Here is a 57,671-nt window from a genome sequence, read left to right as displayed (position 1 = left end):
CTCGTTCAAGTCATATGTTTCATCTCGATAGGTTTCATTACCGCGATCTGTACCAACCAAACTTAATTTGCCGGTTGCATCATACTCGACATGGCATCCTCCGCCGTCATCCCGAACAAAGAACTTGAAAGGAAACTCCTTACGGTGACCGAAAAAAAGCTCGCTAAGTTGTGCGTAGCGTTCTTTGATCTTCGTTTCTATTTCAATCATCCACTGATTTTCCTGATATAACCCTGTTCGATTAGCTCTTCGATCTTCATGGGCAGTTTGTGTTGAGTGCAGCCGCCGGGCTGATCAAACCAAGGAGCTGCAGTCCCTGGCTTTACGCCTTCAATCGGTTTTAAGACCTCATACTTTATTAGTGATCTCTCTATTTTGTCTTTCGAAGGTAGCGAGCGCTGCTCAAACGGCACGCCTACATCAGCGACAACAGGAAAAAAGGGGACAGATCTATTTTTCTGCTCCCATGTCAGTTTTTTGGCGGTCGTCCAGGCCCTCTTTGCTCAACTCTTGTGCCGATGATTTGAGCGATTTCATCGACAAATCTGGAATTTCCGGTCAATTGATTGCGTTTAACTGCATTGTGAATTTGCTGGTAGCACTCTTCGGAAATCCCTTCTTTGACGAACTCAGCATAGCGTTCTCGCCACCTCTTTCCGGTTCCCCATAGCTTGGTGCCCGGAAGCGGACTCAGCCAGTTATCAGGCTTAGTGTCGGTGCGAAGCGAATAGCTCGACCAATCGTACTTACCAGCTTCCGTTACCATCCCGGCACGCACCGGGTTCAATTCGATATAGCGGCAGCATTCGAGAAGATATGTGCCCGTTTGAACCGGGCTTGATTTGAACCGTCCTTCCCAGAGGGTACCTGAGCGGCCTTCGAGCTTATTGCGGTATCTGGTCATTCGACCGGCAAGCGTTTTCACAAGGCATGATGCCCGCTCGAGATCCGTGCCCGGATCAAGCAACAGGTGAACGTGGTTCGTCATCAGGCAAAAGGCATATACCTTTACGTCCAATGCCTTGCTGAATTCTTGGAGAATATCAAGGTAATAATGACAGTCCGCAGGCGATGCAAACACAGTCTGGCGGTTATGCCCGCGTTGCACAATGTGGTGCGGAAAATCTGGCAGGATAAGGCGTCCGGTACGGGGCATGTTTAATCGGCTTCCTGTGATATGCGACAAACATACCATATCTGTTCAAAAATAAATCTGTCCCCTTTTTCCCGTAAATCACAGTTTACCCATTTAACTGTATGGCGTTCTGATTGCTTGTTTCACAAATGACATTCAATTTTGAGTTTAAGCAAATATCTTTCAGAAAATAAATCCACTCCCTTTCCTGCCCCTTCTCGCATTCCTGAATTATTATGTTTTCGGAACTATTGCAAAACCCACCTTTCCTTTAGGGTAATTCAAAATATATTCTTTGGCTTCTAATATACTTCTTTTTGTAAAATTCTGTTCATTCTCGTCATCTTTTTGATCGCAATACCAACTGTCATAAGTCTGATATATTTTTCCGTCTTCAATTTCGAATACATCACCGCCAAGCACCGCAATTTTTAAGTTCTCAAGCTGAGTGATTGCCCGAGCAGCTTTTTCCCGATCTAAAACCCAGTTTTTTATTCCTAAGTGATTGGCTGAAAATCCAACACTCAAGATAGAATCTATTTTCGTAGACCAAATAGGGCACATAACTCATTGTTCCGGGTTTTGCTTGAATAGTCGGTGATTAATAGTTCCATCAGCTTCTTTAATGAACTCAAAGACGCCTTTCTTTCCGTTGTATTCTCCGGGAATCTTTAACATGTCCCGCACGACACCATCTCCTCCAGTAATTTTCGTCACATATCCTGCCTCTTGGAATGCGAGAACACTATCGGGGAATGCATGATAATCACCTGTTTTGATCTGATTTATCACTTTTTGTGAGTACTTAGCTCCTGTAAAGAAATCATTGATAGTATCAATATTTTCCTTACGTTGTGAAATTCTCTGCATCGCCTGCTTTGCAGCATCAGCAACGTTTTGTGCGATTGCTTTACCGCTTGCACCAATCGCGGCGGGATTGTCCAGCATGTTCTGGACGATGACTTTGCCAAGAACTGCAAGTTCCTTGCTGCCGACTTTTACCGCTGCACCACCAAGCCCAGATACGCCACCTGTTAAGATATCAAAGACAAGGCCTGGCGCTTCAATTGGAACATCATTGTCAAAGACCTGATCCATCCGGGTGTAGCTGTAAACTGGTTGACCATTCTCAAAAGTCATGACACCGGATGCTGCGGCAAGAACTGCCATCTGCTTGGGATAAAGGTCCCAAAGATCGTCGATCATCTCCTCATATTGCGGGCTTTCCGGATCAATGGCCCCAGTTGTAGCACCGCATTGAACAATTTGGCAGCTCACACGGTCAAGTAGCTCGCGTTCCTGGAAAGGAGTCCGTCCACTCTCCTTGCTCATCTCCTCTGCGAGCAAGGTGTTAAGCTGTTTTTCTTCCCGATGCAGTTCCCTGTTATAGGTCCAGGCCGCATTGGCGATTTCAGATGCCGTATTGACCGCATCCGCGTCCCCGCCCGTCACGGCAACGGCAATTGCACCGGCCAAACCGGCAATCTGTGCGCGGGTCCCTTCATCGTCGGACATCGCATCAATCTGATCGCCCAGCACCTCCTGCAACCCGGCACCAATCGCGCCCGCGGCACAGCTCTGACTTGAAAGCTGCCCAACGCCACACCCGGCAACCGCATGCATTACGACTTTACGGATGTCACCGTCTTCAAGGTTCCACTGATCGACACCTGCCAGATCGCCGATCTTGGTTGCCAATTGGGCGGAAGCGATGCTGGCAACCGCACTGATCAGATTGGATTTTAAAGTATCGCCAATATCCGTACCGTTGATCGCAGCATTGGCGACGGTATTTGTCAGTGCCCGGATCGATTGATAGGCAATCTGGTCGCTAATTTCAGCCGTTTTTCCAATATCAATTACGGTGCCGTCAGCGTTGATCGTGCCAAGAATTCCGGCTGTAACGCCCGCGGTCACCATGCTGGTGGCAAGGGAGCGCAGGGTGGCAGAGGAACCAAGCTCTTTCAGAACAGCACCAAGATCGCCTTTGTTGTTAATCATTGAAATGGCCGCCGTGCTAGCCAGTGCTGTAAAGCCCGCGGAGACGGCGGCGGTAACAACGCCGGAGGCAACAGCTCCGGCACCCATGCCCTGGGCTGCCATTGCGCCCAAGGCGGCTCCTGCACCTGTACCCATGCTGATGGCAGTCACTGCAATCGCAATAACAGCGGCACCAGCACCACTCAGGCCTTCAGCCTTGTAATCCCAGCTTCGATGAACTTCTTGAACCGCGTGCCACGTGGCGTCATCACGCGCCATCATCTCGCCCATCCATTCAAGGCCAGGCGTTGCAGCAAGGGCTGTGACGGATTCCTCAAGATTTCCGGTATCGCGATATTCAATCACAACGCCGTTTCCAGCATTGACGATCAAGCCGCCATCGGCGGTGATTTCCGTCATGACAACGGTTTCATCGATATGACCGGTGTCGCGATTACTAAACCATGCGAAGTTTGATGATTCGCGGATTTTATGTTCGTAAAGGGAGTCCGTGTTCGAGAGCAGCGCAACCTGGCCTTCCTCTGCCGAAAGCTTGGTTTGCTCGCCACTGGACAGCTTTGATGCCTTGATCAGAACATCGCCATTTTCTGAAACGACGTTCAGAGCTCCACCAGCCTGCAGTGACGAGATGACAGATGTCAGGGCCTCGCGCGTGCCGGAGTTAAAGGAACTACTTTTGCGTCGTTCGCTGTGCTGGTATTCGTAATCCTGAAGAGCAACGACCTGTATGTTGCCATCTGCTTCAAGATCAAGGTTCCCGCCTGCTGAAATCTGGCTTCCGGCAACCGTAATGTTATCGCCAGATTTGATTGCAAGGTTTCCACTAATATCAACATTGGAGCCCTGATTATGCGTGCTACGTTGCTCAAGGCTGAAACCCGGAACCTCATAGTCAACATTGCGCGAAATCTCGGTCGCCGTGAAGGCAACATCCCCACCCGCGTCAAAGGTAGCATCCCCACCAGCGGAAATATCCGCTCCTTCGTTCAGAATATCCCGGCCGGCCTCAATGGACAGTGAATTGCCCGCTGAGATCTTGCCTCTGGACAGCAACATGTCCTGATATCCAAGGCTGCCGGTTAGGCGATCAGTGGCCGACATATTGACGACATCACCTGTCGCCGCGACAAGACGCAGATCGTTCCCTGCGTTGATCGTCCCGCCTGCATTGATGATCGATCCTAATGCAGTAAGCGACGTGTCATCGGTCGCCGTTATTTTCCCGGAATTGGCAATTGAATCAGCTAGAATACTGACGTCGGCGGCCGCAATAATTGCGCCTTCCGCTGTTATATCTGCCTTGTCGCCTCCCGCCAGATAAAGCTTGGGCACAAGGACTGTCTGTCCGTTCACCTCTTCTTCAACATACCAGACGATGCTCTCGGTCAGGGCCGCAATCTGATCGGCAGACAGCGCCGTGCCAACGCTCAGGCCAAGCCCCTGTTTCTGGGCTGCCGCGGCCTCGATAAGTTGACGCATTTGGGCGGCATCATTTTCTGTACTATTGAGGAAACGCTGACCGGTTTGCGCAATAACTTGCTCGCGGACCAGGCGTGTGTCGAAGAACGCGTCACCAAGTCGTTTTGGCAGATCCTCAACGACTGATTGGTCAAAGCCAATCTGATCAAAGAAATAATCAGACCCATAGAATGTACCGAAATCGGTGTGTTCAAATCGCGTTTCATACACATAGTTTCGGTCTTCGGGCGCTTCTGTAAAAAGACCCGGTGTCGGGGGCACATAAACACCACCGTTCGGTACAGTCGTAACAGGAATATTTGCCGGGTCGGGTATTGAATTGACCAATTCATCGACATAGGAAATGCCGTCCGATGGCAGACTGACCGCCCCCTGAACGATTGTGGTGTTATTTACCTGTCCGGTAAACGAGCCACTGAACGTTCCGCCCGCAACGATTTGAGCTTCATGACTGTCGATGATGTCTGATTCAACAAGTTTACGCGCATTGGTAAACTCGAACCACTTGCACGGACCGCCATAGCATCTCGTGAAGCCATTAGATGCCGAAGCTGTATGGTAAAGCCTTCTTGTAATTTGCGCGCCAACATTAGCAAGAGACGTGCCGGTAAGCTCAATATCCCGACCTGCTTGGATCTGGCTCTTGTCGTTGCTTATCGTTCCGCCCGTGACGAATAGATCGCGGCCAGATGAAATAACAGACTCAGAAGAATCCTGACTAACAACGTCCTGATAAACCTCTACCAAAATACCGTTTGAACTACTTTCAGTAGAGTAGTAGCTGGTATAATTGCTTTTCCATGGATGAGGGACATGAGCAACACCGCTTCCAGGGAAATAGGCGCATCCTTCGGGGCTTATTCCAGCACCAGGAACTGTATTACACCCCGGATGCGTCGTTTGATTGGCCGCATAACGCTGTTGAAACGTTCGCTGGCTCGATGTTGAAAAAGCAACTTTACGATTAAGCAACTCATCGGTCTTGATCCGAATATCGCCTTCGAGGCTTTCAATCGTGGCAGAGGCATTGTCAAGCAACGCCATGTTTCCATCATCAATGCCAACCAGCTCGATATCGCCACCGGCAATCAGGGTTCCTTGGTTATTAAACAGCGTGTCACCGACCAAAAATGACAAATCACCTGCTGCAAAAACAATATCTCGGTTTTCGAAGTCTGAGGTGACGCTCAGGGCCAGATTTTCAGAAACCTGAATCTCGCCATTATTGATCAGGGTTTTAATTGTTCCACCAAGATCACCGGCAATAGAAAGCTTGCCATTATTTATTAACTGACCACCAACAGTCAGCTCCGCAGGTCCGGCTGAGTAAACCTCTTCACTATCGACCGTCAGATCATTTGCCGCACTTAACCGCAGCCCGCCACCGCCAACAAGTCTCCCCCCAACGACAAGATTGTTCGTGCTGGCAACATCGAGTTTTCCTTCGGCTTCAAGCCCCCCCTCATTCGTCAAATCAGTTTGAATAATGATGTCGGCATCAGACTTGATAAGACCGGAACCAAGATTATTGAGTGTGTCCGAAACAACAGAGACACCACCATTTCCGATGATTGTCCCGGTATTTTCGATATGGCTGGTCTCAATATTAGTTTGCTGACCGCCCTTGATCTTGCCCTGATTTTCAAGCCGCGCCGCTTCGATCTGCAAGTGATCTCCACTTACAGAAGCTTCGCTCTGCACTTCAATTGCGTTATCGGCCTTGATCTGGGTAGTTTGCGATGCCTGAACGGTTCCTGTTACCGTAACGCTGTCCGCAGCGGACGCGACTGAGATATTTTGTGCCGAAGTCAAGTTATTGACGCTGATCTTGCCATCAGCGGATATCGTCAATTCGCCGCTTGACGCAGCAAGATCACCCGCAACCTTAACCCCCACGCCCTGTTCCGTACCGACCAGCCGAATACGATTGGCATACATGCCGCCAAGTAAACTTGAATCGATCGAAATACTTGGCTTTTCAGGGATATCTGATTTCGCAACGGCCTCACGAGAAGCATAATTTACCGTATTCCGTCCTGTGATTACGGACAGATCTCTCGCATGCAGATCTGCATTGATTTTGGCGGTACGGCTGATGATGTCGAAATAAGGAACGTTTGCGGCGTTGAGACCCGCCCCGTCGATCAGAATATCGCCAGTATCAACATCCACCCCCAGAAAGTCACCACTGCTATCGAACTGCGGAAGACCTGTGCTGAATGTTGCCCGCGGAGTATTGATGAACCCGCACCCGTTACAGGTTATGCCATTGGGGTTGGCCAGAACATATTCAGCACTTTGTCCAAAAATCTCCTGATAGCCAAGCAGATTGGACCGGCTTGCACCCGTGACCTCGTTCAGGATCAGTCGCGCAGAACCTGACGTCAGATTTGCATTCCCCGCGATCACGCCACCCAGTTGGGATTGTCCGACACTCCTGCTGTTATTCAGGATAAGACCTTCAACGCCAACGTTGAAATCCTTAAACTTGTTATGCGAAATGCCAGCGCCATTCGGATTGGCAATGTTTACAATCGGCACACCATTACGTGCCGCATCAAGGGAGGCCTGATTGTTTGCTGCAGCCTGATTATCCACAACAACCTGCGCCATTACCGGCTGGACAACAATGACAGCACTAAGTGTTACGCTGAGAATTTGTGTAGCAAACGACTTGAGCATGTTCCCAGCCCCCCCCTTAAAACGCCACAGTGGCGGAAAAATAAACTTCGGAATTGCGATGATTGACGAATGAAGGTGCATCAATCGCTTGGGCATATGTCAGGGAGAGATTGAGGTTGGGTCCACGAATTTTAAAACCTGTCGACCAGCCCGACAGCCGGCCACCTTCGAGGGGTTCCGAAACATCTTGGGAAATCACACCATAATCAAACCCGACAAAAGGCTGGATTTCGCTAGCCACTCGGGAGACTTCGGGCTGGGTAACCGGAATACGAACCGCGATCTCATTGCGAATAAAACCGCCGATATCTCCGCTGATTGAACTTTCCTTGAAACCTCGAACCGTACTGAGACTTCCGACAGAGATGCGTTCCGTGCCATAAAGGGTATCCGGGCTCCACTGACCGCGGGCACCGGTTGTCACGCTCAAGGGCGTATCCAGAACGTCAAAATTCTGAATGACAGTGAGGTCAGCGGTGTATTTCTCGAACTGGGCTTCAGGTTCGTCAATACCCCTGTGATCATCTTCCTTTGCGCCAAGAACCTTGAGCCCCGCCTCATAACCAACCGACGCAGAAACCAAACCTTTCCCAAAACGGCGACTATGATTGACGTTGAGTCCAAGAATGGTCAGACGACGACTACTAACTTCGAGCAGCACATCCTCAATATAGTTTTTCGTTTTTTTGTAAGTGAAAGAGGAAAAAAGCGTGGTTTTACTTGTTTGGTCTCGATGCAGCACGCGATCAACATCCGCGCGCCATGTGGTTGACCTGCCTGAGCTCTTAAAATCCTGAACCGATCCTTCTATCTGGTTTCGGTAGTCAAATTGATTGGCAGACAACGACAACAACCAATATCCATACGGAACGGACAAAGATACGCTCTTGCTTCTGCTGGCTTTAAGGGTGGATGCGGGTTCGGTATCCTGACCGTAAGACAGGCTGATCAGATCATTTATTCCAAACCAGTTATAGGTTTCCCCACCGTAGGATTGCTGTAATTCACCAGTAGCTTCGCTGCCGGAGTTATTAAGCCCTGCGCTGGCTCGCCAGCTTTTACCGACCTGATTACTGATAACAGCGACGGATTTCCCCTGCTCTGAACCAGGCTCAAATTCTACCGTTGCATTAGAATTCGGCAGTCGGTTGATCTGGTCCAGTCCCTGTTCAAAGTCCCGAAGATTAAGACGCTTTCCCTGCAAACCTGGGAAAGCAGAAAGCATTTGTCCGCGTGTTAAGGCCTCGCTTGCGGATGGAGATATATCCTCAACCGTTCCCTCAATCACGATCAGCTTAAGAATACCAGAACCAAGATCCTGCGCCGGAACATAAGCTCTTGTCGTCACAAAACCATGTTCAACAAAATAATCCGTCAGAATTTCAATTATTTTGTCGATGTCGGATTTACGAATACATGTCTTTTCAAATCTAGATACCAATGGTCGAAGGTCTGTGTCCCAACCTTCAATTTCGATATGTTGTAAATCGAAACACGGTGCATTCTCTTCGCTATCAGGGATATCGGGAAGAACCGGCTTTTCATATCCGGGAGGTAACTGACGGGGAATCAACGGATCCTCAGACCGGAACTGTTCCTGTTGCTGCCGCAAAATCTGGTCTTGCTGGCGAATGATTTCATCACGCTGAGATGGTGTTTGGGCCTGCGCCGTAGTAAAAGACATGCAAGCAAAGAGCAGCCCCCCTCCCCATATGCAGCAACGAACAAAATATCGACGCGCGGAAGAGTTAATCCGATTAAACTTGCGGATTGGCTGTTCGGTCTGCCGACCACATTTAACGGCGTTTGACTTCATCGTACTTAGCGATTGCACTCAGATCAAAAAATGAACGGCAACATCAGATTTTTCTGATTTAAATGACTGTGCGTCATTTTTTCTTCGCTAAGACAAAATGCAGAAATCGAAAGTGACGAGCGTCACAGAAAGTTGAAATCGATTAATAAAGAAGACGCCAACAATAACCATAGGTTTCTGTTAGCTATACTCTACGGGTAAAACCTACTCCAACGAGGTAATCCCATTGAATGTTTTGTGACCACCGTTCGTCAACTGATCCCCCACTTAAGCGTGAAGACTTGAGTGGGCAAAAGAAACAACCGGAGAGAGGAGACAGCGGGAAAAACAACAAAACGGCCCCTCTTTCCACCCGCCCAAACTACCGCGCCTCTTGCAAGATAATCGGGGCTGGGTTTCAGATCTGAAGGCAATTGTATGAGGATTGAAAATGCGCCATCGCGGTGCATTTTGACCGGCGGTTCTGAGCACCTTGCCCGGCGCTTTGATTATTCACTTATTTTGAATAATCTTTCGGAATTTTCGATTTGTCTATTCAATCGCGATCAGGTCAAATGGGTTTGCATGCCAGATCGGGGCGCCGGCCCGCACCGGAAAAAAACCGATAAAAGCATATGATATTATCATACGAGTATTGAGAGAGCCTGATGTCCGTCCCTGCCCCGGCTGCCACCCCGGTTACCAATCCGGCCACCAATCCGGCTACCAACGCTTCGAACAAAAGCGTGATCAAAAAGCTGCCAGCACTCACCCCGGATCGGTCGCTGGACAGTTTGACGCTGGGGTTCCTCAAAACGCTGGAGGCCGAGGGCAAGTTTGCTGGTGAAATCCATGCCGATTTCCCGACCCGCCTGATCAATGCCACCGACAACAGCGTGTATCAAGTGATGCCGACCGCCGTGCTGCAGCCCAAGACGCGGGGTGACATCAATGTGGTGATGGAGCTTGCGGGGCGTGAGAAATTTTCCGAGGTCAAAATCACCCCGCGCGGGGGTGGCACGGGTACCAATGGCCAGTCGCTGAACAACACCATCATTCTTGATACCTCCAAACACCTGAATAATATCCTTGGCTTTGATGCGGAGCGCGGGCTTGTCCATGTCGAGCCCGGTGTGGTGCTGGATCAGTTGAATGCCTGGCTGAAACCTTATGGCTATTTCTTCCCGCCGGCGGTGTCGACCGCAAGCCGCGCCACGGTGGGCGGCATGATCGGATCAGATAGCTCCGGCAAGGGATCGCGGATTTATGGCAAGACCAGCCATTACATCCATGACATGACCACGGTCCTGATCGATGGCACGGATTTCAATACCCGCGCCATGACAGCAGCCGAGGCCAAAGACACCATGGAACGCGCCGACCGGGTTGGGCAGCTTTATAAAAAGGTCCATGACGAAATCGCCCCAAGGCGCGATCAGATCAAATCGACCTTCCCGGAAATGAACCGGGGGCTGACGGGCTATAACCTTAAGGAAGCGGTATCTGACACCGGGGACATGAACCTGTCGTTCCTGATTGCCGGGGCCGAGGGCAGCCTTGGCATGGTCAAGGAAATTACCTTCCGCGTCATTCCGCTGCCCAAACACAAGGCCGTCACGGTGGTGCGCTATGACAGCTTTGATAGTGCGCTGCGGCATGTGAAGGCACTGGTGCAGTTTGACCCGGTGGCGATTGAAAGCATCGATGACAAGGTCATGAAACTGGCCGAGCAGGATGAAAGCTGGCACATGCTGGGCAAGCTTCTCGGCACGGAAAACAGCAACACGCCGACACGGGGCTTTAACGTCGTCGAGTTCGTTGGCGAGAGCGAGGCCGAGGTTGCCGCCAAACAGGCGGAGCTTAAATCCTACCTTGATGCCAACCCGGCTGAAGACTTTGCCCCCATCGGCTTTGTGCAGGCGACCGATCCGGGGCAGATCGCTGCCATCTGGTCGATCCGGGCGAAATCGGTGGGCTTGCTCGGCAATCTTGAGGGCAAACGCCGCGCCACGCCGTTTGTCGAAGATACGGCCGTGCCGCCGGAAAACCTTGCCGATTTCATTGCCGAATTCAGAGCACTGCTGGATGCCGAGGGGCTTGATTACGGCATGTTTGGCCATGTCGATGTCGGGTGCCTGCATGTCCGCCCGCTGCTTGACATGATGGACGAGGAAGACGAAGCCCGCATCCGGCGCGTTTCCGACGCAATGGCAGAGCTTACCAAACGCTATAACGGTCTGATCTGGGGCGAGCATGGCAAGGGATTCCGGGGCGAATACTCCCCCGTTTATTTCGGACCGGAGCTTTATGATGTTCTGCGTCGCATCAAGGAGGCGTTCGATCCGGAAGGGCAGCTTAACCCCGGCAAGATCGCCTCGCCCTATTCCAAAAACACACCGATCACGGCGATTGACGAAGCCCCGATGCGCGGCCAGTTTGACCGCCAGATCGAGGATGCTTTGCGCGATGAATACCTGAACGCGACGCGGTGTAACGGCAACGGGGCGTGCTTTAACTGGGATCTGATGGATGCCATGTGCCCGTCCTATAAGGTCACGCGATCACGTGTGCATTCGCCCAAGGGCCGGGCCGGGATGATCCGCGAATGGATCCGCCAGCTTTCTGTTGGCACCGATCCGATGAACAAGGACTTGGCCGTCATTAATGGCCGGGATTTTTCCCATGACGTCTATGAGGCGATGGCCGGCTGCCTGTCATGCAAGGCGTGCGCGGGGCAATGCCCGGTCAAGGTCGACATCCCGGAAATGAAATCCCGGTTCCTCGAGACCTATCACACGCGCTATAAACGCCCGATCAAGGACCATGTGATTGCGTCACTGGAAAACATGGCACCCTTTCTGGCAAAGGCGCCGGGGCTATTTAACGCGCTGCAATCCATCCCGCCGATGCCATGGATCTTCAAACGCTTCATCGGCCTGACAGATCTGCCGAAACTGCACGGCCAGAGCCTTAAATCGGCCTTGCGCGCACGCGGCATTGGCAAGTTCAAGCAGGCGGAGCTTGAAGCCCTAAGTGCGGACGCAAAGGCCAAGTCGGTGATCCTTGTGCAGGATTGCTTTACCACGCATTACGATACCCATGTGGTGCTGGCCCATGTCGACCTGTTGCATCGCCTTGGATATCGCGTGTTCGTGCCGCCCTATCGCCCGAATGGCAAGGCGATGCATGTGAAGGGGTTCCTCAAACGCTTTGATTATCAGGCCCAGCAAAATGACATTGTGCTCGGTAAAATCGCCAAATCCGGCATTCCCATGATCGGGATCGAGGCCAGTGTCGCCCTGACCTACCGGCAGGAATACGCCCAGCGACTAAGCAACCGCCCGGATTATCGCGTGCATCTGTTCCATGAGTGGCTGGCGGGCGAGATCGAACACGGCCGCCTGACCCCGCCCAAACTTGATAACAGCGTTAACATGGGCACCACGGAAACCCCGGCAAGCCTGTTCCCCCATTGCACGGAAAAGACGTCCATCCCAGATGTTGGTGTCAAATGGCAGAAAATCTTTGACGCATTCGGCCTAAAGCTCTCCACGGAAAAAACCGGCTGCTGCGGCATGGCCGGTGTCTATGGCCACGAAACCCGCCACCAGGAAACCTCGCGCGCGTTGTATGATCTGAGCTGGAAAAAGAAGGTCGATGCGACGGGGCTTGAGAACATGCTGGTGACCGGCTATTCCTGCCGCTGTCAGGTGGATCGCTATGAAGGTGTGAAGCCGCAGCATCCGGTCGAATACCTCGCCAAACTTATTGCATAGGAAACCCCATGATCCGTCACATCGTACTGACCAAATTCAAGGCCGAGGTTACAAAGGCCGAAATCGACAGCCTGTTTGCCAAGCTGGCAGACCTCAAAAGCCATATCCCCGGCATGCGCGGCTTTGATGGCGGCGTTTCGGTCAGCCCGGAGGGGCTTGAACAAGGCTTCCGCCACGGATTTTCAATTGATTTTGACGATGCGGCAGCACGAGATGCCTATCTGAAACATCCAGAGCATAAAGCCTTGGGTGGGCAGTTGGTTGGGCTGCTGGAAGGTGGCGTGGCCGGGTTGGTGGTGTTTGATCTGGTTGTTGGCGCGTCCGCGTAAGTGCTGAGTTTGGAATTCAACCGGCCTGCCGATGTAACGTGGACCGCTATGAAGGGGTTAAGCTTCAGCATCCGGTGAAGTATCTATGAAGACTGATATCGCAAGGCAGTTGCAGAAACTCTAACTTTTAGGCCAACCATTTTACGAGGGCAGTTTTCGAACTTATCAAGTTCTACAAGAACTGCACTGCAACACTACTTTTGCTTAGGTTAGCTATTCTTCATAGATGTGGACCTTCCATACTGCACCCCGCAAAGTTGGGCGATCAAAGCAGGTATGGATGAAAGCACATGAGAGCGTGTCGCGTAAACATCAGTCATTTTCGGGGAATCAAAGCCGCGAGCTTATTGATTCCAGCCCATGCTGTTCTAATAGGTGACAATAACACCGGCAAAACCTCCATACTGGAAGCCTTAGACTTGGCTCTGGGCCCAGACCGCCTTAACCGCTTTCCTCCTATCGACGAACATGATTTTCATCAAGGGCAGTATTCATCTAAAACATCAGATGATACGAACACCTCAGCAGATGGGCAAGCACAGAAAGCTGTGGCTGTCACCGATGATACCGACATTGACAATGTCGAAAGTCCACGCATCGAAATCGAAGTTACGATAGCTGAGCTATCTGAGGATCAGAAGGCACGCTTCGGTGATTATGTCGAATTTTGGAACGAGAACGAAGACAAGTTTTACGATGAAGCCAACCCTGCGGGAATTGATCCGGATCATATAATTGAAGCGCTAAGAGTAACGTTTCGTGGCTGGTATGATTCTGAGGAAGACGACTTTCAGGGCAAGACTTACTTCACACGCACCCTCAGCGACGGGGGCAATCCGGTTGAGTTCCGCAAGAGAGACAAGCAGGTATGTGGATTCCTTTACCTACGCTCTTTACGCACCGGGAGCCGCGCCCTGAGTCTGGAGCGAGGCAGTCTACTAGACATCATCCTTAGGCTTCAGGAAATCCGGCCTCAGATGTGGGAAGATACCATTGGTGAATTGACAAAGTTTACCGTCGCAGAAGACCCAGACGTAGGTCTCTCGGGAGTCCTCAAGAGCATCAATACTGCACTCAAGAAATATGTGCCTAGAGAGTGGGGTGTCGAACCACACCTCAAGATAACCAACCTTACCCGCGAGCATCTCCGTAAAGTTATTACAGCGTTCATTGCTACAGGCGATAGCGACCACGCTGCACCGTTTTATAGACAGGGTACGGGCACAATCAATATGCTGGTGCTTGCGATGTTGTCACAGATTGCTGAAACCAAGCAAAACGTGATTTTCGCGATGGAAGAACCTGAAACAGCAATTCCACCATATGCACAAAAACGCATTGTGCATGAAGTTCGCTCCCTTGCTTCTCAAGCAATTTTCACGTCTCACTCACCATATGTTCTTGAAGAATTTCCGATAGAAGAGACAGTTGTTCTAGGTCGAGACTCATCGGGGACCTTGTCCCGAAAACCGATCAGTCTACCCAACAACATGAAACTGAAAGCCTATCGGCAAGACTTCAGAACGAGGTTTTGTGAGGGGCTCCTGTCTCGCCGCGTTCTTATTGCTGAAGGCGAAACAGAAACAACAGCGTTCCCCGTTGTTTGTAGGCGTTTGGCGGAGTTAAACCCAGACACATACAAATCACTCGAAGCACTTGGCATAAGCACTTTGAACGCAGGCAGTGACTCTAAAATTGCCAGTATGGCCAAGCTTTTTAAATCACTTGGGAAATCGACTTTCGCTTTATGCGACCGCCAATCGCCTGATGATGAAGCGACTATCAAATCAGAGGTCGAACTTCTTCTTATGCATAACCAACACGGAATAGAAGACCTTGTGCTAAATGAAACCACCAACGCCGCTCTTGAGAGGTTCGCTGGTAGTTTGGAGTGGCCCCCTCACCTAAGCCAAAAGCACCCTGATCCGATTGCAAATGCACGACAAGCACTTTCCGAATATTTCGCTTGGTCAAAGGGAAATTGGGGTCTTGCAGACTTTCTTGCGCAATGCTCTGAGGAAGAAACTCCTGAATGGTTGCGCGAAGCTTGTAAAGCGCTGATGCGAATTTGCGATCCAACTATAGACATAGAAGCACCTAACGCCGCAAATGAAGCAAAGCCAGAGGCTATAGCCGATGGAGCCAACTGAGAAACAGCACGAAGTGATAAGTAGCGACGGACACTTGCTCGTCACTGGTGGACCAGGCTCTGGTAAAACAACAATATCAATCCTGAAGGCAGCTCAAATTGCCGATTACAATCTTCGACCTCAGCAAAAGGTTCTTTTTCTGAGCTTCGCTCGGGCCACGATTGCTCGCGTAATCGAAGCGATTGAGGAAGAAAAGAGTATTTCCGACAACATCAAGCGACATATCGAGGTCGAAACCTACCACTCCTTTTTCTGGCGTATTCTTAAAGCGCACGGCTACCTATTAGGGTTACCCCGAAAGCTAGACATTCTGACACCACCTGAAGAAGCGATTGCTCTATCTTCAACAAGGAGCCAATTCGAGCCGGACAGCAAATTATCAGATGAAAAGAAGAAAGAAAAAAAGGACGCTGAAAATGCTGAAAGGTGTCGACTCGCAGCAGATGAAGGCAGAGTTTGCTTCGACCTCTTCGCTCCATTCGTAAGTTCACTGCTTCACTCAAGTCAAAGACTCAGGCAGCTTCTTGCGACCATGCACCCCGCCGTCGTACTCGACGAGTTTCAAGATACAAATGCGGAGCAATGGAACGTCGTCCAAGCACTCGGCCGATACTCGAGACTAATCGCTCTAGCTGATCCAGAGCAGCGCATCTTCGACTTTATTGGCGCAGATCCAGACCGTCTTGATCATTTTCGTAAGGCGTTCACCCCCACAGAGATTGATTTTAGTGATACCAATCACCGCAGTGCTGGGACTGATATTGCCAAGTTTGGCAACGCCATTCTTAAAGGCACTTTCGATCAAGAAAACTATGAAGGTATCGAAGTAAAATATTTCGACTCAAATCCTAACCAAGCGTTTACGACCCTAATCACTAGCACCTATGCAGCCAGAAAGCGTCTAGCAAAGAGTGGAAAGCAAGACTGGTCGCTAGCAATACTCGTTCCCACAAAAAAGATGACACGCCTTGTATCTGACAAGTTTCGAGCCCCCCCTGCAGGAATGCCAGCCATCAACCATACCGCAATGATTGAGATGGCTGCAGCTATTCTAGGCTCTGGAATTATTGCACATATTCTACAACCCGACTCAGCCTCACGCTTGGACACATTTATCAGTCTTATGTGCAGTTACTATCAGGGAAAGGGCGGAGACAAACCGACCAAAACTGCGCTGGACGAGGCTGCTCGCATACGCAAAGCTTATGATAAATGGTGTTCAGCTATTAACTCCGGGAAAAAACCTCCGGGTAAAAGCATCCTGCATGCAACCTTCGAAGTGTATGATACCGCATGTGCTAAGCTGCGGACAGGTGAGCCTAACCAAGATTGGCAAACTGTAAGAGCAGTACTGGAAAACGGAAAATGCAAGCGTCTTACGGAGATAGCTAAAGAAGTTCGGAACATTAGATTACTAGAACGAGGCACTCAACTTCGCGAGGACCTTACACAAGACTGGCGTGACAACGGTTCCTATGCAAATGCGTCCCTGATTGTTCAGCAAGCGTTCGTTCAAGAACACTTTGCTAGCAGCGCCAAACCAGAGACCGGCGTCGTTGTCATGAATATGCACAAAGCCAAGGGCAAGCAATTTGACGAAGTAATCATTTTCGAGGGCTGGCCTAATATCTCCCGACTAAAGATCGTAGCAAATCTCGACCGTATTGTACGCTTTAATGATCGCACCAAAGTCGATGCGAGCTGCCGTCAGAATTTTCGAGTGAGCATCACGCGAGGACGCCAACGAACTACAATCCTCACTCCCGAAGTAGACCCATGTGTATTGCTAATTCCAGAACAGTAATACACAATAAAAGGTAAAAAAGGGGGCAGTTCCCTTTTTTCCGATTCGAAAAAGCACGGAACTCAAACTTGACAAACTGCGGAATTTCCGCATATTTGTTCTATGCACACGGTGATTGAAACTCCGGCTTTTCTGGCCTCGGCAAAGGACGAGCATGTCTCGGACGCCGAGAGGAAAAGCATTGTGGATTTTCTGGCAAGGAACCCTGATGCCGGAGACATCATCGCGGGCACGGGCGGCGCCAGAAAGGTCCGCATTGCCAAACAAGGCGGCGGAAAGAGTGGCGGTTATCGCGTGATCACGTTTTTCGCAGCCGATGACATACCGGTTTTCCTGTTTGATATATACAGCAAGAGCAATCAGGCGAACCTTTCCGCATCAGACAAAAATGAACTGAGAAAAATTCTGACGGCCCTGCCATCAGCCTGGCGCAAGATGGTCAGGGAAGAAGCCGAGAAAGCGAGGAAGCGCACATGAGCAAAGCTGGATCAAGAATTCTTCAGGGCGCACAGGAAGCATTGGCCTTGGCAGAAGGCAAGGCCCCCGCCGATGCGTTCATTATCCATATCCCTGAAAAAGTGGATGTCAAAAGCATTCGCAAGAAGCAGGGGCTAACCCAAAAGGCGTTTGCGGAAACCTATGGGTTTTCCTATGGGCGTATTCGCGATTGGGAACAAGGCCGGTCGAATATGGATGAGCCATCGCGTGTCCTTCTTAAGGTGATCGAGAAAGAGCCGGAAGCGGTGCGACGCGCGCTTGCTGATGCTTGAGCCCTGTTGCGCAAACATCGGCATCGTGATGATGTGATGCTTGAACGTGTGACAAAAAAACGAAAGGCAGCGCTGATTATTGCGCTGCCTTTCGTTTGTGGGCCTTGCCCTGCCCCCAATGTTGCGTTGTGCGGCTCGAGATTCCCGCCTGCGCGGGAATGACGGTGCGGGGTGGCCGTGGGTTGCGCCGGTCTGATCAGACCGGCTTTGAGGTCACCAGATTTGATTTCTGGCGGGCCAAGTATTTGCCATCGCCCTTTTGCCCTGTCACTTCGCCGTCCTTGACCACGGTTTTGCCGCGCACGATGGTGTGGACGGGCCAGCCTTTGACCTCGAGGCCTTCATAGGGGCTGTAGTCGCAGCCCTGTTGCAGGATGTCGTTGGTGATGGTGACGTTTTTATTGGGGTCCCAAAGGGCCAGGTCGGCGTCCGATCCAATCGCGATGGTGCCCTTTTGCGGGTACATGCCATACAGCTTGGCGTGATTGGTGGCGGTGAGTGCCACAAAGCGGTTGAGGTCGATGCGGCCCTTTTGAACACCTTCGGAAAACAGGATCGGCAGACGCGTCGCCACACCGGGGATGCCATTGGGGATCCAGCGGAAGCTTTTCTTGCCCTTTTCATTGAGCTTGCCTTCCGGGTCGTTAAAGCGGAACGGGCAATGATCGGATGAAAACAGATCAAAAACCCCGCGTTCCAGACCATCCCAACAGGCGTCCTGACTTTCCTTGTCGCGTGGCGGCGGGGAACAGACGAATTTTGCCCCTTCGAGTTCATTCTGATCAAGGTCATCAGCCGTCAGCATGAGATATTGCGGGCAGGTTTCGCCAACGACCTTGCTGCCGCGCACCCGCGCGCGTTCGATTTCTTCCATCGCCTGCTGGTTCGACACATGGACAATCACAATCGGGGTATCGACGATTTCGGCCAGTGACAAAGCGCGATGGGTGGCTTCGCGTTCGGCGGCAATCGGACGCGTCGTGGCGTGGGATTTGGCGGAGAATTCGCCAGCGGCCTCGTGCTGGCCGATCAGGAAGCGAATGGCGTCTTCGTTCTCGCAATGCACCAGTACCAGTGCGCCGGTATTTCTGGCGGCATCAAGGGTATCGAGGATTTCATCATCGCGCAGACGCAGGTTTTCATAGGTCATGAAAACCTTGAAGGAGGTATAGCCGTCCTCGACCAGGGCCGGGAGTTCCTGGCCCAGAACCGACGGGGTCGGATCGGTGACGATCAGGTGGAAGGCCACATCAATATGGCAATTGCCATCGGCCTTGGCGTGATAGACATCGAGCGAATGACGCAGGCTGTCGCCCTTTTCCTGCATGCAGAAGGCCAGGATCGAGGTATTGCCGCCGATGGCGGCCGAACGCGTGCCGCTTTCGAAATCATCGGCCATGACGATGCCATCGCCGGAGGGCTGATCAATATGGACGTGGCTGTCGATCCCGCCGGGCATAACATAAAGTCCGGTGGCATCGATGATGTCATCCGCGCCGCTCAGGGCATCGGCGATGGCGGCAATCTTGCCATCCTTGATGCCAAGATCGGCAACATAGGTGTCGCTGGCGGTGACGATGGTGCCGTTTTTGATGATGCGGTCAAACTGCATGATGTGGCCTGCCCCCTTATTGATCGGTCGCGTCAAGCAGGCGGTCAAACGCCGCAGTCAGACGGTCCACCTGTTCAATCGTGTTGTAGTGCACCATCGACACACGCAAAACGCCAGCATTATCAGACAGGCCCATATATTCGACCAGACGCCGGGAATGAAAATCACCAAAGCGAATGGCGATCTTTTCACGGTCAATGATCTTGCAGACGTCCTCGGCATTGCGGCCATCAAAGCGGAACGCAATGGTCGGGATGCGCGTGCCGTCGCGGTTGTCATCCTGCCCGACAATCACGCAATCATTGCGACCCCGCAGATAGCGCAACAAACGATCGGTCAGGGCATTTTCCTGTGCGGCGATGGCGTCATAGGCGGCGACGATTTTATCGCGCACTGTCCCCGTCCCGGACTTATCTCCCATGGCGCGCTCACCCAACTCCGTCAGGTAATCGACAATACCGCAGACCGAATAGGCCATTTCATAGCTGGGGTTGCCGGCTTCAAGCTTTCCGGGGACTTTGTCCTTGCCGTAGAAATAATGGTACAGCGTATCAAGCTCGAGCAGCAGGTCATACTTGCCATACATCATGGCCCCATGCGGGCCGTATGTTTTATAGAGGCTAAAGACATAATAGTCGGCGTCAAAACCCTTAACATCCACCGCGCGGTGCGGGGCATAGGCGACGGCATCGATACAGATTTTGGCACCGTTGGCGTGGGCACAATCGGCGAATTCGCGGATCGGATTGATTTCGCCAATGATGTTGGACACGTGCGTGACGCAGACCAGTTTGGTGCGGTCGCTCATCGCGGCCTTGAGGCCATCAAGGCTGAGACGCCCGGTTTTGACATCCGGTTCCCAGAAACGCAGATTGACCCCGAATTCCTCGAGCGCAACCCACGGGCCGATATTGCTTTCATGATCGCCGATGGTGACGACAATCTCGTCACCCGGTTTGAACTGGCTGCGCATGGCGCGCGCGAGGTTTTGCAGCAATACCGTGGTCGAGGCGCCGAAAATGATTTCTTCGGGGCGGCTCGCATTGACCAGCTGGGCGGCGGATTTTCGTGCATCCAGAAGGGCTTCGGCCGCCTTTTGCGAGACTTCGTAGGAGCCACCGATCTGCACATTGCGCTCGATCAGGAAGGCATTGATGCGGTCCAACGCCTTGGACAGGATTTGCGATCCGCCGGCATTGTCAAAGAAGGTCCAGCCATTGGCGAGGGCTGGAAACTGGCTGTGGACATAGTCCATATCAAGGGTGCGTTGATCTGCCATTGAAGGCATCCTCCGGTTGATTTGTCTTTTATTTTAATGGTCGAGAACGGCGTGGAGGAAGTTCCTTGTGCGTTCTTCTTTCGGCGCATCGAAAATTTCGCTGGGCGTTCCGGCCTCGATAATCGCGCCGCCATCCATGAACAGGACACGGTCCGCGACCTGACGGGCAAAGCCCATTTCATGGGTGACCACGACCATGGTGACGCCGGTCCCGGCGAGCTTTTTCATGACGTCGAGAACCTCGCCGACCATTTCGGGATCAAGGGCGGAGGTTGGCTCGTCAAACAGAAGCACACGCGGTTCCATGGCAAGGGCACGGGCAATCGCCACACGCTGTTGCTGCCCGCCGGAAAGTTGGGCCGGGTATTTATCGGCCTGAACCGAAATGCCGACACGTTCCAGCAGATCGCGCGCGCGTTTTTCGGCGTCCGCTTCGGACATTTTGCGGACCCGGATCGGGGCCAGCATGACATTGCGCAGCACGGTCATGTGCGGGAACAGGTTGAATGACTGAAACACCATGCCGACTTCGGCCCGGACCTGATCAAGGTCAGGCCCCGGGCGCACCGGGATGCCATCAACGGTGATTTCGCTGCCCGCCTCGAACGGTTCGAGATGGTTGATGCAACGAATAAGCGTTGATTTGCCAGAGCCCGACGGGCCGACAACACACAGGACTTCTCCTTGCGCGATATCAAGATTGATGCCGTGGAGCGCAACGAACTGGCCATAGGTCTTGCGCAGGTTGGAAATTTTGATCAGTGGCGCTTTCATCAGCTTCTCCCGCGGCTAAAACGTTTTTCAAGATGCGCGACATAGCGCACCATCGGCAGAAGCAGGATCAGATAGATCACGGCTGCACCGATCAGCGGCGTCGGATTGGCGGAAAGGGCCTGTGCCTGGGTCGCCTGTTTGAGCAGGTCGGGCATGGCGACAACCGATGCGAGCGCAGTGTCCTTAAGAACGTTGATGCAGTTATTGGTCAGCGGCGGAATGACGATGCGGATGGCCTGGGGCAGGATGATATCGGTCATGATATAGCGGTTGGACAGACCGAGGGCTGCGGACGCTTCAAACTGGCCCTTCGGGATGGCTTCGATCCCCGCACGGAAAATTTCGGCGGTGTAGGCCGCGGACACCAGTGTCAACGCGGTGACGGCCGAGAAGAAGGGCGAAAGCCTGATGCCGACAAAGGGCAGCGCGTAATAAACAATGATCAGCAACACCAGAAGCGGGATCGAGCGGAACACATCGATATAGGCCCGCACAAGCCCGGTCACTACCGGCCCGGCATAGAGCCGCAGCACGGCCAGAAACAGGCCACCGATCAGACCGGCAATGATGCTGGTTGCGCCGATCCCGATGGTCACAAGCAAGCCATTCATCAATTGCGGCAGGCTTTGCATCAGGACGGGAATGTTAAAGAAAGTCGAAAATAAATCCATTTTACCACCAGGTCAGGTTGCCCCGCCGACGACACCGAAAAAGGATTGGTATCGTCGGCAGGGATGATCAGCGATATGCGCGATTATTTAAGGGTCGGCATATCAAGGACCTGAACGGTCGAGGTGGTGTCTTCTGGCGTTGCACCGAACCAGGTTTCATGCAGACCGGCGATGAAGCCTTCTTTTTTCAGCTCGGTGATAACGTCGTTAACTTCGGTTGCGAGGGCTGCATCCTTGTTAAACATGATCGAGTATTTTTCACCGGTGGTGATGCGCTCGACCACTTTAAGGGCCGGCTTGTCCTTGACGTAATACAGCAGTGCCGGGATGTCGCTTACATAGCCGTCAATACGACCGGCCTGCAGATCAAGCATGGCTGGCGACAGGCCTTCGTAACGGCGGACATCGGCAATGCCGTATTCGCCGCCATTTGCGGTGACCCACATATCGCCCGTGGATCCGGTATCAACACCAACAACCTTACCATCCATGGTAGCCAGGCCGGTGACGCCGCCTTCTGCGGTGGCGGTCAGGGACTGGTCACTGTCGTAATAAGGCTGTGCGAAGGTGACAGACTCAAGGCGCTTGTCGGTGATGGTGATGGACGAAACCGCCATGTCGATCCGGCCCGACTGGACCGCCGGGAACAGGCCGTTGAACGGGATGTTGACGAACTCGACCGATTTGCCAAGGCGGTTGGCGATTTCATTGACGAGATCGACTTCGAAACCGACCACGGTGCCGTCAGCTTCTTCGAATTCCCACGGCACGTTGCCGATATTGGCACCAACGGTCAGGTCTGCTGCGTTTGCGGATGCCAGTGAGGACACGGCAAGAACGCCGCCAACGACGCTGGACGTCAGAAAGTTGAGAAACTTCATTATGATTTCCTTGTGTTTTTAGCCTACCCTGAGATACTTCTGGTCTAACTGGTCAGACCAGTCAGGCCAGACAAACATATTTGGATGATACGTGCAAGATTGTTTGTGCAAAAATGAGTCAGATTTGCTTTGATACCGACAACTGAGCAAAAAATACGCAAGAAGGACACGAGGGAATGTTCAACCGCACGCCGCTGCCGCAGACAGTCGCACGCCAAATTCAGGACATGATCCAGAACGGGGAACTGACCCCGGGCGACAAAATCCCATCCCAGCGCGAATTCGCGCAGAAATTCGGCATTTCCCGGGCTTCCTTGCGCGAGGCACTTCTGACCCTTGAAACACTTGGTCTGATCAAGACCGAGGCCGGGCGCGGCACCTTTGTCACCGACCCCGCCAGCCGCGCCAAAGCCGATATGGCACCGTGGCGCTATTCGGAAAGCCACAGTGTTTTTGACGTGTTCCAGACGCGCATGATCCTTGAAAGCGAAATTGCAGCGCTGGCCTGTGGCCGCCTGACCGCGACCCAGCTTGAGGCGATGGAAGACGCCACCAACCGCATGGAAAAATGCTGGGCCGAGCAGGACCTGATCGCCAATGTCGAGGCCGATCTGGAATTCCATGCAACGATCGTCGAGGCGTGTTCGAACAGCATGATGCGCGAACTTTATCAGGCGGTGCGCGACAAGATCACCGAAACCCAGCGCCAGCCGATCCCGATCACCGATCCGGAACGCATGCGCGCCTCCATCGGTGAACACCGCAAAATCATCGCCGCCCTGCGCGACAATGACGCCGAACGTGCGCGGCGTGAAATGCAGGCCCATGTCCGCAACACCGCGCGCTGTGCCGGTTTGCAAACGTAGACTTCCCGACTGCCCCCTGCCGACATCTTGGTAATTTGCTCGACAAACATGACCATGACCGGGCTTAGAAAAGTCTGAGACCTTTTCCCCAAGGTCACCTTTTCGCGTCACAACACCTTGCTGAATTGCGTCGTTGCTGCGGGTATAAACCGCTGCAACGGAGCGCGATCAATGCTGAAAGATTTCAAGACGGAATGGAATGCCCTCTGGAAGATCAGTGATGGCTTGCAAACCGGTGTGGAGATCAAGGATAGCAAAACGACCATTCCCGATCAGATCAGGCTGCTTAAAGCAGAAGTAACCACCTATCAGCAGTTGGTTGACGCATGTGGATCGGTCAAAAAGGGGGATGATCCCATCGCCCTGCTGGCGAAGATCGAGGAAAGTTTTATTGCTGTCCAAACGATTGAAGAGGTTTTGCTGACTTTGATCGACTTGCAGATTGACGCCAATAAAACAGCCCCCAAGGGGGCATTGATGCGTCCATCCAGCTATCCCAGCACGCTTTACAACCCGACACTTGAAAAGCTTGGCACCGAGCTCAGCTCCGTGGTGGCAGCCATGCAGGCGGACCTGTTGGCCGCAGGCTTGAATACCGAGGTCGAGACGGCACAGGAAAACATGGCAGGTGTATCGATCAAACCCAAAGTCACCGAAGCCAAATTCACCGCCCCTTCCTGGTTCAAAACCAAATAAGGCACGTGCTGCAACGCGATCATCAAACACAATTGAAGATGGGTTCACGTCATGAATTTTGCCACCGCACATAATGCAATCACATTGCCGCCCCCTTACAACCAGAACAGCCCGGCAGACCAGAACTCGGTCTCAACTTTTATCAACAAGTTATTCGAAAACGGTACGGGTCAGGTGCGCAATCCCACCGCGATGACAAACGGTATTCTGGCTGCTGCTCAGGCTGATCAACCCGGTTACTGGCTGATTGACAATGCGACCCAGGCGGCAATATTGGAGCTTTGGCTCACCATCTGGACCAATCATGTGCTTGGTATAGCAAACACTCCGACAAATGGCGTTCCGGCGACTACACGCGCCACGGATATTGCCCTGTTTGAAAGTATTGCAGCCTATGTACAGGCCAATCATTCGGCATTGTATGTTCCCGATATTACGTATCACGGCCCGGTCGCGGGTCCGAATTCAGCACCGGTCTATGATATTGACGGATATGAGCGCGCCGATCTTTTTCTGACAAACACGGAAATTGCGCAGCCAAGGGGACTGGCGGCTGCACAAAAGCAATTTAATATTCTTGCTTTCCTTGAACTGTTTGCAACAGGTGCGCATTTTGTTGCGATCAACTCGGTTGATGATATCCCATTTGGAACACCGCCCGCATTCCTAGATATGTTCAAGGAAAACGGTGCGCTTTATGAGAAGACCAGCACCGCCTACATGCATTCGCATTATTCCGGGGCAAAAGGCCTGACCAATATCGGTGCCGGATATGCCTATCCCAATGATATCGGCGGATCCACCACAGGTACCATGCTTGGCGGTTATATCGGCGCACGAACCGGCAGTACTTTAAGAACCATATTCGGAGCAGCCCTTGGTGCACTTTCTGATGCAATCACCGCAGATGACGCGCCCACTCCTTGCCCTTTTGTCTGTTCCCTCCTTGCCGGGAACACTTCCTGGCTTGCACCAAACACCTTTTTCCAACTTGAAGGTTGGCCCGGTATATTGTCGCGCGGATTTGGGGCAAAAGGGCGCCACGGACAGGATTTTTCCGTCCATCAAACAACAAAATGGAATATCGCAACCTACGGCGCCTCACCCTTCAGCGAGAAGCGTGGCACGACTGTTTTTCTTGCCCCAAACAACTGGAACCCGGTGCAATCTGTGACGACCTGGACGCAATACGCTGGCAGTAAAACACTGCAAGGTTGGTATGATACCAACCTGATCCGGCCGACCGCCAATCTGCTTTAAGCTCATCTGTTCAGTGTGCCAGTTTTGGGTACTGGCGGGATTGTAAGCCATTCACAAGAACGGCAGCATGTTGGTGATGTGATCGGCGAATGCGTCCGTGGCCGGGCTTGGATTAATCTCGGATTTCAGGACGCGCAGGCCCAATTTCGGCAAGGGTGGTAACGGCGATTTCAGGATGAAAAGATCGCTCGGCACCGCCTTTTGCATCATCACGCTGATGGCAAGCCCAGAACGGGTCACGGCGATCAGGCCCGCCAAGCTGTTGCTGGCATAGGCGATTTGATAGGGCAATTTGGCCGCGTCCATCGCATCACGGGCGGATCGATGATCAAGGGCGTTGGCGGCGGCCAGTGCCAGCGGGATCGGGCTTTGCGGGCCGGTGTTCTGGTTGAAATCATGGAGTTCCAGCGTCGGTTTGCTGCCGACCCAGGCGAGTTGTTCGGTGCGGATAAAGTCACCGCCGGGCGTTATATCCGGAGTGGAAACCAGCGCCATGTCGATCTGGCGCGCATGCAGGAGTTTTTGCAATTCCGGCGTCGGGGCCGACACCACCCGGATTTCGATATCACGATGGATCGCGCCAAAACTTTTGAGCAAGGCCGGGAAAAAGGCGATCAGGTAATCTTCGGGGCAGCCAAAGGTGATGGCACCGCGCAATCCCTGATCGGAAAAGCTTGAGACCGCATCATCATGCAGGCGCAAGATGCGTTCGGCATACCCCAGAAACCGCTCCCCAGCCCCGGTCAGTCGCACCCCACTGCCCGAACGATGAAACAGGCTTTGACCCAGCGCATCTTCAAGTCGCTGGATCTGCATGGTGACGGTTGATTGGGTGCGGCCGACCTGAATGGCGGCGGCACTGAGCGTGCCGACATGGGCCGCACGGACGAAGGTTGTCAGCAGTTTGAGATCAAGCAGTGCCTGCATACGGGGCTCCGTCCATTACAGCCATCAATATTTTTGATATCGGAGTACAAGCATTATCAATTTTACCGCTTTCGCGCCACAAGATAGGCTTTTCCCATCAAATGAAGCGATCAGCACAGGGGAAAGATCATGTCACGCAACGACGATGCCGCCTTTTGGGAAAGCGCAAATAACCACCTGATCCGGTATGGCAGCCCGTTTGATCCGGCGATCATCGAGCGCGCCAAGGGATCATATGTTTATGACGCCGATGGGCGCGCGATCCTTGATTTTACATCCGGCCAAATGTCAGCGGTTCTGGGCCATGGCCACCCGCGCATTGTTGAGACCGTACAGCGGCAGGTCGAAACCGTCGCACACCTGTTTAGCAGCATGCTGACCCGGCCGGTGGTGGAGCTGGCCGAACGGCTGGCCGCCCTTGCCCCGGGGCTGGAAAAGGTTTTGTTCCTGTCGACCGGGGCCGAAAGCAACGAAGCGGCCATTCGCATGGCGAAGCTTGTCACCGGCAAGCATGAGATCGTGGCGTTTTCCAAAAGCTGGCACGGCATGACCGGGGTGGCGGCATCGGCAACCTATAGTGCGGGGCGCAAGGGATATGGCCCGGCCGCCGTCGGGTCCTTTGCCATCCCGGCCCCGAACGCATTTCGCCCGCGCTTCAAGCATCCGGACGGGTCGCTTGACTGGCAGACGGAGCTTGATGATGCGTTCGAGCTTCTGGATGCGCAATCGACCGGCAATCTGGCGGCATTTGTCGCCGAGCCGATCTTATCGAGCGGCGGGATCCTTGAACTGCCGAAGGGCTACCTCGCCGCGCTTAAAAAGAAATGCGAAGAGCGCGGGATGCTGCTGATCCTCGACGAGGCGCAAACCGGCATCGGCCGCACAGGCGACATGTTTGCGTTTCAGCGTGACGGGGTCACGCCCGATATTCTGACATTGTCCAAAACCATCGGGGCTGGATTACCGCTTTCGGCCGTCATGACGACGCCCGAGATTGAGCAGGCCGCCTATGAAAAGGGCTTCCTGTTTTACACCACCCACGTGTCCGACCCCCTGCCCGCCGCGGTTGGCTTGACGGTGCTTGATGTGGTCCGCGACGAGAAGCTGGTCGCACGCGCAAGCCAGATGGGCGCACAGCTGTTTGAAGGGCTGTCCGCGATCAAGGGTCAGTATGCGTGCGTCGGCGATGTGCGCGGGCGCGGGTTGCTTTTGGGCATGGAGATCATCAAGGAGACTGGTAATCGCGAACCCGATCACGACATGGGTGCGGCCATCATGGCAGAGGCGTTCAAGCGCGGGCTGAGCATGAATATCGTCAAGATGCCCGGCATGGGCGGCGTGTTCCGCATTGCCCCGCCCCTGACCATCAGTTCAGAGGAACTCGATCAGGGCATTTCGATCATTGGTGATGCCGTGAAGGCGTGCGTTACGCGCTAGGACCTAATAGCTTCTCGCCCCTCCCCTTGTGCCACCGCACGGAAAACGGCGTCCTGATTTCTCGGGACGCCGTTTTGTTTTGGGTGGGCTTAGCCCTTGCGGAGCGTAATCACGGTGAGTTCAGCGGGCACGCCAACCCGGATGGCGAAGCCCGGCCATTGGGCGGTGCCGTTATTGACGTAAAGCTGCATGTCCTCAATGTCATACATGCCCGATACAAAGCCGCCATTGAGCATGGCCACGATATTGTCAAAGCCCCATACCATGCCGCCGTGGGTATGGCCGGAAAGTTGCAGATCGACACCCAGCGGTGCTGCGTCGCGGGCCATTTTCGGTTGATGATCAAGCAAGATCACAGGCGCCCCTTCCGGGCGGCCTTCAAGCGCCTTGGCAACATCGGGTTCGGGGCGGTCCGTATTGCCAGCGCGAAGGTCCGTGACGCCGGCGATGGTCAGTTGCCCTCCATCGCGATCCAGAACGATATGATCGTTTTCAAGGGTCAGCATATTGAGCCCGCCATAATGGCGCATCCAGTTTTCATAGCCGAAATAGTATTCATGATTGCCCGGAATGGTGATGATCCCGTCGCGCGCGCTCAGATCAACAAGCGGCTGCACATCATCGTAGCGCAGCGGCAATTCACCATCGATCAGATCACCGGTGATCACGATCAGGTCCGGCTCAAGCGCGTTGGTTTTTTCAACCACCTCTACCACCCAGGGGCGTTCATAGAGCTTGCTGATATGAAGGTCAGTGAGCTGGACAATGCGATAGCCGTCAAACGCATCGGGAAGGTCGCGGATGGTGACATCCATTTCCTTGACGTCGGGTACGCGCATGCCTTCTGCCACGCCAAAACAGGCCAGTGCGATGGCGGCAAAGGACATGACGGTGCGCAGGATTTTGGGCGGGTGTTGCTTGCGGCGCAGGATCACCCAGCGCAGCAAAAGACCGATCAGGTCATAGGCCAGCTGGAACCACACCAGGAAGAAAATCACGCCAAATGCCACGTTGATGGCGACAACAATCGGTTGCGGGAATTCCGGCAAGAACATGCTGCCAAAGGCGATGCGGGAATAAAGATGATGCTGGGATCCGATCAGCAAAAGCACGCCAAAACTGATCTTTGCCCAGCGCGGCCATGCCAGATAGCGCACGTGACGCACAAGAACATACAAACAGGCAAGAGCGACATTGATGTGAAAAAACAGCACCGGACAGACAATCCTTTGAAAACAAATGAGGCGTCGCGCAATATAGCCGAAACGAGCGGAACAATCGCAACCATTCACTTAAACGTCTGAAACAGGTGATTGGTTTTCAAAAAAGATTGCGCAACATCAAAGCCCGGGGCGAAACAATCACCTAGGATCATTCCAGAGAGTGTTGCGTTGCACAATTGCAAGAGCAATACTCGTTGAAATTGTTGACCAAGTCGCGCTGTGCCCTGTCCCTGCGCCCTGCCTTGGTCCGCCCCGTCGTCGGAGAATGGAATGAAAAGCTTGCGTGCCGTGTTGATCGTTCTTGTGGGGGTTGCCGCTGCCGCCGGGGGTGGATATGCCTATTGGCAGTCACAGCAATCAGACCTGCCTGACTATATCGCATCGGGCAATGGCCGGATTGAGGCCGAGGAAATCCGGGTGGCAACCAAATATGCCGGGCGGGTTGAGGAAGTTCTGGTCGAAGAAGGTGATCAGGTCACCGCAGGTCAGGTCATGGCGCGGATGGACACCGCCGAACTGGTTGCCAACCGTGCGCGCGCCCGTGCCGAGCTTGCCAGTGCCGAACAAGGCATTGCCGAGGCAGAAGCCCTGATTGTTCAGCGCGAAAGCGAGTTATCTTTTGCCGAGCAGCAGCTTTCGCGTGCCGAGGAACTGGTCAAGAACAACAACATTTCACGCGAACAACTTGATCAGAGACGTGCCGATCGCAATGTCGCAAAAGCAGCCCTTACCGCGGCCCAGGCGCGCCTTGTCAGTGCGCGGATGAATGTCTCGGCGGCATCCGCCGCCCTTGAGGGCATTCAGGTGCAAATTGATGATTCGGTCCTTAAGGCCCCGCGCGATGGCCGCGTGCAATATCGCCTTGCCGAACCGGGCGAGGTTTTGGCTGGTGGCGGCCCGGTCATCACCCTGATTGATCTGACCGATGTCTATATGAACGTGTTCCTGCCGCCCCGTCAGGCGGGATTGGCGTTTGTTGGCAATGAAGCGCGGATTGTTCTGGATGCCGCCCCCAGCTTTGTCATTCCGGCCAAGGTATCGTTTGTCGCCGATGATGCGCAATTCACCCCGCGCGAGGTCGAAACCCGGGCCGAGCGCGATAAATTGATGTTTCGCGTCAAGGTGCGGATCGACCCGGAATTGCTGGCCGAGCATATCAAACGGGTAAAAACCGGCCTGCCCGGTGAGGCCTATATCATGTTGGCTGATCATACCGACTGGCCGGAGGCGTTCACCCCGAATGTGCCTGATGACGCCACCCTGCGTCAGAACACGCAATAGAGCGCGCCCAGATGGTGGACAGCACCGATACTTCCCGCGATATATCAGACGTCGCTGTAAGGCTTGAGGATGTCACGCTTCGATATGGCAAGGTGGCCGCCCTTGACGCGATCAGCCTTGAAATCCCGGCCGGACAGACCGTGGGCTTTATCGGCCCGGACGGGGTTGGGAAATCAAGTGCGCTTGCCCTGATTTCGGGTGCGCGCAAGGTGCAGGACGGCACGGTCGAGACGCTTGGCGGATCGATGAAAGATGCCAAGCATCGCAACGCGATCCTGCCACGCATTGCCTATATGCCCCAGGGGCTTGGCAAGAACCTGTATATGGACCTGACGGTGCGCGAGAACCTTGAATTTTTCGGCCGCCTGTTTGGTCAGGGCAAGCGCGAGCGCGATGAACGCATAGCACGGCTTGTCGCCGCGACCGGGCTTGATCCGTTTACCGAGCGCCCGGCCGGCAAGCTTTCGGGGGGCATGAAGCAGAAGCTTGGGCTTTGTTGTGCTCTGATCCATGATCCCGATATTCTTATTCTGGATGAACCGACCACCGGGGTTGATCCGCTGTCGCGTCAGCAATTCTGGCAATTGATCGATGCCATCCGCCAAACCCAAAGCGAGATGACGGTTCTGGTTGCCACCGCCTATATGGATGAGGCAGCGCGCTTTGACCGGTTGATTGCGATGAATGACGGCAAGGTGCTTGCGACCGGCACCGCGGACGAGATTTTGGAGCGCACCGGGACCGATACGCTTGAGGCCGCGTTTATTGCGCTGCTGCCCGAGGAAGAACGCCAAGGCCATCATGAGCTGACCATCCCGGAACGCACCATTCATGGCGATACGCCCGCGATCGTTGCCGAACATCTGACCAAGAAGTTTGGTGATTTTACCGCCGTCGATGATGTCAGCTTCCGGATCGAGAAAGGCGAGATTTTCGGGTTTCTCGGCTCCAACGGCTGTGGCAAGACCACGACCATGAAGATGCTGACCGGGCTTTTGAATGCGTCTGAGGGCACAGCCGAGCTGTTTGGCAAGCCGGTCGATGGGCAGGATATCGCGCTGCGCAATCGGGTTGGCTATATGAGCCAGGCCTTTTCGCTGTATTCCGAATTGACCGTGATGCAGAACCTTGAGCTCCATGCGCATCTGTTTCATTTACCCAAGGACAGAATCAAACCGCGGATCGAGGAACTTTCGAAACGGTTCGGGCTGGGGCCCTATCTTGATGATCTGAGTGAACGCTTGCCGCTTGGTGTGCGTCAACGATTGTCGCTGGCGGTTGCGATCATTCACAGCCCGGAAATCCTGATTTTGGATGAGCCGACATCGGGTGTTGATCCGGTAGCACGTGACGGGTTTTGGGAATTGCTGGTCGAGCTTTCGCGTGATCAGGGGGTAACGATTTTCATTTCCACCCACTTCATGAACGAGGCGGAGCGGTGCGATCGCATATCGCTGATGCATGCCGGCAAGGTGTTGATCAGTGATACGCCGAGCGCCATCACCAAGGGACGCGGCTGCGACACCCTTGAAGACGCGTTTATCAGCCATCTGGAAGAAGCGGAAGGCCCGGATGGCTCGGATGGCGCGAATGCAGGCGCGCCAGACGCCCCTGCCCCCGCAGATGCCCTTGCCACGGATGACGATGCCAAAGCCAACTGGAAACCGGCACGGGCGTCGCTGTTCAGCTTCCGGCGGTTATGGGCCTATTCGCTGCGCGAAACGATGGAACTGGTGCGCGATCCGATCCGCCTGATGTTTGCCTTGATTGGCACCGCGATCCTGATGCCGGTATTTGGTTGGGGCATTACATTTGATGTTGAAAACCTGACCTATGCGGTGCTTGATCGTGACCAAAGCGCTGAAAGCCGCACCTATATCGAAAACCTTTCGGGATCGCGGTATTTCGAGGCACAGGAACCACTACTTAGCAATGATGAGCTTGAGGCACGGTTGCTTTCGGGGGACATTGCCTTGGCGATTGAAATACCGCCCGGTTTCGGGCGCGATGTTGCCCGCGGTGACAGCCCGGAAATCGGCGCGTTTATTGATGGATCGATGCCATTTCGCGCCGAAACCATTCATGGCTATGTCGAAGGCATTCATAACCAATATCTGGCAGAGCATCGCAAACGCGATGTCGGCAGTGCCGACACCGGCCAGCCGATGCGCATTGAAACGCGGTATCGCTATAATCAGGATTTCAAAAGCATTTATGCCATGGTGCCATCGGTTATTGCATTGCTTTTGATGTTTATTCCCGCGGTTTTAATGGCGGTCGGGGTGGTGCGTGAAAAGGAACTGGGATCGATCACCAACCTTTATGTCACCCCGGTTTCCAAGCTTGAATTCCTGTGGGGCAAACAGTTGCCCTATATCGGGCTTGGCCTGATCAACTTTGTTTTGATGACGGCGATGGCGTTGTTCTGGTTTGAGGTGCCGTTACGCGGCAATGGCCTGACGCTTCTGGTGGGCGCGATCCTGTTTGTTACCGCCACCACCGGATTGGGGCTTTTGATTTCGTCCTTTACCAGCACCCAGATCGCAGCCCTTTTTGGCACCGCGATTGCGACCATGGTGCCATCGGTGATGTTTTCGGGGATGATGCAGCCGGTCTCTTCGCTTGAAGGGGCGCCGGTTGTGCTTTCAACCATCATCCCGACATCGCATTTCATGTCGATCAGTGTCGGCACCTTTACCAAGGCGCTTGGCTTTGCGGAACTTTATCCCGAACTGATCAGTCTTCTGATCTTCTTCCCGGCATTGACCGTGCTTTCGATGCTGCTTCTCAAAAAGCAGGAGGTGTAAGGATATGCTTGGCAGACGGATCAGTAATATCTATCGCCTTGGCATCAAGGAGCTTTTCAGCCTCAGACGTGACATGGTGCTTATGGCGCTGATTGTCTGGGCGTTTTCGTTTGCGATTTATAACGCCGCCACCGGCTTTTCGCATGATCTGCGGCGCGGCTCGATCGCGATTGCCGATCAGGATGGATCGGCGCTTTCGCTGCGCATTTCGGATGCCTTTCTGGCCCCGTACTTTCAGGAACCGGTCCGCATTGCCGAACGCGACATTGATGCGGCGATGAATAGTGGTGAATTTACCTTTGTGCTGGTGATCCCGCCGCGGTTTGAGGCCGATGTGGTTTCCGGGCGCGATCCGGAAGTGCAGCTTAACATCGATGCCACAGCGATGATGCAGGCCGGGATCGGCCAGGGCTATGTCAGCAACATCATCGCCCAGGAAGTTTCGACCTGGTTGGGCGGCAAATCGGCCTGGGCCGGGCAGAACCGAACAGAGGCCGCGACCATCGTGACGCGCTATGCCTATAACCAGAATGTGCAAAGCGAATGGTTTACCAGCACGATGGAGATCATCAATGCGATCACCATGCTGTCGATCATTCTATCCGGCGCAGCACTTATCCGCGAACGCGAACATGGCACGATCGAGCATCTTCTGGTGATGCCGGTGGATCCCTATGAGATCATGCTGGCAAAGGTCTGGGCCAACGGGCTTGTGATTTTGATCGCCTGCATGCTGTCACTGATTTTCGTGGTCGAGCTTGTGCTGGGCGTGCCGATTGCCGGATCGAAGCTTTTGTTCATGGGCGGTGTGGTGATTTATCTGTTCTTTGCCACGGCGCTTGGCATTTTCCTCGCCACCATGACGCGATCCATGCCGCAATTTGGCCTGCTGTTCATTCTGGTGGTGTTGCCCTTGCGATTGCTTTCGGGCGGCAGCACGCCGCTTGAAAGCATGCCCGAGACTTTGCAGAACATCATGCAATTCTCCCCCGCGACCCATTTCGTCAAATACGCGCAGGCCATCTTGTTCAGGGGTGCTGGTATTGAGGTGGTTTGGCCGGAATTCCTGCTGGTGTTTGCGATCGGGGTTGGATTTTTCGCCTTTAGTGCGCTTCGGTTCAGAAAAAGCATCGCGCAAATGCGATAAAGTTTGGTCCGGACACACAAAACCCCGCGCGGGAACCCGGCGGGGTGGGAATGGTGGGCCTAACAAGACTCGAACTTGTGACCTCTCGCATGTCAAGCGAACGCTCTAACCAACTGAGCTATAGGCCCCTATGGGTTTGAAAGATGGTGGGCCTAACAAGACTCGAACTTGTGACCTCTCGCATGTCAAGCGAACGCTCTAACCAACTGAGCTATAGGCCCCTATGGGTTTGAAAGATGGTGGGCCTAACAAGACTCGAACTTGTGACCTCTCGCATGTCAAGCGAACGCTCTAACCAACTGAGCTATAGGCCCGCAAATCCATCTTTCGAAAGACCGAAGCTTTGTAACCAAAACACCGGTCTGTGCCGTTTGCGTCGGCGAGGCGGTATTTAGCCCAAGGCGGACCTTGGCGCAACCCCAGAAATGGTTTTTTGACAAAAAATGTTCATCAAATCCGTGGCAATTCCCATATGCTAGAAGATAGTATGATAATGGATCGCAAGACGCACGACGAAGCCCAAATCCGTGTCATAAGGGATGGACATTACGAAAGACAATGAACCAGTTGCCTTCGGAACTCGCCTCAACTGGCCCCGCCACCGTTATCCTGCCACCACGGCAAACCTTGCCGGTGGTGTTTGCATCCCCGCATTCAGGCCGCCATTACCCGCAGGATCTGATTGAACGCGCACGCATTGGCGCGTTTGAGCTGCGCGCATCCGAAGATGCCTTTGTCGATCAGTTGTTCACGGCTGCCCCGAAACTGGGCGCACCGTTGCTGTGTGCGACATTTCCGCGCGCCTATGTCGATGTGAACCGGGCGGCCATGGAACTTGATCCGCGGATGTTTGATGGCGACCTGCCCGAAGATAACGAGATCAATTCGATGCGCGCCCTTTCGGGATTGGGATCCATCCCGCGGGTGGTCAGTGGCGGGGTCGAGATTTACAAGACCCGCCTGCCCGCCGAAGAAGCGCTTTCGCGGATCGATACCTATTACCGGCCCTATCACACGGCGTTGCAGAAGCTGATTGATCTGACGCGCGCCACGTTTGGCTATTGCATTCTGATTGATTGCCATTCGATGCCCGGGGATTCGTGCGACAGCGCAAAAAACCGCGTTGATCTGGTGCTTGGCGATTGCTATGGAAGTTCCTGCCACCCGTCATTGACGCGGTTTGTGGACGATTGTTTTCGCGATATGGGCTTTGCGCCCGCGCACAATGATCCATATGCCGGGGGTTATTGCACACGCCATTACGGTCGCCCGCAAGAACATGTGCACAGCCTTCAGATCGAGCTTTCTCGAGCACTTTATATGGATGAAACGACAATCAGCCCGCATCGCGGATTTGACACTCTGCGAGATCAGATGACCGATCTGATATCGCGCTTTCATGATCTCGACGGGAACCCGTTCTAATGAGCAATACCATCGATACCAGTGACGTTTTAAGCGATCTGGTCATCCGCGATGCAGAACCCGAAGATTTTGAACGGATCACCGAGATTTATGGCCATCACGTGCTGCATGGCCTGGCATCGTTTGAGGAACGCGCCCCTGAAATCGCTGAACTGACATCGCGCTGGCAACATGTGCGCGAACGCGGCCTGCCCTATCTGGTGGCGGATGTGGATGGAAGGGTTGAGGGATTTGCCTATGCCGGGGCGTACCGGACGCGTCCGGCATATCGTTTCACGGTCGAGGACACGATTTACATAGCACCCGAAGTCGTCGGCAAGGGGGCTGGCAGTGCGTTGCTTGCGGAGCTGATCAAACGGGTCACCGCCCTTGGCTATCGCCAGATGATTGCCGTGATCGGCGACAGCGCCAATGTCGCATCGATCGGGCTGCATGCGCGGTTGGGGTTCCGGGTGGCGGGCACGCTTCAGTCGGCGGGATTTAAAATGGGCCGCTGGGTCGATAGCGTGATCATGCAGCGCGGTCTGGGCGACGGGGATGGCAATATCCCCGTTGGCAATCCAACGCGCGAAAAATAGCCGAAAAGAAGTCCAGAGGGATTTTAAAGGGCGCTTCCTGATTTTGCCGGGCAGCGCCCTTGGCGTATCTGCGCACCGCCATGACCCCAAGTTGATTTGCACCGCACCATTCTAACAATTCCAAAACACATGAGATGTTCAGGCGCTGAGCAGATGCTTTAAATTGGGCTAACTGGCTGAATTTAGGCAAAAAAGAAGGCCGCCTGTGACAGCGGCCCAAGTCTAGGGAGGAAACGTCCAAGAAACGAGCGACAAGTCGCTCGCCGGAATGCACTGCGTCCTACCGCAGCGCACAAATGAACATTACCCATTCACCGGACAGGACGCAACAGCTTTTTGACTAATTTTTTGTCAGAAATATTACTGCTTCTTTTTTGTGCATTATTTTGAGGCATTGCACCCCAAACGCCCGCAAATTTCACATCTCGCGGCTATTTTTTGATCACCGAAGAAAATGGAATTTTCGAAAAAGCTGAGAGAATCGACGCGAATCCGAACTGACCTGGCGCGAGCTCATGCCGATTCCACGCCTTTCCCTGGCCTATTCCGTTTGCACAGGACAGGCCTCAACAGTGATCGACGCTGGATACGCCGCCACGATGTCCGTCAGAAAGGGTTTTATGGATCAGGAGAGGTCGCGTCGCGAGCGGACGTATGCGTTGGGCAGCAGAGCTCCGTCGGACTCACAGTAAGTCGCTAGTTTACGCTGCGATCAACCGAGGGGGCATTGGTGGTCGACGGGGACGCCAGAGCACTTACCGTATTGCGCCGCCCGGAATAGCCCTGTGCGACAAGGTCATCGCGGTCCTGGCGTTTTTTGGCCTCGTACATGCGCTGATCAGCAAGGTCGATAAGGTTTTGCGGCAAGGCAATGGCATCTTCGATGCGTTCGGAAAGACCGACACTGGCGCGCTGCACCTGCCCGTTTTCAAGCTTTGCCAGCCCCGGGGCCATGACACGTTCAAGTACCTCGACAGCGCGGGCACGGCCCAGTTCGGGCAACAGCACCAGGAATTCCTCCCCGCCCCAGCGCACAACCATGTCAGAACGGCGGAAACGATGGATCAGGTTATTGCCGACCTCGCCCAGAATGCGGTCGCCGTAATCATGGCCATAGCGATCATTGATCTGCTTGAAATCATCAAGATCGATGAAGGCAACCGTATAGGGCACCTTCTTGCGCAGTGCGCCTTCGAAGCTGACCCGGATCATTTCCATGCCAAAGGCACGGGTATAACAGTTGGTCAGCGGATCAATGGCGATTTCATGGGCGGCGGTGACGGTGCGATAAAGCTGCACAAGGGCTGATACCAGCGCCAGCGGCAACAGGAATGCCAGCAGCATTTCAAACGGCACGAACCCGGTCGCAAGTCCGCTTTGCGCCCCGATGACAAGCAACACGGCAAATGGCACTGAAAGAACGGCCGCCTCGACCATGGTGACGGGCATGATGGCAATCATCATCACCAGACCGATCAGAAGGAAGCTGTGCGAACTGTGCATGTAATCGGTCGCAAGCGGGTCATTGCCAGCAAAGACACATAGCAAACTTGCCGCGACAATCAGCATCAGCATCGGCAGGTACGGAAAACGTCGGCGCAACCGCGCACTGACCGCGCGATTGGTGAGCACCACAAGCGCAACCCCCGCCACCAGAAGGCGCAGGGTAAAGGTCTGCGACGACCACATTTCAGCGGCAAAGGCCCCGTCCCAGAACGGAACGGCAAGCGTCAGGACAAGAACGAAAAGGGCTGCGAAACGGGCGGTGAGCTGGATCGATTCCTTGCGGCGCAGATGCAGGAGCTCTGCATGCCGTGGCGTGTAGAGAAAATCCCGATAGCAGCATCGAAACGTCTTTTTTGACGGACTGCTATTTTCCTGAGGGCCTGAATCCACGCGAACCGCTCCAACCAGATTTAAGCGGGCCACACAGGCCCTTTATATAGATGTCTCATCGTTCCTTTATTTGGTCCAAGACACAACTATACATTAGGGTGGCGTCATGCAGCAGATGGGCCGAAATTGAGCTTTAAAACGGTCAAGACCGACCGCAAGATGTTGATTCGTAAACAAAAAGTTAACCCGTAACCCACCATATCTGGCTATAAAAAAAATTTCCCTTGGCTTTTCTACCTTGGGTCGAAAATTCGGGTGCCGGTTTTTTACATTGGAAATAAAAACGGCGCACCGATTTGCCGATGCGCCGTCTTATATCGCCCCGATTACAGGGCGATTATGCCGTTGTATAGCGTTTAGTCGAATCAGCCCCAGAGTTCGCGATCCGGCAGCCCCATCACACCGTTTTTAAATGTCAGAGCATGATCGCGATCCTTGGCCATCCAGATCGGGCCATCGAGATCGACAATGCGCGACATCGCACCGGTGATCATGGCGGGTGCCATGGCAAGCGATGTTCCGACCATGCAGCCGGTCATCATTTGCATGCCGGCCTTGGATGCGGCCTCGGCCAGCTCAAGCGCGCCAGTAAGACCACCGGTCTTGTCGAGCTTGATGTTGATCATGTCATAGAGATTGGCCAGACGCGGAATGTCGGCCATCGTATGAACAGACTCGTCAGCACACAGAAGCACCGGGCAATCGATATCGATCAGACCATCATCCTGCCCGGCGGGCAGTGGCTGTTCGATCATCTCGACCCCCAGACCATCAAGTTCGGCACCGATATCTTCGAGCAGATCAAGTGACCAGGCTTCGTTGGCATCGACAATGATGCGGGCCTTGGGCGAACCTTCACGCACAGCACGGACCGACTCAAGGACGTTTTCGCCATTGAGCTTGACCTTCAGCAACGGGGCATGGGCGATCTTGCGGGCGGCTTCGCGCATATTGTCCGGGGTATCGATCGACAGCGTTTCGGCCGTGATCAATCCTTCGGGCGCCTTGTGGCCGATCAATTCCCATACGCGACGTCCCATACGCTTGGCTTCCAGATCCCAATAGGCGCAGTCAACTGCGTTGCGCGCAGCACCGGCCTTCATGGCGTCCTGAAGTTCCTTGCGGGTCATGCCACGGTCAAGGGCGTCTGCCTGTGCTTCGATGTCGGCAATGACACCTTCGACCGTTTCATTATACCGGGCATAGGGAACACATTCCCCCTGCCCGGTATGGGTGCCGTCGCTGAGCGTCACCTTGACCACATGTGCCTCGGTCCGGGCCCCGCGCGAGATCTTGAAGACCTGTGCGAGGGGGAAGACTTCGGAAATCACAGTGAGTTTTGGCAACTTAGATCTCCTGCAGCTTGTCGACCAGCGACGCAACGCCGGTACGGACCGGGTCAACAGCCGGAAGGCCGAATTCGGCTTCGATGTCAGCCAGAAGTTTCTTGGCGGCCGCGTCGTCAAGCGCCTTGGTGTTGATGGCAAAACCGACAACCTTGCAATCCGGGTTGGTCAGTTTGGCGTGCAACAGGTTGACGTCGAGGCAGGTTTTCAGATCCGGGAGTTTGTACCCCGGAAGACCACGCATGTGGGCACGGGTCGGCTCGTGGCAAACCACAAGCGCGTCCGGCTGGGAGCCGTGGATCAGGCCCATGGAAACACCGGCGAACGATGCATGGAACAGGCTGCCCTGCCCTTCCATGACGTCCCAGTGATCCGGGTCATTGGCCGGTGCAATGGTTTCAACAGCGCCCGAGATAAAGTCGGAAATCACCGCATCAACCGAGATGCCTTCGCCAGCGATGAAGATACCGGTCTGGCCGGTTGCACGGAAGTCGGACTTGATACCGCGTTTTTTGAATTCGGCGTCGATTGCAAGGGCGGTGTACATCTTACCGACCGAACAGTCGGTACCGACAGCCAGAACGCGCTTGCCAGAACGTTTTTCACCGTTGCCGACCGGCACCTTGCCGTCGAAGTGACGCACGTCAAACAGGCTGACACCCTTGGCCTTGGCCGCATCGACCAGTTCGGGAATCGACGAAAGACGGGTGTGCAGACCGTTGGCGATGTCCATACCGGCATCAATGGCCGCCAGCAGGGTTTCCATCCATGCCGGGCCAATAATCCCGCCACGGTTTGCAACGCCCAGCACCAGGGTTTTAACGCCGGCTGCCTTTGCTTCGGCGATCGACATTTCCGGCAGACCAAGGTCCGCCTGACAGCCCGGCAGGCTCATCTGACCGACGCACCATTCCGGGCGCCACTGCTTGATGCCGATTGCGGTTTTTGCAGCCAGTTCGTCCGGCGCGTCACCAAGAAACATAAGATACGGATGTGCGATTTTCATAATACCTCCTTGACCAGCATCCAAACGCTGCTCTTAAATATTGTGGCGCGACTATAGCGCAATCTGGTAGGATCGTTCCAGAGATATGAAACGATATCTTCGACGATCCAACCGAAAATTCGTCTATAATTCTAATAAACACGACAATAACGAAATTAAATACAATAGTCTTCGAAGACAAACATCCTTTCTTGTGAATTTGTTCGGGAATGGCCCGAAAAACGCAAGAAAATGCAATTTTGAAGGACTGGCGTGAAAGCGCCCGACTACACATGAGCACCGATCTCAAGACGTGGCTATCCGAGCGAAAAATCGAAGAAGTCGAATGCATTGTTCCGGACATGTCCGGCGTTGCGCGCGGCAAGGTTCTTCCGACACAGAAGTTTCTTAAGGGGCTGGAGGCCAAAAGCCTTGCCATCCCCGAAGCAATTTTCTGCCTGACGGTAACCGGCGGCTACCCGGAGGAAACCGATGCCTTCCTTGACCCGGCCGAAAAGGACGTGGCGATGGTTCCCGACCCGGAAACCGTGCGCGTTGTGCCATGGTACGAGGAGCCAACGGCCCAGATCATCTGCGACTGTTTCCATTTTTCCGGCGAAGAAGTTTCGACGTCGCCGCGCGGCGTACTTAAACGTGTTCTCAAGGCATTTGAAGAACGCGGCATGCGGCCGATCATCGCGCCAGAACTTGAATTTTATCTGGTGGCAAAGAACACCGATCCGGACAACCCGCTGGAGCCGCCGATTGGCCGTTCCGGCCGTCCGGAACGCGCATCAAACGCGTTTGGTATTGATGCCATCAACGAGTTCGATCCGCTGATTGAAGACCTGTATGACTATTGCGAGGCCATGAATATCGACGCCGATACCATGAGCCACGAGTCGGGTCCCGCCCAGCTTGAAATGAACTTTAACCATGGTGATCCGCTTGAACTGGCCGATCAGGCCTTTTTGTTCAAACGTACGCTGCGTGAAACGGCACTCAAACACGGTGTCTATGGCACGTTCATGGCCAAGCCGATGGGCAACCTGCCGGGAAGTTCGATGCATATTCACCAGAGTCTTCTTGATATCAACACCGGCAAGAACCTGTTTGCCGATGATGACGGGGAAAACTCGAAACTGTTCCTGAACTATATTGGTGGCCTGCAGCGTTACCTGCCGGCAGCCATGCCGCTTCTGGCGCCAAACATGAACAGTTATCGCCGTTTGCAGCCCTGGTCGGATGCCCCGATCAACATGCACTGGTCACTTGATAACCGTACGGTCGGCCTGCGCCAGCCGAATGGCCCGCCCGCGGCACGCCGTATTGAAAACCGTCTTCCGGGGGCAGATGCCAACCCGTATCTGGCGGTTGCGGCGTCGCTTGCCTGTGGCCTGCTCGGCATTATCGAGGAAGTCGATGCGACGGCCCCGATCGAAGGTTCGGGCTATGACCGTGCGCATTCCCTGCCACGTCACATCCACGAAGCGCTTGCGAAGTTCCATCGTTGCAAGCCGCTTAAGGAACTGCTGGGTGAAGAGTTCGCTGCCGCCGTCATCGCGGTCAAGGAAGCGGAATGGGATGCCTATCAGACCGTGATCAGCGCCTGGGAGCGTGAACACCTGTTGCTGAACGTTTAAAACACGCCTGTCGAATTTTGCGCCGGGACTTGCTGCCCGGCGCAAGATTGTTGCATGTTAAATGCACAATTTTTTACATGATGCGAAATATGCACATTTTTCCATCTTGTATTTGACAATATCCTGAAGCATTCGAAGGATATTACGATAAGCCCCGGGTTCTGGGGGACCAAAACAGAACCGGTAAACTTTCAAACGCTGCCACATGGGAGGCTCAGCGAAATGAAATCTCTTCTTAAAACATCAAGCCTGGTTGTGCTTGCGGCTGCCGTATCTGGCTTTGCCACTGGTGCATCGGCACAGGAAGTTCTCAACGTTTATAACTGGTCGGATTATATCGGCGAGGAAACCGTTGCGAATTTCGAAAAGGAATACGGCGTCAAGGTCAACTATGACGTTTACGACAGCAACCAGCTGGTTGAAGCCAAGCTGCTGGCGGGTAATTCCGGCTATGACATCGTGGTGCCGACCCTTGCTGACGCCGAACGCCTGATCAAAGCCAAGCTGTTCCAGCCGATCGACAAATCCAAATTGTCGAACTATGGCAACCTCGATCCGGTGATCCTTGAGCAGCAGGCAAAATACGACCCGGACAATACCTTTGCCGTGCCGTATTTCTGGGGCACCAACGGTTTTGGCTATAACGTTGCCAAAGTTCAGGAAGTTCTGGGTGACGATGCCCCGCTTGATAGCTGGGCGATGATCTTTGATCCGAAATATGCCGAAAAGCTGTCGTCATGCGGCCTGTCGCTTCTGGATGATCCGGGCGAGATCGTACCGCTGGTGAACTTCTATCTTGGCAATGTGCCGGAAGACGAACCGACCACGGAATCGATCGAAAGCGCCTTTGAGCAGCTTGAGAAAATCCGTCCGCATGTGACCTATTTCCATAGCTCCCAGTACATCAACGACCTTGCAAACGGTAACGTTTGTATTTCTGTTGGCTGGTCGGGCGATGTCGGCATGGCGGCCCTTCGCGCAGAAGAAGCCGGCAACGGCAACGAGATCAAGTATGTCATTCCGAAAGAAGGCACCCTGATCTGGTTTGATGCGATGATGATCCCGGAAGATGCACCGAACCCGGATCTGGCGCACAAGTTCATTGACTATGTGCTGCGTGCCGATGTCGAAGCTGAAATCGCCAACTATGTTGCCTATGCAACCCCGAACCTTGCCGCGATGGAACTGGTTGACCCGTCCCTTCTGGAAGATCAGGGCATCTATCCGCCGCAGGAAGTAAAAGAACGTCTGCGTTCGAAAGTCGAGCCGGGTTCACGCCTGCTGCGTACCCGTACCCGTCTGTGGACGAAGCTTAAAACCGGTCAGTAAGTGATCGAAAGCGGTCCTGACGGATTGCGATCCCTGATCCCTGCGAAGGGCGCGACTTTGGTCGCGCCCTTTTGCTTTTCAGTCGTGCGAAACGATGCGGCCAGGCAGCCTGTGACTCGTGATCACGGTGCTTTATTGGTTGCAGTCAGCCTGTTTCTGACAACCGGACCCTTTCGCAGAAATGCACATTTTCTGAACACCACACGCCGATTCTCTGCCAATTTAGGTATCAAATGGTGATTGTTGTTCAAAATATCGCACACCCCTCTTTACAGATTGCAGAATTGCTTCATCCTGTTATCAGGAAGAACCGACCTTTCAGCAATGCTGCACCATTATAAGAGTGCACATCAGGTCATCAGGGACTGACGTCTGATTGAAGCGGTTCATCTTGACATTGAAACAGGGGAGAATGCTGGTGTCAGAGGCGGTTTTGGAGCGCGTGCACGAGGATGTGCACAAGACGCAACCTTGGAACAATCCGGACGCGGTTCCCTATATCCGCTTTGAGAATGTGACCAAGAAATTCGGCGACTTCTATGCCGTCGATGATGTTTCCCTGGATATCTATCGCCACGAACTTTTCGCCCTTCTGGGCGGGTCCGGTTGCGGGAAAACCACGCTGTTGCGCATGCTGGCCGGGTTCGAGGAACCCACATCAGGCAAGATTTACATCGATGGTGTCGATATGGCCGGTGTTCCGGCCTATGAGCGCCCGACCAACATGATGTTCCAGTCCTATGCCCTGTTCCCACATATGAGCGTTGAACAGAATGTCGCGTTCGGGCTGGTGCAGGATGGCGTTTCGCGCAGCGAGATCAAGGAACTGGTCGCCGAGATGCTGGGCCTTGTGCAGATGAGCAAATTTGCCAAACGCAAACCCCATCAACTTTCGGGTGGTCAGCGCCAGCGCGTTGCATTGGCACGGTCACTTATCAAACGGCCAAAGGTGCTGTTGCTCGACGAACCGCTGGGGGCGCTTGACAAGAAACTACGCGAACAGACCCAGTTCGAGCTGGTGAACATTCAGGAAAAGGTCGGCACCACCTTTGTCATGGTTACCCATGACCAGGAAGAAGCCATGACCATGGCATCACGCATTGCGGTGATGAATGAAGGGGTGATCAACCAGACCGGCACCCCGTTCGAACTTTATGAATATCCCAACAGCCGCTATACCGCGAACTTCCTCGGTCAGGTCAACCTGATTGAAGGTGTTCTGGTCGATGACGATGAAAAATATGCCGTCATCAAATCGGATGAGGCCGGGTGCGAGATTTATATCGATCACGCTGTTCAGGGCCATGAAGGCATGACCTTCTGGGTGGCGTTACGTCCCGAGCGGCTTCGCATCACCAAGGAAGCGCCCAAAGAAACCAAATACAATTGCGTATCGGGCAAGGTCGAAGAGATCGGTTATCTTGGCGGTATTTCGACCTATCACGTGCGCCTTGAAAGCGGCAAACGCATCAAGGTGACTGAACCGAACTCTACCCGCCAGATCGAGCCGCGCTATACGTGGGAAGACACAGTCTGGGTATCGTGGGAGGCCGGGGCTGCTTCGGTACTGAACAAATGAGCAGTGACAAGCAAGAGGGCCGCTTGACCCTCAAACAACGTTTTGATCGCTGGATGATCAAACATGGCCGGGTACTAGTGGTTGGTATCCCGTATTTCTGGCTGTTTTTGTTCTTCCTTGTGCCGTTCCTGATCGTTCTCAAGATCAGCTTTTCCGTCGCCGAATATGCGCAGCCGCCCTATACGCCGCTGTTTGAATGGATCGATGAAGGCATCACGGTCACGCTCAATTTCGGGAACTACCTGTTCCTTCTATCTGACAGCCTTTATGTCACGGCCTACCTCAACTCGATCCGGATTGCGGCGATATCGACCGTCATCACGCTTCTGATCGGTTATCCGATGGCGTACGGCATTGCGCGCGCACAAGGATCGATGCGCAGTGTGTTGCTGATGCTGGTCATCCTGCCGTTCTGGACGAGCTTTCTGATCCGTGTATATGCCTGGATCGGGATCCTTGACCGCGAAGGCTTGATCAACGCGTTCCTTATGTGGACCGGCATCATTTCCGAGCCGCTGATCATGCGTCAGACGGAATTCGCGGTCTATGTCGGGATTGTCTATACCTACCTGCCCTTCATGATCCTGCCGCTATATTCCACGCTTGAAAAAATGGATGTCAGTTTGGTGGAAGCCGCCCTTGATCTGGGCTGCAAGCCCTGGCAGGCCTTTGCCAAGATCACGCTGCCGCTTTCCATGCCGGGGATTTTGGCAGGCTCACTTCTGGTGTTTATTCCGGCCGTGGGTGAATTCGTTATTCCGGAACTTCTGGGCGGTCCGAACACCTTGATGATCGGTCGAACCCTCTGGAACGAGTTCTTTGCCAACCGTGACTGGCCGATTGCGTCAAGCGTTGCAATTGCGATGCTGCTGTTCCTTGTCGTTCCGATCATGTGGTTCCAGCATATCCAGACCAAGCAGGAGGAAGGCCAGCAATGAGCAGCAAACGTTCAACCTTCCTGATTTCGGCATTGGTGTTTGGCTTTGCCTTTCTGTATGTGCCGATCCTGCTTGTCATGATCTATTCCTTTAACGAAGGGAAGCTTGTGACCGTCTGGGCGGGCTTTTCGACCAAGTGGTATGTGTCGCTGTTTTCCAATGACGGCATGATTGATGCCGCCTGGAACAGCCTGCGCATCGGGGTGATGTCAGCAACGCTTGCCCTGGCCCTTGGCACCCCGGCGGGACTTGTGATGTCACGCTTTGGCCGGTTCAAGGGACGCACGCTGTTTTCAGGCATGATTGCCGCCCCGCTGGTGATGCCAGAGGTTATTACCGGTCTGTCGCTTTTGCTGTTGTTTGTAACGCTTGAGCAAATGATTGGCTGGCCAGCCGGGCGTGGTCTTTCGACGATCACGATTGCACATACGACCTTCTGTGCGGCCTATGTCGCAGTTGTGGTGCAATCGCGCCTGTCGGGGATGGATACCTCGGTCGAGGAAGCGGCAATGGATCTGGGTGCTAAGCCAGCCAAGATCTTCTTTGTCATCACGCTTCCGATGATCCTGCCAGCGTTGCTGGCCGGGTGGCTGCTGTCCTTCACCCTGTCGCTGGATGATCTGGTGATTGCAAGCTTTGTCGCAGGGCCAGGATCGACCACGCTTCCGATGAAGGTGTTTTCATCGGTGCGTCTGGGGGTCTCGCCGGAAATCAACGCACTGGCAACCCTGATCATTCTGGCGGTGTCGGTGATGATCGTGATTGCAAGCCTGATGATCCTGCGGTCCGAGCGGATGCGCAGCCGTGCCTCTGCCGGGGCGGACGCGCAACACTAAGGCGCTAATTGGGGCCGCCTGCCGCCGTTACGCAGACAACACAAAAAAACAGCGCCGGAAAATCATCCGGCGCTGTTTTGCATTTGGGCTTGTCGTGGCCTCGGCTCAGCAGTTGCCTTCGGCCGCCTTGCGCATCATTTCACGGCATTTCATGCCGGGTGCCGAAACCTGCCAGTAAGAGACAACAGCCTCTTCGGCGGCTTCTTCGAAATCAATGATCAGGTTATTGAGCGCGTTCTGTTCCATCAGCTTGATGACGCGGTCCGGCAGCTGCGACATCTGCCACAGGCCCAGAACCAGCGCATAGGAAGAGCGCATCAGCTTGCTGGCGGCATCCGGTGTGATTTCATACAGCTCTGCCAGGGCATCGGCGGTACGTTTGACCATGGATGCCAGGAAGCGGCGCTGGTTGACGACCATTTCATCGTCCGAGCCGGATTCCAGAACACCTTGCGACAGTGATGCGAGATGCAGGAACTTGTCGTTCTTGACCAGATATTGCACGAACTGGCGGGCCACACGGGTCGAATCCCGTTCTTCGGGCCGACGCAGCGCTTCCTGATCAATCACATCAAGATTGTTTTCAAACCACTCTTTCTGGAAGTGACGCAACACTTCAAGAAACAATGCTTCCTTGCTTGAAAAATAAAGGTAAAGCGTGCCCTTGGCCAAGTTCGCCTTGCGTGCGACCTCGGCTGCCGACGGCAGGGTTCCATCACCTTCGAGATAGAGCTTGCGGGCAGCTTCGAGAATATCAGCACGGCGTTTTAGTTTCTGCTCATGGCTACGAGCGCGAACAAGATTGTCTTGTTCCATTTGATTAATTTCCCCCAACGTATTTTCCCCGGGCATATTATTGCATTTTAATTCACCTAAAAGTCAAACTGCAGGATTGGAATAACTGGACAAAATTCATGAAGCATTGAAAACGCATACATTTTTCTGACCAAATATAGACCAATTTAGATGAATTCCGGTCACATATAATCAATCACCATAACGCATTCTGAACAAAACCACAAATATCGTACAGTTTTTTGTTCGAGTCGCATTCCGCCCCACCAACCGGGATGATGACCAGGCGCCACTGGCCCGGCATCACTTCATGACATTCCATATCGTGAAATAACCGGGATCCGACGGCAGATCACAGCTCAGACCGGCAGTTCGGTGGTGCGTTTGACTTCGCGGAGCGTGATGACGGTCTGCACACGTTCGACACCGGGAAGCTGGGTCAGGACTTCGCTGTGGATGCGTTCATAGTCGGCGGTGTCGCTATAGACGACATGCACAAGATAGTCGCTTTGCCCGGCCAGCAAATAACATTCGACAACTTCAGGCACCTTTTGAATTTCGAGCTCGAAGGTTTCAAGCGCCTCGCGGGTTTGGCGGGTGATCGCGATATTGACAAAGGCATTGCCCGGCTTGCCGATCCGCGCGGGATTAAGAAGCATGGTGTAGTGATCAATGAAGCCCGCCTCTTCAAGAAGCCGTACACGGCGCAGGCAGGCAGAGGCCGACAGGTTCACCTTTTCAGCAAGTTCAGCATTGCTGATGCGACCGTCTTTCTGCAGCAAACGCAGAATCATCCGATCCCGTTCGTCCATCTCCATTCGCATAATCCTCCGACGTCATGGTGTTTCTGTTGAATTATATAGCAATGATATCATCAAAAGCCCCTTGAAATGAAGATTAATTGCCCAATTTTTAGGGTATCATTCAAGAATAATAACAAAAGAGGCGGCATCGTATTCCAACCGCCCGGGAAACTCCGGAAACGCCGGGGAGTTCCCCCGATTACCACGATTTTGTCGGGAGGAAACGACATGCTGATTGGTGTTCCAAAGGAAATCAAAAACCACGAATACCGTGTCGGACTGACGCCAAGTTCGGTCCGTGAACTGGTCGCACACGGCCACAAGGTACAGGTCGAAACCATGGCCGGTGCCGGCATCGGCTTTGCCGATAATGATTATGTCGCCGCCGGTGCGACGATTGCGGCCAGCGCATCCGATATCTTTGCCAGTGCAGAGATGATCATCAAGGTCAAGGAACCGCAGAAGGTCGAGTATGAGCAACTCCGCGAAGGCCAGTTGCTGTTTACCTATCTGCATCTGGCACCGGACCCGGATCAGACCGCCGGTCTGGTCAAATCGGGTGTCACCGCGATTGCCTATGAAACTGTGACCGACCGCGCAGGTGGCTTGCCATTGCTGGCACCAATGTCAGAGGTGGCTGGTCGCATGGCCCCGCAGGTCGGGGCAGCTGCCCTTCAGAAAGCCAATGGCGGACGGGGCATGTTGCTTGGTGGTGTGCCGGGTGTTGCGCCCGCCAAGGTCGTCGTCATTGGCGGTGGCGTTGTCGGCACCAATGCCGCGCGCATTGCCGCAGGCATGGGGGCGGATGTGATCATCCTTGATAAAAACGTCAAACGCCTGACCTATCTTGATGACCTGTATGGCCCGCGCATCAAAACCCAATACGCCACCATCGATGATACCGAGGCGCTTGTCCTTGAGGCTGACATGGTCGTGGGTGCGGTTCTTGTGCCCGGCGCTGCGGCACCAAAACTGATCAAGAAAGAGCAACTGTCGCGCATGAAGCCGGGATCGGTGATTGTCGATGTGGCGATTGATCAGGGCGGTTGTTTTGAAACGTCCAAGGCAACCACCCATGCTGACCCGACCTATATCGTCGATGATGTCGTGCATTATTGCGTGGCCAATATGCCGGGTGCGGTTGCGCGCACATCAACCTTTGCGCTCAATAACGCCACCCTGCCCTTTGCCCTGGCACTTGCCGACAAGGGCTGGAAGAAGGCCTGTCAGGATGATCCGCATCTGGCAGCCGGGCTTAACGTCCATGCGGGCAAGATCACCTATAAGGCCGTGGCAGATGCGCTTGGCTATGAATACCTGCCGATTGAAAGCGCATTGGCCTGAACCGCCAAAATCCGATCATGAAAAAAGGGCGCCAAACGGCGCCCTTTTTGTTTGGTTATCTTGCGACTGTCTGCAGATCAGAACTCAACCTGCGTGACGTCACGGACCGCACCCTGATCGGCACTGGTGGCCATGGCGGCATAGGCACGAAGGGCGGTTGAGACCTTGCGCTTGCGCGGCTTGGCCGGACGCCATGCTTCGGGGCCCTTGGCCTCCATCGCCTGACGGCGGGCAGCCAGAACTGCATCATCGACCGCAATGCGGATCGAGCGGTTCGGGATGTCGATTTCGATCATGTCACCCGGCTCGACCAGCGCGATGTCACCGCCAGCGGCTGCTTCGGGGGATACGTGACCGATTGAAAGACCAGATGTCCCGCCCGAGAAGCGGCCATCGGTAACCAGCGCACAGGCCTTGCCCAGCCCCATCGATTTGAGATAGCTGGTCGGATACAGCATTTCCTGCATGCCCGGACCACCTTTGGGGCCTTCGTAGCGGATGACGACAACGTCGCCTTCCTTGACCTCGCCACCAAGAACCTTGGCAACGGCCTCGTCCTGGCTTTCGCAAATCACGGCCGGGCCGGTGAATTTCAGGATGCTTTCATCAACACCGCCGGTTTTGACCACGCAGCCATTGGCGGCCAAGTTGCCAAACAGAACGGCAAGACCGCCATCCTGACTATAGGCATGGGCGACATCGCGAATGCAGCCTTCTTTTTCATCAAGATCCAGATCATCCCAATAACGTTCCTGACTGAACGCGGTTTGGGTCGGAATCCCGCCCGGCATGGCGCGGAAGAATTTGTGTACCGCCTCGTTGGTGGTGCGTTTGATGTCCCACTTTTCAAGGGCGTCGGCCATGGTCTTGGAATGCACGGTCGAGACATCGGTATGCAGCAGCCCTGCACGATCGAGTTCGCCGAGAATTCGCATGATGCCACCGGCACGATGGACGTCTTCCATGTGGAACATCGGATGGTTCGGTGCGACCTTGGACAGATACGGGATCTTGCGCGACAGGCGGTCCATATCGGTCATGGTGAAGTCGACTTCGGCTTCCTTGGCGATCGCCAGCAGGTGCAGAACCGTGTTGGTCGACCCACCCATGGCGATATCAAGCGCCATGGCGTTTTCAAATGCCTTGAAGGTTGCGATACCGCGCGGGGTCGCGCCCTCGTCTTCTTCTTCGTAGTAACGACGCGCCAACTTGACCGAGGTACGGGCGGCTTCAAGGAACAGCTCCTGACGCGCGGCGTGGGTTGCCAGCACCGAACCGTTACCCGGAAGTGCCAGACCGAGCGCCTCGGCCAGGCAGTTCATCGAGTTGGCGGTAAACATGCCAGAGCACGAGCCGCAAGTCGGGCATGCCGAACGTTCAACGGTTTTGACCTGTTCGTCGGAGATGTTCGGGTCGGCCGCCTGCACCATGGCATCGACCAGATCAAGGTGATGTTCCTTGCCTTCGATGGTGACCTTGCCGGCCTCCATCGGGCCACCGGAGACGAACACGCACGGGACATTGAGGCGCATCGCAGCCATCAACATGCCCGGGGTAATTTTATCGCAGTTGGAAATGCAGACCATCGCATCGGCGCAATGGGCATTGACCATGTATTCGACGGAATCAGCAATGATTTCGCGCGACGGCAGGCTATAGAGCATGCCGTCATGGCCCATCGCGATGCCATCATCAACGGCAATGGTGTTGAATTCCTTGGCGACACCGCCGGATGCCTCAATCTCGCGTGCGACCATCTGACCGAGGTCTTTGAGATGCACGTGACCGGGCACAAACTGGGTGAAGCTGTTGACGACCGCAATGATCGGCTTGTCGAAGTCTTCGTCTTTCATGCCAGTGGCGCGCCAAAGGCCGCGCGCACCAGCCATGTTGCGGCCATGTGTTGTTGTACGGGACCGATATTCCGGCATGGAAGGAACCTCTCTTTAAATCACTGGTGGCGTTTCTTTCGGGTACGGGGTCAGCATCCCCGATGCCTTTTGTATATAGGTGCGTTCTAGCACAGTATTCGCGCGCTTTGACAGTTTTTTGCCCGAAAATTTCGCCAAAATCCGTCATTCGGTACGATTGCTAAACGCACATCACTTTGCCCGCGAACTGCGAACGCGTTTTTGGCAGCACTTTCTATCCTCAGAGTTTGCTTAAAATCGCTCATTCACCAGTGTCAGCGTGCAATTTTGTGAGCCAGTTCACAGGTTTTGCGACGATTGACCATGCGACCTATCCCAAATACCCGGAAAACTATTCCATTGAATAGGCGACCTCTAACCAAACAACACATATCGTATGGGGGATTATCGCCGCCAGGCGATTCTCCCACTCCCATTCTGACCCCGGACCCTCATACAGGTTCGGGGTTCTTTTTTTCCTGCATTTCAGGCGGTAATCCGCGATCTGGTAACTGCATGCTTTAAAGGACGGGCTGAACCCTTTAATGTCAGGCAAGACTGCTTGGGCCGAGGCCCTTACCCAGACCATCAGGTGGAGATCCGCAACCCCATGTCCGACCAACTCAAGACACTGTTGCGTCGCGGACTGACTGCGCATGAGGGCAATCGCCCCGAAGAAGCCGAGAAAATCTATCGTGCGGCATTGGCCATGTCACCGGGCAATGCGGAGGCGGAGCATCTTCTTGCCACCCTTCTGACCGGCCTTGGCCGCCATGGCGAGGCGATTGAGCTTTTTGAGAACTGCCTGACGAGTTTTGCTGCCAACCCGGCGGTCCGATGCAACTATGCGATTGCGCTGGAAAGTTCGGGTCAGATTGACAAGGCGATTGATCAGTTTAAGCAGGCCTTAAGTTACCATGGGGATTTCCCCACCGCCCTTTATCATCTGGCACGGCTTGAAATTCCACGCGGCCATTTGGGTCAGGCGATGGATCTTTTGGGCCGGTTGCTTGGCCTGAAGCCAAATCATTATGAAGGATTGCTGCTTTTCGGGCAGACCTTGCATGATCTGGGGCAGGAAGAAGCCGCCCTTAAATCACTTGAACATGCTGCCGAGGCCGCGGGCATTTCCCCGGAACTGATTTGCCGGGTGGGGTCGGCCTTCCTGCGCCTTGGTTATCCGGAACTGGCACAGAACCTTTATCAGCGAGCACTAAGCATCGATGCGAAATACGTTCCGGGCCTTCGCGGGCTGGGTCAGTCACTTGCCCATCAGGGGCAATATGCCAAGGCGATCGCGATTTTAAAGACCGCGCGCCGCCTGACCAAGGACACCGTTGAGATTGATCTGGTTCTGGCCGACATCACGCTGCGCTGTGGCGACCTTGATAGCACAATCAAGACACTTGATACCCTGATAGAGACATCGCCGGATAATGCCACGGCCGATGCGCTTTTGATACGGGCGCGTGCAAAGCTTGGCACAACGGATGGCGCCGCCCATAGCAAGGCCGCCAAGGCATGGGCCAAGCATCATATGCCAATTGCCGCCAAGCCGGCCTTTGCCAACACCCGACAGTCGGACAAGCGACTGCGCATCGGATGGTTATCCCCGTTCTTTTGCAAGCATGCATCATCCAGCCTTTTGAGTGCACTTGCGCGCCATCTGAACCGGCATGAGATCGAGCTGTTCCTGTATTCCGCGACACCGCGACCGGACGACGTCACACGGCAATGGCAAGTCATGGCCGATGGCTGGCGCGAGGTTTGCGGTCAGGATCCGATGCAGATTGCCGATCGCATTCGCAAGGACAAGGTCGATATCCTGATTGATGTCTGTGGCGTTCATCCGACCCAACCGATCGAGGTATTTGCCCTTAAGGCCGCCCCGGTCCAAGCCAGCCTGTCTGCGATCACCACCGGCATGGCCGAGATGGATTACCTGATCGGGCACAAGGATGTGTTTGGCGGCGGACTTGCCGAAAACAAGATGTTTTCCGAGCGTCCCTATCCGCTGGCACTTGGCCCATACCTTCCGGCAGAGCTTGATGATGCCTTGCCATTGGCACCCCTTCCGGCAGCCGTCGGCGAAGAGATCATCCGGTTTGGCTGCATTGATCGGTTGGCCAATATCAGCGATGAAACACTGAATTGCTTTGCGCGGATATTAAACAAGGTCAGCAACAGCCGCATCGTCATTCAGGATGACGTGCTTGAAGATTCCTATGCCGCCAAAACGTTCCTTGACCGCACCCGGCAGGCCGGGATCAAGCGTGATCGACTGGATCTGGCGGGCAAGGTAAAGCCCCAGGATCGACCGGCCCTTTATGCCCAGATCGACATCGGCCTGGCACCGTTTCCGGCCATCAGCCTTGAAAACTATTACGAGATGCTGTGGTTTGGCATTCCGTTCGTGTCGCTGGCCGATGATCGGCCGGGATCGCGGCTTGGCCTTGCGGTTTTAAGCGATATCGGGCTTGGCGCGCTGTGTGCCGAAACCGAAAAGGGCTATGTCGACAAGTGCATCATGCTGGCATCCGATCTTAAGGCGCTGGCCAGCATTCGCGAAAACATGCGCGATCGCATCCGGGGCAGCCGCGCCTTCCACGCGCCTGCTGTCGCAGCCGAGTTCGAAGAAGCCTGTAGGGAGATGTGGCAGAACTTTTGCCTTGGCAATGGTTAGACACGGAGGGCCTGAAACGCGCCCTATTGCCGCGTGGTCAGGATGTAATCGACCGCCATTGTCAGATCATCAGCAATAAAATCGGCTTCCTGTGCCTCGGGCAGGATGGCTTCCTTTGCGCCGTGGCCGGTTCTGACCATGATGGCCTTTGTGCCCGCCGCGTGACCGGCACGGATATCGTTGATGCGATCACCAATCAGGACGCTTTCCGCGAGGTTGATGGCAAACTCGTCACTTGCGGCCAGAAGCATGCCGGGTTCGGGTTTGCGGCATGTGCTTTGGCGGCGATAATCGCCCTGCCCGCTTGGATGATAGGGTGAATAATAGATGCCCTGCACCGATGCCTTGTGATCGGAAAGCATGGAAACCAATGCCTTGTGGATTTCAAAAAGCTGGTCTTCGGTGAGATAGCCCCGCGCGACACCGGACTGGTTCGTGACAACAATTACCGGAATGCCTGCATCATTGAGGCGTTTGATCGCCTCTGCCGTGCCGTTGATCAGTTTAAGATCGGCAACGTCTGACAGATAGTGGACTTCCTCGTTAATCACCCCGTCCCGATCCAGAAAGACAGCCGGAACCGGATTGCGTTGATCGCGAAAGCGCGGCGCCGGATCGATCAGGTGACGCTTCACAGTTTCGTTTGAAGAACCGGTCATCAAGGGGCCTTTTGCATGGTCGGGTTTCGCCCACAATGGCGCAAACGCCTTCGAAAAAGCAAGACTTCACAAGCCTCAAACCTTTTTCCGGGGTGTGGAAAAGAAATTGGTATTACCATTATTCACTTGCAGAGCAACTGAAAGACGTGACAATTTCGCTTCAAGTCACGCGCCACGATAAAAAGATCTTCAAGGAATAACGTTCTATGTTTGCCGATATTTTTGCGATTTTGGCCCCGGTTTTCATCACCACCGGACTGGGATATTTCTGGGCCCGTGCTGGCAAACATTTTGACACCAACCTTGTCACATCCATTGTCACCTATTTCGCGACACCCTGTCTGACCTTTGCCGCCCTTGCGACGGTGGAGCTTGGCGGTGATACGCTGGTTCTGATGGGGACAGCCGCCCTTGCAGCCAATGTGATCTTTGCCCTGATCGGCTGGCCGGTGCTTAAGGTCTTTAACCTGTCTCCGCGCACTTATCTGCAATCGCTGACCTGGCCAAATGTCGGCAATGTTGGCTTGCCGCTGTGTATGCTGGCTTATGGGCAGGAAGGCTTGGCGCTTTCGGTGGCGTTCTTTGCCGCCTATGTCGTGATCCAGCTGACCATCGGGGTTGCGTTCGTATCGGGCAGCTTTTCGATCAAGTCGCTGGCCAAGATGCCGATCATTCCGGCAACCCTGATTGCCACGGGGTTCCTTGCCACCGAAACGCCGGTGCCCGAATGGCTTTACAACACCACCAACCTGATCGGGCAACTGACCATTCCGTTGATGCTGTTTACCCTTGGTGTGTCGCTTGCCAAGCTGCGCCCGGTCAGCCTTGCACGCAGCACGGCACTGAGTGTGCTGCGCCTTGGCATGGGTTTCGGGGTTGGTTTGGGTCTGTCGCAAGTCATGGGACTGACCGGCATGGAACGCGGCGTTGTTATCCTGCAATGTTCGATGCCGGTTGCTGTATTCTGCTATCTGTTTGCACAGCTTTATAACCGCGAGCCGGAAGAAGTCGCCGGTGTGGTGATCAGTTCAAGCTTCCTTGCCGCCATCGCCCTGCCCGCATTGCTTTGGTACGTGCTGTAGCCTTCGAACAAACAGGACAACTGATTACTTGACGATCAGGCGGTATTCGCCGCCGGTGCCATCATCCTTGTCGGCATAAAATCCGATGGCGCATTCAAAGCGGCCCTTTTCAAGGTTGGGGTCGCCCTGCGCGGCCGCCTGTTCCATGACGTGATCGCGGCAGGCCGCAAGATCGTCATAGGTGGCCTCGGATATCTTGACCCGGGTCGGTTGACTGATATCGGGGACATAGACCGCAGTCACATGTTCCCAGGGTGCGGCATCATCGGGCCAGAAAAGATCGGCAACATGACGATGCGGGTTGCCGAAACTGACGACGGCCAGAACGGCGATCCCGCCAGCCAGAATCGCACGGCGCAGCATTCTTGTATTCATCGGTATCCTTTATGCACCTTTGCGGCCAAGGGCCGAAAAATCGAAGCTTGGCATCGGCGCATCATATTCAAGATGGTAGTCATCAAGGATTGGTGGTGCCTGACCGGTGACGGCCAGAAGCGCATGCACCTGCCCGCGTTGATGGGTTTGATAGACAAACAGATGTGACAAAATATCGGCCACGGTTTCAAGCGTCTTGCTGCCGTCTTCGCGGACCAGTTCGACCGCCCGGATGGCATCCTTGTCATTGAGCTGTTCACAATACGCCATCAAACGCATATCCGCATCACGCTGGGCTGCGGCAAGTTTATCAATGGCACCGAACGGCATTTCAGTATCAAGGCACGCCCGACCCCGCCTGCCATCGACCAGCGCATCAAGATAATACCAGTCATTGGTCAGGATATGGTTCAGCGTTTCAAGAATAGAGGCGGAAAAAGGCGTTCGTTTGGAGGCGAGTTCGCCATCTGTCAATTTCTGACAGACCCCATACAAACGGTGATTTGACCAGGCGTTGTTTCGCGCCTGATGGAAAAACGATGTGCCCGGCATAGCTTTAAGTGTCCCAACTTTCAGCGCCCTGTCACATTCGTGTTGAATTATTCAACCGGTCACAGGATGCGCATGGTTTAGCGGACCGTTTCCTTTGCCAAAGTCCGGTGCGGTTCGGATGGCTTCACGGA

General features: G+C 54.1%; 46 protein-coding genes and 3 tRNA genes (2 of these 49 running past the window's edge). 23 read left to right on the top strand and 26 right to left on the bottom strand.

Going from position 1 to position 57,671, the window contains the following annotated elements:
• The 6 genes from TH4_RS08565 to TH4_RS08540 form a co-directional block, all read right to left on the bottom strand.
• Nucleotides 1-210, bottom strand: partial view of an Imm63 family immunity protein gene (locus TH4_RS08565; RefSeq protein WP_064780682.1) — the 5' portion only. Its footprint begins 447 nt before the window's first position; the window shows 210 of its 657 coding nt (coding positions 1-210); the start codon lies at nt 208-210; the stop codon falls past the left edge of the window.
• On the bottom strand, nt 207-473 hold the full coding sequence (locus TH4_RS21015; RefSeq protein WP_083997025.1) for a TNT domain-containing protein: 267 nt from the start codon (nt 471-473) through the stop codon (nt 207-209). The genes TH4_RS08565 and TH4_RS21015 overlap by 4 nt, the downstream gene beginning before the upstream one ends.
• Nucleotides 470-1,156: a transposase gene (locus TH4_RS08555; protein ID WP_064780680.1), complete on the bottom strand. Its 687-nt coding sequence runs from the start codon at nt 1,154-1,156 to the stop codon at nt 470-472. The genes TH4_RS21015 and TH4_RS08555 overlap by 4 nt, the downstream gene beginning before the upstream one ends.
• Before the next feature lie 213 nt (nt 1,157-1,369).
• On the bottom strand, nt 1,370-1,663 hold the full coding sequence (gene imm40, locus TH4_RS08550) for an Imm40 family immunity protein (protein WP_167351208.1): 294 nt from the start codon (nt 1,661-1,663) through the stop codon (nt 1,370-1,372).
• A 39-nt stretch (nt 1,664-1,702) separates the two neighbouring features.
• Nucleotides 1,703-7,297 (bottom strand): two-partner secretion domain-containing protein, encoded by a 5,595-nt coding sequence (locus TH4_RS08545; protein WP_167351207.1) that lies wholly within the window; start codon nt 7,295-7,297, stop codon nt 1,703-1,705.
• 16 nt (nt 7,298-7,313) lie between these two features.
• Entirely contained in the window at nt 7,314-8,981 is a 1,668-nt protein-coding gene (locus tag TH4_RS08540; protein WP_167351206.1) for a ShlB/FhaC/HecB family hemolysin secretion/activation protein, read from the bottom strand.
• A gap of 779 nt (nt 8,982-9,760) precedes the next feature.
• Between TH4_RS08540 and TH4_RS08530 the strand changes: the two genes are divergently transcribed.
• The 6 genes from TH4_RS08530 to TH4_RS08505 all read left to right on the top strand — a co-directional run bounded on the left by TH4_RS08530 (nt 9,761) and on the right by TH4_RS08505 (nt 17,921).
• A complete protein-coding gene (locus TH4_RS08530; protein ID WP_083997023.1) occupies nt 9,761-12,868 on the top strand; it encodes an FAD-binding and (Fe-S)-binding domain-containing protein in 3,108 nt (1,035 codons plus the stop codon).
• 8 nt (nt 12,869-12,876) lie between these two features.
• Entirely contained in the window at nt 12,877-13,197 is a 321-nt protein-coding gene (locus TH4_RS08525) for a Dabb family protein (RefSeq protein ID WP_064780675.1), read from the top strand.
• Between the two features lie 290 nt (nt 13,198-13,487).
• The gene (locus TH4_RS08520; protein WP_064780674.1) at nt 13,488-15,347 is read left to right on the top strand and encodes an ATP-dependent nuclease; all 1,860 of its coding nucleotides are present in this window, start codon (nt 13,488-13,490) and stop codon (nt 15,345-15,347) included.
• Nucleotides 15,334-17,151 (top strand): UvrD-helicase domain-containing protein, encoded by a 1,818-nt coding sequence (locus TH4_RS08515; protein ID WP_064780673.1) that lies wholly within the window; start codon nt 15,334-15,336, stop codon nt 17,149-17,151. The genes TH4_RS08520 and TH4_RS08515 overlap by 14 nt, the downstream gene beginning before the upstream one ends.
• A gap of 102 nt (nt 17,152-17,253) precedes the next feature.
• Nucleotides 17,254-17,628: a type II toxin-antitoxin system RelE/ParE family toxin gene (locus tag TH4_RS08510; protein ID WP_064780672.1), complete on the top strand. Its 375-nt coding sequence runs from the start codon at nt 17,254-17,256 to the stop codon at nt 17,626-17,628.
• Nucleotides 17,625-17,921 carry a helix-turn-helix domain-containing protein gene (locus tag TH4_RS08505; RefSeq protein WP_064780671.1) on the top strand — a complete coding sequence of 99 codons (297 nt, stop codon included), beginning with the start codon at nt 17,625-17,627 and terminating at the stop codon, nt 17,919-17,921. The genes TH4_RS08510 and TH4_RS08505 overlap by 4 nt, the downstream gene beginning before the upstream one ends.
• Before the next feature lie 196 nt (nt 17,922-18,117).
• Here TH4_RS08505 and hydA read toward each other — a convergent pair whose 3' ends face one another.
• The 5 genes from hydA to TH4_RS08480 form a co-directional block, all read right to left on the bottom strand.
• The gene (gene hydA, locus TH4_RS08500; RefSeq protein ID WP_064780670.1) at nt 18,118-19,533 is read right to left on the bottom strand and encodes a dihydropyrimidinase; all 1,416 of its coding nucleotides are present in this window, start codon (nt 19,531-19,533) and stop codon (nt 18,118-18,120) included.
• A 16-nt stretch (nt 19,534-19,549) separates the two neighbouring features.
• Nucleotides 19,550-20,812: a cysteine desulfurase-like protein gene (locus tag TH4_RS08495; RefSeq protein ID WP_064780669.1), complete on the bottom strand. Its 1,263-nt coding sequence runs from the start codon at nt 20,810-20,812 to the stop codon at nt 19,550-19,552.
• A gap of 33 nt (nt 20,813-20,845) precedes the next feature.
• Nucleotides 20,846-21,586 (bottom strand): amino acid ABC transporter ATP-binding protein, encoded by a 741-nt coding sequence (locus TH4_RS08490; RefSeq protein ID WP_063087214.1) that lies wholly within the window; start codon nt 21,584-21,586, stop codon nt 20,846-20,848.
• Entirely contained in the window at nt 21,586-22,257 is a 672-nt protein-coding gene (locus tag TH4_RS08485; RefSeq protein WP_064780668.1) for an amino acid ABC transporter permease, read from the bottom strand. Before TH4_RS08485 ends, TH4_RS08490 begins: the two co-directional genes overlap by 1 nt.
• Before the next feature lie 83 nt (nt 22,258-22,340).
• Complete coding sequence (locus TH4_RS08480) at nt 22,341-23,138, bottom strand: ABC transporter substrate-binding protein (protein WP_064780667.1); 798 nt, start codon at nt 23,136-23,138, stop codon at nt 22,341-22,343.
• A 176-nt stretch (nt 23,139-23,314) separates the two neighbouring features.
• Between TH4_RS08480 and TH4_RS08475 the strand changes: the two genes are divergently transcribed.
• The 3 genes from TH4_RS08475 to TH4_RS08465 all read left to right on the top strand — a co-directional run bounded on the left by TH4_RS08475 (nt 23,315) and on the right by TH4_RS08465 (nt 25,960).
• Nucleotides 23,315-24,004, top strand: coding sequence for a FadR/GntR family transcriptional regulator (locus TH4_RS08475; protein ID WP_064780666.1), 690 nt, complete (start codon nt 23,315-23,317; stop codon nt 24,002-24,004).
• 171 nt (nt 24,005-24,175) lie between these two features.
• Complete coding sequence (locus tag TH4_RS08470; protein ID WP_064780665.1) at nt 24,176-24,700, top strand: hypothetical protein; 525 nt, start codon at nt 24,176-24,178, stop codon at nt 24,698-24,700.
• Between the two features lie 51 nt (nt 24,701-24,751).
• Nucleotides 24,752-25,960 carry a hypothetical protein gene (locus TH4_RS08465; protein WP_064780664.1) on the top strand — a complete coding sequence of 403 codons (1,209 nt, stop codon included), beginning with the start codon at nt 24,752-24,754 and terminating at the stop codon, nt 25,958-25,960.
• A gap of 51 nt (nt 25,961-26,011) precedes the next feature.
• Here TH4_RS08465 and TH4_RS08460 read toward each other — a convergent pair whose 3' ends face one another.
• Nucleotides 26,012-26,887, bottom strand: a complete 876-nt coding sequence (locus TH4_RS08460; protein WP_064780663.1) for a LysR family transcriptional regulator — start codon at nt 26,885-26,887, stop codon at nt 26,012-26,014.
• 129 nt (nt 26,888-27,016) lie between these two features.
• On the opposite strand from TH4_RS08460, the gene TH4_RS08455 reads away from it, so the two are divergent.
• On the top strand, nt 27,017-28,324 hold the full coding sequence (locus tag TH4_RS08455) for an aspartate aminotransferase family protein (RefSeq protein WP_064780662.1): 1,308 nt from the start codon (nt 27,017-27,019) through the stop codon (nt 28,322-28,324).
• Between the two features lie 89 nt (nt 28,325-28,413).
• Here the strand turns inward: TH4_RS08455 and TH4_RS08450 are convergent, their stop codons facing one another.
• The gene (locus tag TH4_RS08450) at nt 28,414-29,538 is read right to left on the bottom strand and encodes a metallophosphoesterase (RefSeq protein ID WP_083997022.1); all 1,125 of its coding nucleotides are present in this window, start codon (nt 29,536-29,538) and stop codon (nt 28,414-28,416) included.
• 279 nt (nt 29,539-29,817) lie between these two features.
• Here TH4_RS08450 and TH4_RS08445 point away from each other — a divergent pair, with 279 nt between their 5' ends.
• Genes TH4_RS08445 through TH4_RS08435 form a run of 3 tightly spaced genes read left to right on the top strand, consistent with a single transcriptional unit; the run spans nt 29,818 to nt 34,782 of the window.
• Nucleotides 29,818-30,828, top strand: coding sequence for an HlyD family secretion protein (locus TH4_RS08445; RefSeq protein WP_064780661.1), 1,011 nt, complete (start codon nt 29,818-29,820; stop codon nt 30,826-30,828).
• Between the two features lie 11 nt (nt 30,829-30,839).
• Complete coding sequence (gene rbbA, locus TH4_RS08440; protein WP_064780660.1) at nt 30,840-33,635, top strand: ribosome-associated ATPase/putative transporter RbbA; 2,796 nt, start codon at nt 30,840-30,842, stop codon at nt 33,633-33,635.
• Nucleotides 33,636-33,639: 4 nt separating this feature from the next.
• A complete protein-coding gene (locus TH4_RS08435; protein WP_064780659.1) occupies nt 33,640-34,782 on the top strand; it encodes an ABC transporter permease in 1,143 nt (380 codons plus the stop codon).
• Between the two features lie 51 nt (nt 34,783-34,833).
• Here the strand turns inward: TH4_RS08435 and TH4_RS08430 are convergent.
• From TH4_RS08430 to TH4_RS08420, 3 genes are all read right to left on the bottom strand, one after another.
• Nucleotides 34,834-34,910 (bottom strand) — tRNA-Val (locus TH4_RS08430).
• A gap of 16 nt (nt 34,911-34,926) precedes the next feature.
• Nucleotides 34,927-35,003: transfer RNA gene (locus TH4_RS08425), tRNA-Val, on the bottom strand.
• Between the two features lie 16 nt (nt 35,004-35,019).
• Nucleotides 35,020-35,096, bottom strand: a tRNA-Val gene (locus TH4_RS08420).
• 244 nt (nt 35,097-35,340) lie between these two features.
• Here TH4_RS08420 and TH4_RS08415 point away from each other — a divergent pair.
• Complete coding sequence (locus TH4_RS08415; protein ID WP_064780658.1) at nt 35,341-36,207, top strand: N-formylglutamate amidohydrolase; 867 nt, start codon at nt 35,341-35,343, stop codon at nt 36,205-36,207.
• Complete coding sequence (locus TH4_RS08410; protein WP_064780657.1) at nt 36,207-36,785, top strand: GNAT family N-acetyltransferase; 579 nt, start codon at nt 36,207-36,209, stop codon at nt 36,783-36,785. The genes TH4_RS08415 and TH4_RS08410 overlap by 1 nt, the downstream gene beginning before the upstream one ends.
• Before the next feature lie 696 nt (nt 36,786-37,481).
• On the opposite strand, the gene TH4_RS08405 is transcribed toward TH4_RS08410, so the two are convergent.
• From TH4_RS08405 to dgcN, 3 genes are all read right to left on the bottom strand, one after another.
• Nucleotides 37,482-38,681, bottom strand: a complete 1,200-nt coding sequence (locus TH4_RS08405; RefSeq protein WP_064780656.1) for a GGDEF domain-containing protein — start codon at nt 38,679-38,681, stop codon at nt 37,482-37,484.
• Between the two features lie 365 nt (nt 38,682-39,046).
• Nucleotides 39,047-40,027 (bottom strand): N-acetyl-D-Glu racemase DgcA, encoded by a 981-nt coding sequence (dgcA, locus tag TH4_RS08400; protein ID WP_064780655.1) that lies wholly within the window; start codon nt 40,025-40,027, stop codon nt 39,047-39,049.
• A 1-nt stretch (nt 40,028) separates the two neighbouring features.
• A complete protein-coding gene (gene dgcN, locus TH4_RS08395) occupies nt 40,029-41,033 on the bottom strand; it encodes an N-acetyltransferase DgcN (protein WP_008891406.1) in 1,005 nt (334 codons plus the stop codon).
• 272 nt (nt 41,034-41,305) lie between these two features.
• Between dgcN and TH4_RS08390 the strand changes: the two genes are divergently transcribed.
• From TH4_RS08390 to TH4_RS08370, 5 genes are all read left to right on the top strand, one after another.
• Complete coding sequence (locus tag TH4_RS08390) at nt 41,306-42,655, top strand: glutamine synthetase family protein (RefSeq protein WP_008891405.1); 1,350 nt, start codon at nt 41,306-41,308, stop codon at nt 42,653-42,655.
• A 222-nt stretch (nt 42,656-42,877) separates the two neighbouring features.
• Nucleotides 42,878-43,984 (top strand): polyamine ABC transporter substrate-binding protein, encoded by a 1,107-nt coding sequence (locus tag TH4_RS08385; protein ID WP_064780654.1) that lies wholly within the window; start codon nt 42,878-42,880, stop codon nt 43,982-43,984.
• A 412-nt stretch (nt 43,985-44,396) separates the two neighbouring features.
• Entirely contained in the window at nt 44,397-45,563 is a 1,167-nt protein-coding gene (locus TH4_RS08380; protein ID WP_008891403.1) for an ABC transporter ATP-binding protein, read from the top strand.
• The gene (locus TH4_RS08375) at nt 45,560-46,501 is read left to right on the top strand and encodes an ABC transporter permease subunit (RefSeq protein WP_064780653.1); all 942 of its coding nucleotides are present in this window, start codon (nt 45,560-45,562) and stop codon (nt 46,499-46,501) included. The genes TH4_RS08380 and TH4_RS08375 overlap by 4 nt, the downstream gene beginning before the upstream one ends.
• Nucleotides 46,498-47,337, top strand: a complete 840-nt coding sequence (locus TH4_RS08370) for an ABC transporter permease subunit (RefSeq protein ID WP_008891401.1) — start codon at nt 46,498-46,500, stop codon at nt 47,335-47,337. Before TH4_RS08375 ends, TH4_RS08370 begins: the two co-directional genes overlap by 4 nt.
• 105 nt (nt 47,338-47,442) lie before the next feature.
• On the opposite strand, the gene TH4_RS08365 is transcribed toward TH4_RS08370, so the two are convergent.
• Together TH4_RS08365 and TH4_RS08360 are read right to left on the bottom strand one after the other, a co-directional pair.
• Entirely contained in the window at nt 47,443-48,153 is a 711-nt protein-coding gene (locus TH4_RS08365; protein ID WP_063087202.1) for a TetR/AcrR family transcriptional regulator, read from the bottom strand.
• A gap of 338 nt (nt 48,154-48,491) precedes the next feature.
• Nucleotides 48,492-48,950, bottom strand: coding sequence for an Lrp/AsnC family transcriptional regulator (locus TH4_RS08360; protein ID WP_008891399.1), 459 nt, complete (start codon nt 48,948-48,950; stop codon nt 48,492-48,494).
• A gap of 213 nt (nt 48,951-49,163) precedes the next feature.
• On the opposite strand from TH4_RS08360, the gene ald reads away from it, so the two are divergent.
• Entirely contained in the window at nt 49,164-50,279 is a 1,116-nt protein-coding gene (ald, locus tag TH4_RS08355; protein ID WP_064780652.1) for an alanine dehydrogenase, read from the top strand.
• Nucleotides 50,280-50,356: 77 nt separating this feature from the next.
• On the opposite strand, the gene ilvD is transcribed toward ald, so the two are convergent.
• Nucleotides 50,357-52,210, bottom strand: coding sequence for a dihydroxy-acid dehydratase (gene ilvD / locus TH4_RS08350; protein ID WP_064780651.1), 1,854 nt, complete (start codon nt 52,208-52,210; stop codon nt 50,357-50,359).
• A 589-nt stretch (nt 52,211-52,799) separates the two neighbouring features.
• On the opposite strand from ilvD, the gene TH4_RS08340 reads away from it, so the two are divergent.
• On the top strand, nt 52,800-54,872 hold the full coding sequence (locus TH4_RS08340; protein WP_064780649.1) for a tetratricopeptide repeat protein: 2,073 nt from the start codon (nt 52,800-52,802) through the stop codon (nt 54,870-54,872).
• Between the two features lie 23 nt (nt 54,873-54,895).
• On the opposite strand, the gene TH4_RS08335 is transcribed toward TH4_RS08340, so the two are convergent.
• Complete coding sequence (locus TH4_RS08335) at nt 54,896-55,531, bottom strand: D-glycero-alpha-D-manno-heptose-1,7-bisphosphate 7-phosphatase (RefSeq protein WP_064780648.1); 636 nt, start codon at nt 55,529-55,531, stop codon at nt 54,896-54,898.
• A gap of 206 nt (nt 55,532-55,737) precedes the next feature.
• On the opposite strand from TH4_RS08335, the gene TH4_RS08330 reads away from it, so the two are divergent.
• The gene (locus TH4_RS08330) at nt 55,738-56,613 is read left to right on the top strand and encodes an AEC family transporter (RefSeq protein WP_064780647.1); all 876 of its coding nucleotides are present in this window, start codon (nt 55,738-55,740) and stop codon (nt 56,611-56,613) included.
• A 24-nt stretch (nt 56,614-56,637) separates the two neighbouring features.
• Here TH4_RS08330 and TH4_RS08325 read toward each other — a convergent pair whose 3' ends face one another.
• The 3 genes in view from TH4_RS08325 to thiD are tightly spaced (at most 51 nt apart) and all read right to left on the bottom strand, a layout consistent with a single transcriptional unit that may run on beyond the window.
• Complete coding sequence (locus tag TH4_RS08325) at nt 56,638-56,988, bottom strand: hypothetical protein (RefSeq protein ID WP_064780646.1); 351 nt, start codon at nt 56,986-56,988, stop codon at nt 56,638-56,640.
• A gap of 9 nt (nt 56,989-56,997) precedes the next feature.
• Nucleotides 56,998-57,540, bottom strand: coding sequence for a DinB family protein (locus TH4_RS08320; protein ID WP_064780645.1), 543 nt, complete (start codon nt 57,538-57,540; stop codon nt 56,998-57,000).
• A gap of 51 nt (nt 57,541-57,591) precedes the next feature.
• Nucleotides 57,592-57,671: the final stretch of a bifunctional hydroxymethylpyrimidine kinase/phosphomethylpyrimidine kinase gene (gene thiD / locus TH4_RS08315; RefSeq protein WP_064780644.1), read on the bottom strand. 718 nt of this gene lie beyond the right edge of the window; 80 of the gene's 798 nt are visible here — the last part of the coding sequence; its start codon lies beyond the right edge, outside the window; it ends in the stop codon at nt 57,592-57,594.

Origin of the sequence: Thalassospira tepidiphila MCCC 1A03514, assembly GCF_001662875.1 — a bacterium.
GTDB lineage: Bacteria > Pseudomonadota > Alphaproteobacteria > Rhodospirillales > Thalassospiraceae > Thalassospira > Thalassospira tepidiphila.
Note: the sequence above shows the minus strand (reverse complement) of the source record. Positions and strands in the feature narration are given on the sequence as shown.

Bases quoted from the DNA above. Each gene is read 5' to 3' on its own strand.
- TH4_RS08380 (WP_008891403.1), top strand. From the start codon at position 44,397: ATGCTGGTGTCAGAGGCGGTTTTGGAGCGCGTGCACGAGGATGTGCAC.
- TH4_RS08485 (WP_064780668.1), bottom strand. From the start codon at position 22,257: ATGGATTTATTTTCGACTTTCTTTAACATTCCCGTCCTGATGCAAAGC.
- TH4_RS08330 (WP_064780647.1), top strand. From the start codon at position 55,738: ATGTTTGCCGATATTTTTGCGATTTTGGCCCCGGTTTTCATCACCACC.
- TH4_RS08520 (WP_064780674.1), top strand. From the start codon at position 13,488: ATGAGAGCGTGTCGCGTAAACATCAGTCATTTTCGGGGAATCAAAGCC.
- ald (WP_064780652.1), top strand. From the start codon at position 49,164: ATGCTGATTGGTGTTCCAAAGGAAATCAAAAACCACGAATACCGTGTC.
- TH4_RS08415 (WP_064780658.1), top strand. From the start codon at position 35,341: ATGAACCAGTTGCCTTCGGAACTCGCCTCAACTGGCCCCGCCACCGTT.
- TH4_RS08360 (WP_008891399.1), bottom strand. From the start codon at position 48,950: ATGGAGATGGACGAACGGGATCGGATGATTCTGCGTTTGCTGCAGAAA.
- TH4_RS08370 (WP_008891401.1), top strand. From the start codon at position 46,498: ATGAGCAGCAAACGTTCAACCTTCCTGATTTCGGCATTGGTGTTTGGC.
- ilvD (WP_064780651.1), bottom strand. From the start codon at position 52,210: ATGCCGGAATATCGGTCCCGTACAACAACACATGGCCGCAACATGGCT.
- TH4_RS08545 (WP_167351207.1), bottom strand. From the start codon at position 7,297: ATGCTCAAGTCGTTTGCTACACAAATTCTCAGCGTAACACTTAGTGCT.
- TH4_RS08530 (WP_083997023.1), top strand. From the start codon at position 9,761: ATGTCCGTCCCTGCCCCGGCTGCCACCCCGGTTACCAATCCGGCCACC.
- TH4_RS08365 (WP_063087202.1), bottom strand. From the start codon at position 48,153: ATGGAACAAGACAATCTTGTTCGCGCTCGTAGCCATGAGCAGAAACTA.
- TH4_RS08490 (WP_063087214.1), bottom strand. From the start codon at position 21,586: ATGAAAGCGCCACTGATCAAAATTTCCAACCTGCGCAAGACCTATGGC.
- TH4_RS08445 (WP_064780661.1), top strand. From the start codon at position 29,818: ATGAAAAGCTTGCGTGCCGTGTTGATCGTTCTTGTGGGGGTTGCCGCT.
- TH4_RS08435 (WP_064780659.1), top strand. From the start codon at position 33,640: ATGCTTGGCAGACGGATCAGTAATATCTATCGCCTTGGCATCAAGGAG.
- hydA (WP_064780670.1), bottom strand. From the start codon at position 19,533: ATGCAGTTTGACCGCATCATCAAAAACGGCACCATCGTCACCGCCAGC.
- TH4_RS08385 (WP_064780654.1), top strand. From the start codon at position 42,878: ATGAAATCTCTTCTTAAAACATCAAGCCTGGTTGTGCTTGCGGCTGCC.
- TH4_RS08465 (WP_064780664.1), top strand. From the start codon at position 24,752: ATGAATTTTGCCACCGCACATAATGCAATCACATTGCCGCCCCCTTAC.
- TH4_RS08375 (WP_064780653.1), top strand. From the start codon at position 45,560: ATGAGCAGTGACAAGCAAGAGGGCCGCTTGACCCTCAAACAACGTTTT.
- TH4_RS08515 (WP_064780673.1), top strand. From the start codon at position 15,334: ATGGAGCCAACTGAGAAACAGCACGAAGTGATAAGTAGCGACGGACAC.
- TH4_RS08480 (WP_064780667.1), bottom strand. From the start codon at position 23,138: ATGAAGTTTCTCAACTTTCTGACGTCCAGCGTCGTTGGCGGCGTTCTT.
- dgcN (WP_008891406.1), bottom strand. From the start codon at position 41,033: ATGAAAATCGCACATCCGTATCTTATGTTTCTTGGTGACGCGCCGGAC.
- TH4_RS08460 (WP_064780663.1), bottom strand. From the start codon at position 26,887: ATGCAGGCACTGCTTGATCTCAAACTGCTGACAACCTTCGTCCGTGCG.
- TH4_RS08495 (WP_064780669.1), bottom strand. From the start codon at position 20,812: ATGGCAGATCAACGCACCCTTGATATGGACTATGTCCACAGCCAGTTT.
- TH4_RS08320 (WP_064780645.1), bottom strand. From the start codon at position 57,540: ATGCCGGGCACATCGTTTTTCCATCAGGCGCGAAACAACGCCTGGTCA.
- TH4_RS08390 (WP_008891405.1), top strand. From the start codon at position 41,306: ATGAGCACCGATCTCAAGACGTGGCTATCCGAGCGAAAAATCGAAGAA.
- TH4_RS08525 (WP_064780675.1), top strand. From the start codon at position 12,877: ATGATCCGTCACATCGTACTGACCAAATTCAAGGCCGAGGTTACAAAG.
- TH4_RS08335 (WP_064780648.1), bottom strand. From the start codon at position 55,531: ATGACCGGTTCTTCAAACGAAACTGTGAAGCGTCACCTGATCGATCCG.
- rbbA (WP_064780660.1), top strand. From the start codon at position 30,840: ATGGTGGACAGCACCGATACTTCCCGCGATATATCAGACGTCGCTGTA.
- TH4_RS08470 (WP_064780665.1), top strand. From the start codon at position 24,176: ATGCTGAAAGATTTCAAGACGGAATGGAATGCCCTCTGGAAGATCAGT.
- TH4_RS08510 (WP_064780672.1), top strand. From the start codon at position 17,254: ATGCACACGGTGATTGAAACTCCGGCTTTTCTGGCCTCGGCAAAGGAC.
- TH4_RS08455 (WP_064780662.1), top strand. From the start codon at position 27,017: ATGTCACGCAACGACGATGCCGCCTTTTGGGAAAGCGCAAATAACCAC.
- TH4_RS08340 (WP_064780649.1), top strand. From the start codon at position 52,800: ATGTCCGACCAACTCAAGACACTGTTGCGTCGCGGACTGACTGCGCAT.
- TH4_RS08325 (WP_064780646.1), bottom strand. From the start codon at position 56,988: ATGAATACAAGAATGCTGCGCCGTGCGATTCTGGCTGGCGGGATCGCC.
- TH4_RS08505 (WP_064780671.1), top strand. From the start codon at position 17,625: ATGAGCAAAGCTGGATCAAGAATTCTTCAGGGCGCACAGGAAGCATTG.
- TH4_RS08475 (WP_064780666.1), top strand. From the start codon at position 23,315: ATGTTCAACCGCACGCCGCTGCCGCAGACAGTCGCACGCCAAATTCAG.
- TH4_RS08410 (WP_064780657.1), top strand. From the start codon at position 36,207: ATGAGCAATACCATCGATACCAGTGACGTTTTAAGCGATCTGGTCATC.
- TH4_RS08555 (WP_064780680.1), bottom strand. From the start codon at position 1,156: ATGCCCCGTACCGGACGCCTTATCCTGCCAGATTTTCCGCACCACATT.
- TH4_RS08540 (WP_167351206.1), bottom strand. From the start codon at position 8,981: ATGTCTTTTACTACGGCGCAGGCCCAAACACCATCTCAGCGTGATGAA.